The following is a 57,296-nucleotide window of genomic DNA, read 5'->3' on the forward strand; positions in this document are numbered from 1 at the left end:
AACTTTCGGGGGTCACTTCACCTTGGCATAAGGCTTTTTTGATTACCATTTTAATATGGAGAATCCATATGGAGGAAGTGTAACTTGTAATACACTTGCTTCTGCTGAAAATTCTTCATTTGTATAAATGTTAATTATTTTCTTACCAGTAACATGAAGAGGGAGTGAAACTGTAACTTCACTATTAGTAGGGTTTAAAACGAAAAAGATAGTTTCATCCTCATATGTTTTCGTATAAGAAATATAATTATGTTCATCATTTGCTTCGATGAATTGAAAAGTACCATGTCCTCCAAAAGCTGCATGTTGTTTTCGTAATGAAATCAATGTTTGTATATGTGTAAATAATGCATGATCTTGTTCTTTAGTATCCCAAATCATACATTTACGGCAATTGGGGTCCATACCACCATCCATGCCGATTTCATCTCCGTAATAAATACATGGAGAGCCGATGAAAGAAAGATGGAATACATAGAGCAATTTCAACTTATTTTTATCTCCATTGCATGTTGTTAAAATTCTTGGAGTATCATGGCTATCTAATAAATGAAAGGCTGCTTCATTTACATTCATAGAGTAGGAATGTAGAGATTCTGTAATTTGCTTCATGAATTCACTTGCTTTAATGGAATAGTTAGCAAAGTAAGAAAGTAGAGCGTTTGTAACAGGATAGCTCATGACAGCATCAAATTGATCACCTTGTAGCCACGGAAGGGCATCGTGCCAAATTTCTCCCAAAATATATACTTCAGGATTTAATGTTTTTATTTCAGTTCGGAATTCTCTCCAAAAGTTGTGATCGACTTCATTTGCGACATCAAGGCGCCAGCCATCTATATTGAATTCTCGTACCCAATAACGTCCTACTTCAAGTAAGTACTCTTTTACATCTGGATGAGCTGTATTTAATTTAGGCATATACGGTGTAAAGGCGAAAGTATCATAATTTGGAAGTGGTTCGGTTATAATCGGGAAATCATGAATGTGGAACCACTCTTTATATGCGGACTTCTCACCATTCTCTAGTACGTCTTGAAATTTCTCGAAAAAGTATCCACTATGATTAAACACAGCATCGAGCATGACTTTTATACCGTGCTTATGACATTCTTCAACGAGCTCTTTAAAAGTTTCTTTCGTCCCAAATTGTGGATCAATTTCCATATAGTCAATTGTGTCATATTTATGGTTTGAATGAGCTTTGAAAATAGGTGTGAAATATATTCCGGAAATGCCAAGCTTAACAAGGTAATCAAGGTTTTGAATAACACCAGCAAAATCCCCACCGAAAAAATTAGTTGGAGTAGGATTCGCACTTCCCCAAGGAAGGGTGTTTTCTGGATTCAGCGTACTATCGCCATTAGCGAATCGTTCAGGGAAAATCTGATACCAAATGGTGTCTTTAATCCAAGATGGTGCTTTGAATACATCATCTGCATGAATAAATGGAAAACAAAAAAAGTTACCAACATCATCATTTGGAATGTTAGAAAAGAATCCTCGCTCTGTATAAATAAGAGTGTCTGTTTCAGATTTTAATTCAAACCCATAACGTAAGCGCTTAAATTTTGGTTCGATTGCAATGGACCAATAATCAAATAATGCAGTAGAACCCGTTTTTTTCATTGGTGTACTTGCTGATATCCATTTCCCATCTTTCCATTCGTAAGGATCACCGTAAATAAGATCGGCGCTTTGAACATCATCTCTCTTAGTACGTATTCGGATGTGAATTGTTTGTTCATCGTAAGCGTATGCATAATTATCTTTCGGCCTATGATAAATGGCTTCTTTAAACATATAGAAAATCCCCCTTCAATATCTCTATACATAGTATTCCCTTAAGTGTAATAATAAAGCCTATATTGCAAACGATTGCTTTTGTTATAGCTTTAATATTGCTTATAAGAGTAGTATTCATTTAATATAAAGTCAATGTATAAAGAGTATAATGACATAATTTTTAAATTAATATTTGCAAAATGAATAAAAGAATGTATAATGATAGACAAATAGCGCAAACGTTTTCATAGACTTGAGATATTGTTTGCGCTTCAATTAAACTATTAAATGCAAACGTTTTCAGTTACTAAGGTACATAGACAATTTAGGGAGGTTTTTGGGATGAAGAAAGCATTATCATTATTAACGGTTTCAGCATTATCTATTGGTATGTTATCTGCATGTGGACCGAAAGATTCAGGGAAAAAAGAGGAAAGTAAAGCGAAAAAAGACTATGATCTTCTTGTTTGGGAAGATGAGAAAAAAGGTGTGGGTCTAGAGCCAGCGGTGAAAAGTTTTGAAAAGAAATATAATGTGAAAGTAAAAGTTGAAGAGGTTCAGATGACGAAACAAATAGAAAAACTTCGTCTCGACGGTCCAGCTGGCACAGGGCCAGATGTTGTAACATTGCCACATGATCATATTGGTAATGCGGTAACAGAAGGGCTACTTTCAGAAGTGAAAGTAGATGATACAGTAAAAAGTAAATTTACAGATTTATCAATAGAAGCACAAACATATAACGGAAAAATATATGGTTTACCAAAAGCGATTGAAACACCAATCTTTATTTATAATAAAAAAATGATGCAAAAAGCGCCGGAAACGATGGATGAACTGTTTAACTTCTCAAAAGACTTTACGAAAGATGGAAAATACGGATTTTTAGCACTAGGAGATAACTTCTACTTTGCTAATGCATTTATGGCAGGTATGGGTGGTTATGTATTTGGTGAAAAAGATGGAAAGCCAAATGCAAATGATATTGGATTAAATAATAGCGGTGCGGTACAAGGTGCTGAATATATTCAAAAATGGTATAAAGAAAAGTTATTCCCGAAAGGTATTATCGGTGAATCTGGTGGTTCAGCTGCAGATGGATTATTTAATGAAGGAAAAGCAGCATCTATTATGAATGGTCCATGGGCATTCCAAGCGATGGAAAAGGCTGGAATAGACTATGGGGTTGCTCCAATGCCGAAATTACCAAATGGTCAACCGATGAAAACGTTCGTTGGCGTAAAAGGATGGCATGTAACAAGCTTCTCTAAACAAAATGATTTAGCTACAAAATTTACTGAGTGGGTTACAAATGAAGAAAATGCTAAAATTCGCTTTGAGAAAACGAAAGAAATTCCACCAGTAAAATCAGTAATGGAAGATCCAATCATTAAAGAAAATGAGGCTGCAAAAGCGGTTGCGACACAATCTGAAAATGGAATTCCAATGCCAAACATTCCAGAAATGCAAGAAGTTTGGAAACCAGCTGGAGATGCGCTTCAATTAGTTGTATCAGATAAAGAAGCACCAAAATCCGCACTTGATAGTGCAGTGAAACAAATTAAAGGTAATATTGAGGCAAATCATAGTAAGAAAAAATAAGGTGAAATTCGTGCCTCTAATATGAGGGGCACGAATTCTCTCCCTTCCATGTAGGAAGAAAAAAGGGGGAAGGAACATGCAAACATCTATGGAACCTGCAAAGGGGTTAAATGATTCAAAGCATAGGAAAGTGGCAACCATGTTATCAATCATTCCAGGCGTGGGCCAAATGTATAATAAACAATTTGTAAAAGGTCTTATTTTTCTAGTATTAACAGGTTCATTTATTGTAGCCTTTGCTGATTTATTAAATATGGGATTATGGGGCATTGTAACGCTCGGTACAGAAGTTCCACGTGACCATTCCGTCTTTCTATTAGTAGAAGGGATCTTGGCACTTATCGTTATCGCTTTTGGGCTTGGCATATATGCATTTAACTTATATGATGCATATCAAAATGGGAAGAAACGTGATATTGGAACACCGTTAAATTCTGTAAAAGAGCAATACCGTAATTTGTTAGATCAAGGCTTTCCTTATTTAATGGTTTCACCAGGTTTTCTACTACTTATCTTTGTTGTCGTATTTCCAATCATCTTCGTAATTTTAATTGGATTTACAAACTATGATTTATATCATTCTCCTCCAGCTAAATTAGTAGATTGGGTGGGCTTTAAAAACTTTATTGATATTTTCACATTACCGATGTGGAGAGATACATTTTTAAGTGTATTTTCTTGGACTGTCATTTGGACATTCGTTGCAACAACATTACAAGTTGCACTTGGTATTTTTTTAGCGATTATCGTAAATCAGCCTGGTATTAAAGGTAAGGCAATTATTCGAACAATCTTTATTTTACCGTGGGCTGTTCCAGCATTCGTATCTATTCTTGTATTTGCTGGTATGTTTAATGAAACATTTGGAGCAATTAATAACCAAGTATTAGCTTTATTCGGGATTGAAAAGATTGCTTGGATGACAGACCCGTTTTGGTCAAAGATTGCTTTAATTATGATTCAAACGTGGCTTGGTTTCCCGTTCGTCTTTGCGATGACAACAGGTATACTGCAATCGATTCCAGGAGAATTATATGAAGCGGCTACAGTAGACGGAGCAACTGCTTGGCAACAGTTCCGCAAAATTACATTGCCACTTGTGTTATATGCAACAGCGCCAATATTAATTACGCAATATACGTTTAACTTTAATAATTTTAGTATTATTTATCTATTTAATAACGGGGGACCTGCTGTGTCTGGACAAAATGCAGGTGGAACGGATATTTTAATTTCATGGATCTATAAGTTAACGATGACTTCGGCTCAATACGGCAAAGCAGCAGCTCTTACAATGATTTTATCGTTAATCGTTATTACAGTTGCGTTATGGCAATTTAAGAGAACAAAATCATTCCAAGAAGAGGATATGATGTAAATGAATATTAAACGACAAAAGATGCTACGTCTTTCATTAAGTTATTTAGTTATCTTCATAATGTGTGCGATTGTTTTCTATCCATTACTATGGATAATTGGCTCATCGTTTAATCCAGGTGATAGTTTATCTGGGTCAAGTATTATTCCGAAAAATGCCACATTAGATCATTATCGCAAGCTACTTGATCTCGATTCAAGTAATTACTTACTTTGGTATAAAAATACTTTGAAAGTTAGCGTAATGACGATGATTTTCTCTGTACTAGCCATTAGTTTTACTGCTTATGCATTTTCGAGATATCGTTTTGTTGGAAGAAAGAATGGTTTATTAACATTTTTAATTCTGCAAATGATCCCGAATTTTGCAGCGTTAATCGCACTATATATATTAGCTCAGTTAACAGGATTACTTGATACACACCTTGCATTAATTTTAATTTATGTGGGCGGAGCAATTCCGATGAATACATGGCTTATGAAAGGGTATTTTGATACGATTCCGAAAGAGTTGGATGAATCAGCTCGAATGGATGGAGCAGGGCATTTCCGTATTTTCTGGCAAATCATTATGCCACTTGCAAAGCCAATCGTAGCGGTTGTAGCATTATTTACTTTCATTGGTCCATTTACAGATTTCATTTTAGCGAGTATTATTTTGCGAACACCAGAAAATTATACTTTAGCAGTTGGATTATATGAAATGGTTGCGAAAAAATTCGGTAATGAATTTACAACGTTTGCAGCGGGTTCAGTGTTAATTGCGATCCCGATTTCAATTTTATTCCTATCACTACAAAAATATTTTGTTTCCGGTTTAACAGCTGGAGGTACAAAAGGATGAAAAATGGGACATTATGTCCCATTTTTCTTTTCATCTCCCTATAAATAACTTTATAGGGAGATGAAAAGAGATTTGACATCACATGTGAAAAGAAGTGAAATAAATAGTATATTATAGTATAGGAAAAAATAGCTATATCCCTTACAATACATGAAGAGGGAGAATAGGATTAGTTTTGCAAGATATAAGAAATGAAAGTTTATGACTTGCAATGAATGCGAGATAAAATATATGAAAAATGACAGAGAAATGAGAGGAGGGGGATTTTTATGACAGTTACAATTAAAGATGTGGCGAAGCAAGCGAATGTTGCACCATCAACAGTTTCTCGTGTAATTGCTGATAATCCAAGTATAAGTGAAAAGACAAAGCGCCGTGTTAGGAAAGTGATGAGTGAATTAGGGTATCATCCCAATTTAAATGCGAGAAATCTTGCGAACCAAACGACGAAAACACTTGGTCTTGTTATGCCAAGTTCTGCAAGTAAAGCTTTTCAAAATCCATTTTTCCCAGAAGTTATAAGAGGGATTAGTTCATTTGCACACGTAGAAGGTTATGCGCTTTACATGTCGACAGGTGAAACGGAAGAAGAAATTTTTAATGGTGTCGTAAAGATGGTACAGGGACGCCAAATTGGTGGCATTATTCTTTTATATTCAAGGGAGAATGATCGGATTATTCAATATTTACATGAACAGAATTTCCCGTTTGTTTTAATAGGAAAACCATATGATCGAAAAGATGAAATTACATATGTAGATAATGACAATTATACAGCTGCAAGAGAAGTGGCAGAATATTTAATTTCATTAGGGCATAAGCAAATCGCGTTCATTGGTGGTGGATCAGATTTACTTGTAACGAGAGATCGTTTAGCTGGTATGAGTGATGCCTTGAAATTAGCAGACATTGTATTACCAAAAGAATATATTTTACATTTTGATTTTTCGAGGGAAAGTGGTCAACAAGCCGTTGAGGAATTAATGGGACTGCAGCAACCGCCGACGGCAATTATGGCAACGGATGACTTAATTGGACTTGGTGTGTTAAGTGCTCTTTCTAAAAAAGGATTCGTTGTACCGAAGGATGTTTCTATTGTAAGCTTTAATAATGCTTTATTATCAGAAATTGCGAGCCCTCCACTTTCGACAGTTGATGTGAATATTTATCAGCTAGGATATGAGGCAGCGAAAGCTTTAGTTGATAAAGTAGAGAATGCAGAATCCACTGCAAAGTGTATCATTATTCCTCATAAATTACTAAAACGTCAAACTTGTGATCATTATGCAGAAAAAAGCTAAGAGTTTAACTCTTAGCTTTTTTCTTTAGAAAGGCTTCTAATCGGTCGCAGCCTTCTTTTAAAGTTTCGATACTATACGCATAGGACAAGCGAAGGTAGCCTTCACCGTATTCAGAGAATGCTGTTCCAGGAACTACAGCTAGTCCAGCTTCTTTGACAAGATCAAGTGCAAAATCAAATGATGAAGATGTCAAATGACCAACATATGGGAATAAGTAAAATGCACCTGTTGGCTTTTCAACTGCTAATCCCATTTGAGTGAGTCTATTATATACGTAATCACGGCGTTTTTTATATTGGTGGCGCATCATTTTGGGTGCGTCTTTAGCAGCTGTTAATGCTTCAATCGCAGCGTATTGAGCGATTGAAGTAGCACACGTTACATTGTATTGATGAACTTTTAATATGTGTCCTGCTAAATAGCTTGGTGCGAATAAAAGTCCAACACGCCAGCCAGTCATAGAATGTGATTTAGATAAACCGTTAATGACAATTGTCTTTTCACGCATTTCTGGGAAATGAGCGATAGATGTATGCTTTTGTTCATACACAAGCTCGCTATAAATTTCATCTGAAAGGACGAAAATATTTTTATCTTTTAAAACATCTACAATATCTTTTAATTCTTCTGTGGATAAAGTTACACCAGTTGGGTTAGAAGGATATGGTAGTACGATACATCTTGTTTTTTCTGTAATAGCATTTTTTAGCGCGTCAGCTGTTAAACGGAATCCAGTTTCACGAACATCTACAAAAATGGGCGTTGCACCGCATAATCGAATAATAGGTTCGTAACCTGGATAAATAGGAGCAGGTAAAATTACTTCTGTTCCTGGCTCTAAAATCGTTCGGAATGCAACATCAATTGCTTCGCTAGCACCAATTGTAACGATGGTTTCGTTTTCAGGTGAGTAATGTAAATCGTAGTTATCTTTTACGAAGTTACAAGCTGCCTTACGTAATTCTAGTAAACCAGCGTTATGTGTATAGCTTGTATAGTTTTCTGTAATAGCCCGTTTTGCCGCTTCTTTTACGAGAGAAGGTGTAGGGAAATCGGGTTGTCCGATTGTTAAAGAAATCAAATTATCATAGTGTTGAATCATGTTAGAGAATTGACGGATTCCAGAAATTTGGATATCCTTCACTCTAGGGTTAATGAATTGTTCCATTGTATCTCCCTTTCTTCCGTTTGAAAATTAAGTTCATTTTATCATATTTTCTATGATTGCGCTTTGTATATGTAATTTAGAAAGAGAGAGAAAAGAGAAAAAAAGCCGCTATAAGCGACTTTTTAATATCCGTATTCCCAATCTATTTCATCTTCATTCCAGAGTACAGAGGATACCTTGCCAAGGTGAACAACTGATTCGTTCACAGCACATGTGCAATCTTCATCTCCTGCTTTATGCTGTAACTCTTCATATACTGATTTTTCAACATTTTCTAGAACAACCAAATTTTCTTCTTTTAAAACAAGCGTAGTACCCGCCATATTTATCTTCCTCCTACTAAAGTAATGATCACTTATTTGTAAACATAGATAGTATGGATTATATGCTGTATTTTGCTATAGTTGTCCGTCTAAAAAAGTATTTTTACATTTTCTTTGTAATCCGTATTCATTGTATACTGCACGAAGGAAATTTGGTACAGGGTTTACAATCATTTCGAAAATCTGTAACAATTATTATGAGTTGTTAACAAAGAATTAACAAATATGTTAAGAAAAATCAAAATTTTAAAACAAATAAACCTATAAAATGATATAATCATATCAAAATACATATAGGGGATGAGAGGTTATGGAGCTTATCCGTGATTTGTTGATTCAAATTGCCATCATAATTTTACCACTATTTTTATATGAAGCGATTCGTTTAAATCGCTATCAAGAAATGCCTCCGAAGCCAAATCGTTACTTTATTATGTTTTTATCTAGCGTTACGCTCGTTCTCTCCATGACATACTCTATTTGTTTTGGCAATGTGTGTGGGTATAACTTTCACCCAATTCCAATTGTCAGTGGTTTTTTATATGGTGGGATTGTTGGTTTAATCCCAGCGGTTATTTTTGTTGCATATGAATGGTTACTAAAGGGAATGAGCTTTCTTCCAGTTTTAGAAGTAACATTTCTATTGATAGTTCCGCTATTTTTATCAAAGAAATGGTCTCTTTTTTCAAGAGATAAGAAATTAATTTTAGCATTTATGATTTCATCATTTTATGTGCTTGTTTCTTTAGTATTAGGCATGATTAATGTTCTTTTGGAAACAGGATTTACACCGTATATTTCGCAAATATATAGCGGATTTATATTTGCCTCGCTTATCATGGTCATGACAATGGTATTTCAGGTGTATTTAACTGAATATTTAAACGAAAATGCATTGCTACGTACAGAGATGCAAAAATCAGAAAAGCTTAATATTGTAAGTGAGTTAGCAGCAAGTGTGGCACATGAAGTTCGAAATCCACTTACTGTTGTTCGTGGATTTATCCAATTGCTAGAAAGTACGGAAGATGTGAAGAATAAGGATTATATGCGTCTCGTATTAGCTGAATTGGATCGGGCGGAACAAATTATTTCAGATTACTTGAATTTAGCAAGGCCGCAAATTGAGAAAAAAGAACACATTTGTTTATCAGCCCAATTAATAGAAATGACCACTCTTATGTCGTCATTTGCAGCGATGCAAGGTGTATATTTACAAGTTGAAATTTCAGAAAGTCTTTATACGATTGGTGATAAGACAAAATTGAAGCAAGCTATTATGAATGTTGTTAAAAATGGTATTGAAGCAATTCAAGGAAATAAAGGATATTTAAAAGTAACAGCTATTCAAAAAGACGAAACAATCATAATAAGAGTTAAAGATAGTGGTGTTGGTATGACGAAAGAACAGTTAGCAAGGCTGGGGCAACCATATTATTCTTTAAAAGAAAAAGGGACAGGATTAGGGCTTATGGTAACATTTAGTATTTTACAAGCGCATAATGGTACATTGGAATATAAGAGTGAAAGTGGAAAAGGCACTGAAGCAATTATTATATTACCAGCTGTACAAAATAAGGAATAAAAGTTACCGATGGAAGGTAACTTTTTATTTTATATTGTTTATTCATTTGTTTTTTCTTGTTTTGCTCGGCTAAATAAACTTTTAAATGATTGAAAGAAGCTTTGCTCTTTTGAGGCAGCGACCATTCTTTTTGTTTCTTGAATTTCTCGAATAACTTGCATAAGCTGTGCATCACGATTACTGTCCTTGTTATAAATTTGACTAACAAGTTTATTCATTTTTTCTTCTTGTTTGGATTCTCGTTTATACATATGATTCATTAATAAGTCCATTTTTTCTTTTTGCAATGCATCTGTTTGAGCGGCGTGCTCGACTAACTCTTGAAGCATTTTTTCTTGAGAGCCTTCTTTTACATACACTTGTTGCATCAATTCATCTAGTTTCTCATCCTTTAAACGATTTTGTGTAATTAGAGTAGAATTTTGATGAATAATTGCTTCATTTAATTGAGCTAGCATTTCAAGTTTCAACATGAACTCCTCAAAGTTACGCCCATCTTCTTTTTCTTTCGGTTGTATCTCTTGCTTATCTTGTATAACTGGTACAGGTGGGGCCTCTTTTTCTTTTAAAATAATCGGTATCGTTTCTGAAATATCTTCTTGTAATGTGGCAGCTCTTTCATGTATAGATTTCAATAGTTTTAAATCATCAAGTTTATAAATACGAGCATCAGCTGTTTTAGAAATCATATAACCATGTTCCTCTAACAGTTGACTATATTTGCGGACTATATGTTTTGGGATGCCTGTTTTATTCGTGACATCTTTCGTTTTATAGGTAGCTTCCATGATATTTCCTCCCCAAAAAGTATCGTATATATCATTTCAATCTTTTATGAGGACTTCCTTTGAAAAAGAATGTCGGAAGGCTATTAGTTTTCTACAGCATTAGTGAAAAAATGAAATTTTTTGGCGGAATGGCAAGGAATAACTAAAATAATGTCTGAAAACATATACAGGAGAAGTTTGTTATAATAACTGAGGAAAAGAAACTGGTAGAAACATGGAGGTATACATGAAGCAATTAAAAGGTATTATCATTTCAATTATTGCAATTCTGTCTATTTTAGTAGCAGTTTATGAAGTACTTGTGCCAGAGGAAACAAGTGTAAAGAAAACGAATACGTATGATCAAGTGTTAGAATTTCCGAAAGAACGTTATCCAGAGACAGGAAAACATATTACGGATGCTATAAAAGAAGGGCATTCAGAAGTTTGTACAATCGATCGTGGTGGTGCTGCAGATAGAAGGAAATTGTCGTTAGCACCGTATCCATCAAAAAAAGGGTATGATCGTGATGAATGGCCAATGGCGATGTGCAAGGAAGGCGGAAAAGGAGCACATATTGAATATATAAGTCCGGCGGATAACCGGGGAGCAGGCTCTTGGGTAGGGAATAAGTTAGATAAATATCCAGATGGTACGCGTGTGAAATTTGAAGTGAAGTAGTATTTGTACATTTCATAATGAAGGAGAAGGGGAACTATGGAGTTAACAATTTCTTATTCGCAATTAATGTTGATGAACTATGACGGTGAGCAGCCTTATGTAGACTGGACGGATGAAGATTTTGAAAGAGGTTATGCTGAGGCAGAGGGAACTGTTATTTTTGAAGCACTTTCTGATTATACTTGTGAAGTGAAAGTGACCCCAGGGAAACATATTGAAAAAGAAGAAGTGGTTAGAACGATTACGGTTCCTTTTACGGTTGAAAATGAAAGTATCGTTATAACGAGTATTCTTTCAAACAAATTTCAAATATCTATTCCAAATGGTGAGTATACAGTTGTCTTACAAGCAATTCCTCTTGAAGAGCCAACGGATGATGAATTATATAAAATACAATACGAATTCTTCTTTGAAAGTAAAGAATAAAAAATGGGTTATCCTGAGAAAAGGATAACCCATTTTTGTTATGCGTTTGTTTTTAAAAGGGAACGAGCATCTTTCGCTGCTTGCACCATATGTTCTAAAGCTGGAATAACTTCTTCTGTTCTTCTCGTTTTTAAACCACAATCAGGATTAATCCAGAAATATTTAGGATCGCATACTTCTAAAGATTGTTCTACGATTTTATACATTTCATCTTTACTCGGTACACGTGGGCTATGAATATCATATACACCTAGGCCGATGCCTTTTTCATATGTTGTATGTTTTAACGTATCAATAAATTCTCCGTGACTTCTTGATGTTTCGATAGAAATTACATCTGCATCTAATGCGCGAATCGCGTCAACAATATCTTCGAAGTTACTGTAACACATATGAGTATGAATTTGTGTTTCGTTTGCTACAGAAGAAGTTGCTAAAAGGAAGGATTGTACTGCCCATGTAATATAAGCATCCCAATCTTTTTCTTTTAGTGGCATTCCTTCACGAAGTGCTGGTTCATCGACTTGGATTACTCTAATTCCGGAAGATTCAAGTAGTTCAATTTCGTGACGAAGAGCTAGTGCAATTTGATACGAAACTTCTTTTCTTGGAATGTCATTTCGAACGAAGGACCAATTTAAAATCGTAACAGGTCCAGTTAACATTCCTTTTACAACTTTCTCCGTTAAGCTTTGTGCATAAACTGTTTCCTTAATAGTCATGCCGTTAATAAAGGCTACATCACCATAAATAACAGGTGGTTTTACGCAGCGGGAACCGTATGATTGTACCCAACCGTTTTTAGTGAATGAGAAACCAGCAAGGCGCTCACCAAAATATTCGACCATGTCAGTTCTTTCAAATTCACCATGTACAAGGACATCAAGCCCAATTTCTTCTTGGTAACGAATCCATTTTTCTGTCTCTTTTTCAATAAATTGTTCATATTGTTCATTTGAAATAACACCGTTACGCCATTCTTTTCGCGTTTGACGAACTTCAGTTGTTTGCGGGAAGCTACCAATAGTCGTTGTTGGTAATAGTGGTAACTCCAGGGCAACTTGTTGTAATTCGTATCGTTTTTCAAATGGAAGAGGACGTGAAAAATCTTCTTCTTTTAGTGCTGTTCGTGCTGCTTTGACATCTTCTCGGTTACGTGCAGCAGATGAGCGAATTGTATGATGTACGTTTCGATATGTTTCCAGCTCAGTACTAATGCTTTCTGTACCTTGAGTGAGAGCGGAATGAATAAGAACTAACTCTTCTAATTTTTGATTTGCAAATGCTAATGCATCAAATAGCTCAGTCGATAAGTGAGTTTCTTCTGTTTTATCGATCGGTGTATGCAATAAGCTACAAGAAGGCTGAACGATGAAATCTTTCGTTTGGACTTGTTTTTGTAACGTTGTAAATAACTCAAGAACTTCATCAAGGTCAGCTCTCCAAATGTTACGGCCATCTATACAACCGACAGCTAAAGTTTTATCAGCTGGGAATCCATATTTTGAAATAGCATTTAAATTACCTTCTTTACCATGAATGAAATCTAATCCAATACCGGATACCGGGAATGTAATAATTTCTTCATAGTTTTCTTCCACGCTATCAAAATATGTTTGTAAAAGAAGAGTCGCATTTGGAACTTCTTTACGAATAGCTTCATAAATTTCTTTTGCTTGTTGAACTTCTTCTTTCGTTAAAGAAGCGAAAATTGGTTCATCAACTTGAATGGCTTGTGCACCAGCTGCATGTAGTTCTGAAAGCAGTTGTACGTAAGGTGCAACTAACTGTTTTAAAATGGAAGGGAATTGTTCTTGTGTATAGCCTTTAGCTAATTTTAAGAAAGTATATGGACCTAAAATAACAGGCTTTCCATCTACTCCTAATTCTTGTTTTGCCTCTTCGTATAAGCGAAGTGGACGATTATCTTTTAAAGAGATTTGTAATCCCTCTTCATATTCAGGAACGATATAGTGATAGTTTGTGTTAAACCATTTTGTCATTTCGGAAGCTACGTGATTTTTAGAGCCACGCGCCATTGCGAAATATACATCAAGGTAAGATGTAAACTCAGAAAAACGTGATGGGATAAATCCTAGCATATAGGCAGTATCCAAAACGTGATCATAATATGTAAAGTCGCCAATTGGAATGAGTTCAATCCCTTTTTCTTGCTGTACTTTTACGTGTTGAAGGCGAATTTCTTTCATTGTTGTTAAAAATTGTTCTTCATCAATTTTATTGGACCAAAAAGCTTCCAATGTTTTTTTCCACTCTCGTTGTAGTCCGATACGTGGATAACCTAAGTTACTTGTTTGAATTGCCATTTTAAATTCCTCCCTAATTGAAAGTAAGCATTTCCGTTTACTAGGAAATACCTATAACAAAAAGTGCAAAGACATAGAAAATAAGCCTTCCTTTTTGTTTTAACACCTCATCATCATCCGTGAATCTATCAGTGTTGTTAAAACAGGCAGGTCTCCTGACTTATGCTTCATATAATTTCTTTCACCTTCCCGTTTTCACAGTGGCACCAAAAAGAAATCTCAGCATTTACAGTGGCGGGACCGTGTTGGAGTTTCACCAAGCTTCCCTTTTAAACACGAAACGAAATGTTCGTGTACCTATTTTCCTTTTGAAAGGAATTTAACAAGCGATATGATATTGAAACAAATTCTAACACAATTTTTGGAATTTTGTCTACTGTTTTAAAATAAGAAAATTCCAAAGTTTTTATTTCTTATTATTCTGACTTTTTACTCTGAAGTAACTAATAATATTACAGTATAAAAAGAGAAATTGAGCTATGAAAGAAGTAGGGATGTCTTCTTTCATAGCTCAATTTTCATCTATAGCAACTTCTGAAAGTCGGCCTGCTATAGCATCTTTAAGGAGGGTGTTTAGCCATTGTAATTCAACTGTAATATGCTCAATTACACTTTGCAAGATATATAGTTGTGCACGTGGAACCTTTCCTTTATTACAATCATATATCGTTTGCATAGTATGTAAATATTGAAGAGTATCATTTTTCTTTTTTTCTAAAATAGGAACTAATTCATGATCATTGCTAAAGTGAGCGAAAGATAGGGCTGAATAAATAGGTTTATATATTTGGTTTTTTGCTTCGAATTGTTTTAATAGTAAAGTGTGGAATAGTTTTTTGCCTTCTTCTGTTATATGAAAAATCGTTTTGTCAGGTCGGTTTGTGTCTCTAATTACATTTGTAATGTGAATTGCACCTTGCTTTTCTAATTGCTCGAAAGCGTAATAAAGTGATCCTTTAGCATATTTAATATAACAATCCATTTGTCGTTCTTTCATAATATGCTGCACTTCATATGGATGTTTATCTCCTTCGAGTAGCAAGCCGAGAATGACTAATTTCATGCTCATGCTGTCTCAACTCCTGTATATAAAAACTTTATACATATTATAAACGGCATATCCTTTTTCATAAAGGGATATGCCGCTTCTTTTTTATATTAACTGACTTGCTTTTGTTTTTCTTTCTTTTTAGGGCCTGTAAAGAGGCGTTCATTTCCCATTAGTAAAATACAAATAACACTTAGTACAGCCGGGATGAGTGCCCAGAAGAATGTGTTCGCAATAGATGTAGCGAGAGCTTCTTTAATACCCGCTAATATTTCAACAGGAATTTTTGCGGTAGCGCCTGGTGATAATAAGAAACTTGTGTCTCCGCCTTTTGGAGCTAATTTTGCTAGTTCAGGGGAGAACACAGAGTTTAGTTTATCTGTAAAAATATGATTTTGAATTGTACCGAAAATCGTTACACCAAGAGTCATACCGAGTGATCGGAAGAATGAGTTTGTTGATGTCGCCGAACCGCGGTCTCGCATTTCTAACTTGTGAATAGAAGACATACTTAATACTGAGAATGAGAAGCCAACACCAAGCCCAGCGAGAATCATAAATAGTGTTACGAGTAAACGAGGTGTGTCCATTGTTAAAGTACTTAATGAATAAATACCAACAACGAAGAAGACACCAGATACCATCATAATGTTACGATAGCTTGTTCGAGAAGCTAATTGTCCTCCTGTTTGACTTCCAATTACAGAACCAACCATCATTGGTGTTAAAATTAATCCAGCATTAGAGGCCGAACCTCCAAGAACGCCTTGAATGAAGATTGGAATATAAACTGTACAGATAATAAAAGCAGCACCATAGAAAAAGGCAACTCCTTGACTAGCTGCGAATAAAGGTTTTTTAAATAGATGGAACGAAATAATAGGCTCGGTTGCTTTTCTTTCTACAAAGAAGAAAATAATAAGCGCAATAACTACTGTTGTAAATAAGCCAATAATTACAGTGGAATTCCAGGCATATTCCTTACCACCAAGTTCTAATGCGAACATTAAGCAAACGATACTTATGACAAGTGTAATAGCACCAGCCCAATCAATTTTTTGTTTTCTAAATTCTAGAGACTCACTGTAGTATTTAGTAATGAAGAAAAAGGAGATAAGTCCTAATGGAATATTGATATAGAAGACCCAATGCCAACTTATATAGTCTGTAATATAAGCACCTAATAAAGGACCGAATACACTAGATGTCCCGAAAACAGCACCGAATAGCCCTGTCATCTTCCCGCGTTTTTCTGGTGGGAAGATATCATACATAATTGTAAAGGCGATAGGCATAAGGGCACCACCACCGATACCTTGAATAGCTCTATAAATACTTAATTGCTCAATACTTGAAGCTGTTCCGCAAAGCGCAGAACCGAATAAGAAAAGAATGAGGCCCCCAATATAAAAACGTTTTCGCCCGTACATATCAGAAAGTTTCCCAAAGATAGGCATCCCTGCCATTGTTGCTACCATATAAGCTGATGTGACCCAAACAAACTTATCAAAGCCTCCTAGGTCTCCAACAATTGTTGCCATTGCGGTTGCAACGATTGTATTATCCATTGCGGCCATTAATATACCAAGCAGCAAACCAGCAACAACAAATTTTGTCTTGTTGGTGTCTTTTTTTAATGGTTGAGTTTCCAAATATAACCCTCCTTTAGAAATAAGTAAACTATATTAAGTTTTGAGTGCAGTGGATAAAAAATTTAAATGTATAGTTGATTTTAATTTCTTTTCCACAAGTGCACTAATATGCCATAAAGAATATTATAGTCAAATTTGACTATAAGGCAAATTTTTTCTTCCGTCAAAATATTCTTTCATATGAGTAGAGAACGAGTGAGCGATACGAATATTGCTATAAAGGAAATGAAGTAAATTGTAAAAAAATTTCATAAAGAACACCTTCTGTTAATAGATGAAAAATGGTTTTTTCTTCATATTGTCGAATAGGATAAAAGGAAGAGAAATATTAAACATTACTTGTAGCAAGCTTTAGTAAGTTGGGGAATTTATTGTGTGTATGGTACATCTGAAATGAGGTGAATATATATTATGAAAATATGGGGACGAATTTCGGATACAGGAAAGTATTCAATACCGCTACAACCAGTATTGTGGATTGACGGATCGAAAAAGGAAAATGAATTTCCTCAAGTAGCCGTTACATTGCAAATTGGTAGTATGTATACAGAACAATTTTCGTATGAATTGACCTACGATGTAAACGACATACTTATTATGCGAATTGAAGTGGAAAATAAAGGGGTAGAAATGATTTCGAGAGTTGTTGTAAGTCATATGATTCGAGATTACTTTGCTTATATTCCTAATTCTTTAAAAGTTGATAAGGGGATAAGTGAGTTTTTATTCCAGCTTGTAAGGTGGCGAATTGATGATTTGTTACCGAATGAAAAGGTGGAACTACGTTGCAAAATAAAAGCTAATAAAGATAAAGCTCTTAAACAAGCATTCTTTCAGGCTACATATACATTTCAAGATAAAGAGATATCATATGGTCCACTGCAAACAAATGAAGTTGTTGTGCGGCAATGATAAAAAGGAACCTGTACAAAAGGTTCCTTTTTTAGTGAAGGTTGTGTTTTTTGAGTATTTTCTTTTGCTCTATTCCTTTTTTTCCTACATAGTTATTTTTGTAGCCAAAGTATAGAATAAATAAAAATGAAACAACATTAACAATAGCGTCGATTTGATCGTTTGTAATAAAGTGTATGCCGAAAGAGGTAAATAATAATTTTAATGATAATAGAAAACCAGCTAGTAAACGCATAGCATCTGATAGATTCTCTTTTTGTAGCATATAGATTACTCCTTTCTATAAAAGTTATATATTATATATATGAAATAGAGTAGGAAAGGTATACAAGCTTAAGCAGAAATGTACATTGCATATGTACATTTTTTATTTTGTAGAAAAACATTATTGATATAGAAACATATATTGGTATAAAAGGGGGAGAAGTATGAAACATAAAGGGAAAATTAGTGGATTATTACTTGGAAATACAGTGGCAGTTACAGAATGGATTGCACTTCAGGATGTAATTGTAAAACTGGATTCACGATCATTTTATACCGTCTTTATTATTTATATATTGCAAATGATACTAAGTTATTATTTTGGACATTGGTACGATAAAAGAGCGAACAAGCGTATGAATGTGGAAGGAGGAGGAATGGCAAGCAACGATTTTGTTGTTGATTTTTTTGGGAAAGTAGCCGCTTTATCTGAAAGAGATTCCCGTAATATTACGGTTTACATTCTTTCTGTAAAAGAATGGGAAGGATTAAAAGACACGTTGCAAGAAAAAAAATTGGGAGTGTTAGTACAAAAATTAGAGAGTACCATTGTAAAGACAATTCGGAAGGGAGATGTTGTTACAAAGTGGGATGAAAATAAGTATGTTATTGTAGCAATTGATAATGGTCATGAAACATCAACAATAACAAACAGATTAATGAAAAATATTGAAAGTGAAATAGAAGGTGATTTACTCAGTGTCACTCTTTTATTTGGAGCAGCTAGCTATCCAGTAGAAGGAAAAACGTTTGAAGAACTGTTGAGAAAGTCGCAAAATCAATTGTATCAGTATAGAAATTTGCAAGAAAATGAGTGAAGCTTTGATTTGAAGATATATGATAGGAAGAAGTTTTATTTGTAACATTTTTTTGACTTTTATTACAAAAAACGTTGCGTTTGTAATAAAAGTCTTTAAAAATATATGAAATAAGCATATAATTATGATGGTAGTGCCAATACAATTTGCACAATGTGTTTTATTTTAAAAGTGTAGAGGAAAGCAAGCTCTACACTTTTCCTTTTTAGGAAATGAAAAGAATATTTGTAAGTTGTTGCGAGATATCGATTGTACTGTGTAAAATGAACAAAGAGATTATTTGATAGAAAGCTGGAAAGGGAATGATAGACGTGAGAGCGGAACGATCACCTTTTATCAGGTGAACTATTATAGTCTTATTAAGACTGAGGTGAAATTCTGTGGCCATTAAGGTAATACATAGTGTGAACAGGTTTTAAAAAACACGAAGAACTATACTTAAAGATGGATATGGAACTGCTAAATACTTCAAAAAGAATAATGTAATATTAAGTAATAATTCGTACAAACAATATTAATGATCTTCGTAAAAAAGATGCGAGTGTATAGAACAATTACATATTTTATAACTTTTTTATATTACACGATGGTCGTTTATAAATAGGAGGAAGAGATGTTGAAATATAGTAAATTAGCAATTATAACTGCATTATCAATGACTTTATTAGCCGGTTGTTTTGGACCGAAACCAGAAGAAGAATTATATGTAGCGTTTGAAAACGCTGCTAAACAAGAAAAAACAATGTTTGAAGATGCAAAAAAACTTGAGGCTTTAGAGAAAGAAGGACAAGAATTATATAACCAGATTGTGCAAGAAGGAAAAGATAATAATCAAACTGTTAAAGAAAAATTGAATCAAGCAGCAAAGAATACAACTGAACGAGAAAAAGTACTTACAAAAGAAAAAGAGGCTTTAAATAAAGCGCAAGAAGAAGTGAAGTCAGCTGATAAGTATGTGAAGAAAATTGAAGATAATAAGTTGAAAGATCAAGCTGATAAAGTGAAAAGCACCTATGAGAAACGACACGATTCATTTAATAAAATGTATGACAGCTATAATAAATCTTTAAAACAAGAAAAAGAGTTATACACAATGTTACAAGATAAAGGTACTAAATTAAAAGATATTAGTGAAAAAGTAAAAGTAGTAAATCAATCTTATAAGGATATTGAGTCAGAAAAAGATAAATTTAATGAATTCACAAAGTCTTATAATACAGAAAAAGTAGCTTTTTATAAACAAGCAAATATTAAAATTAAGGAAGAGAAAAAATAAAACAGTTTGGCCTACACTTGGCCAAACTGTTTTATTTTTTTGTATAAGTACGACTATACCATGGAACAGGTTCACTTAATTTTTTTTCTTGTTTCAATGCTTCAGGACCAATATAATCTTGAAGTGTTTTTTTTGCTACTGTTAAAGATAAGGTTGTTTTCGGATTTCGATAGGAGGATTCAAGATGACCAAGATGCGGTAGAATTCGAAAATCTTCTTTCGTAGGAGGGATGTGGAAAAAATAATCGCCTAAACGTATAAGGACATCAGATTGTTGTTGGCTAAAACGTGGGTTTCTAGAAAAATGTAATCCTTCTTTAATTGCTTTTTTTTCAGCAATCAAACGTTCTAAAGCTGTCTTTTTTAACCAGTATAAATATTTAGGATTAGTAGCTGCTTTAGCATGACGATTCACAACGAAAATAGATTGAGCTAGTCGATTAATAGAATGTTGGTTTTGTAATTGAGATTGTGGTTGTGAGGGTTTCATATTGAATCTCCTTTCAATTTTTCATTATTATACCATAAATAAAAGAGGTTTTTATTATATGCAAAAAGTGATTGTATATATTTTCAATATTAAAGCAATATTGTTACAAAAAACAACTATTTTGTATAATAGTAATAGAATATGTTTTTGAAATTTGATAATGAAAGAGTGAGAAGTTTGAAAGAAATATTAAAACAACAGTATGCCATTATAGATATTGGATCTAATACAATGCGTTTAGTTATTTATGAAAAGCAAAATGGAGGTTTTTATAAAGAGATTGAAAATACGAAAGTGGTTGCTAGGTTAAGGAATTACTTAATTGATGGTGTGTTGAATGAAGAGGGAATAGAAGTATTATTACAGACATTATTTCAATTTCAAGAAAGTACAAGGTTCCATCAGTTGCATCATGTACTTTGTGTTGCAACAGCAACAATTAGACAGTCTGAGAATCAAGAGGAAATTAAAAAGCTTATTGAAGGACAAACGGACTTTACTCTTAGAGTATTATCAGAGTATGAGGAAGCGCGTTACGGATACTTGGCGGTTATGAATTCTACATCGTTTTCAGAAGGAATAACGGTAGATATTGGTGGGGGAAGTACGGAAGTTACATACTTTAGAAATAGAGAGATTTTAGAGTACCATAGTTTTCCTTTTGGGGCACTTTCTTTAAAGCAACAATTTATTAAAGGTGATATTCCTACTAAAGATGAGTTAGAAGGAATGCAACGGTATTTAGAGTTTCAATTTCGAACGTTACCATGGTTAAGCAATAAGAAATTGCCTCTTATTGCAATTGGTGGTAGTGCGAGGAACTTAGTAAAAATCCATCAAAATTTAATATGTTATCCTATAGCAGGATTACATTTATACAAGATGAAAGAAGAAGATATTGAAAATGTAAAAGATGAATTGGAAAAATTGTCGTTCATAGAACTTCAGAAATTGGAAGGATTGGCAAAAGATCGAGCGGATACGATTATTCCAGCGGTTGAAGTATTTCATACACTTGTTCATGTTATAGAGGCACCGGCATTTGTATTAAGTAGAAAAGGGTTAAGAGAAGGTGTTTTCTATGAAGAGTTGACAAAAGATTTGGGGATTTCATATTATCCGAACGTAGTTGAAGAAAGTTTGCATTTACTATCACATGAATACGAAATGGATATGGAATTTGTAATTCAACTTATTAAACATGGAAGACTAATTTGCAAACAACTTGAGGAAATAGGGCTTATTTCTATGTCAGTAAAAGACTGGGAAGTGTTCCATCAAGCAGCGAAAGTATTTAATATAGGCAAATATATAGACGAAGAAGCGAGCCGTTTACATACGTTTTATTTATTAGCGAATAAGACAATTGATGGCATGATGCATAAAGATCGAGTAAGGTTAGCACTTATTGCATCTTATAAATCAAAAATGCTATTTAAACAACATTTATCTCCATTTGAAGGTTGGTTTGATAAAAGTGAACAAAAAAAAATCCGCCTATTAGGAGCTGTTTTACAATTTTCAGCTACTTTAAATGTAAGACAACGATCGCTTGTTGATACCATATCTATAACAGAAAGCGAAGAGGGATTAACGTTGAAAGTTTTATGTGAACAGTCTGCATTAGCAGAAAAAGTGCAAGTTGAAAAACAAAAAAAACAGTTAGAAAGAGTATTAAAAACGAATGTTAATTTATTATTTGAACTAAAACATTAGGTTGTACGGATGTCTTTACGAAAAATTTACACTTTGTAATATTGTAATTTGATAAAATGAAATTAACTAAATTATAGTAAAAAAGTTTCAAGGGGAAGTGTGAAGAGAATGGAATTATCGAAGGGGAATGCAGTAGATTTAAATGATACAGCTTATTACAATAATCGAGAGCTAAGCTGGCTAGCATTTAATGAACGTGTACTACAAGAAGCGCAAGATGGAAATAATCCACTTTTGGAAAGATTGAAATTCATTAGTATTTTTAGTTCGAATTTAGATGAATTCTTTATGGTACGTGTAGCGGGATTAAAGGATCAAGTGAGTGCTGGATTTAATCAGCCAGAAAATAAAGCTGGCTTAACACCAAAAAAGCAATTAAATAAAATTGCGATAAAAGCCCATGCACTAATGACAGTACAATATGATACATTTAAAAATTATGTATTACCAGCGCTTGAGTTAGAGGGAATTGAACGTTTAACATTCAATGATTTGACGAAAGAGCAGCGAGAATTTATAGAAGAGTATTTTGACGAGCAAATTTTTCCGGTGTTAACTCCTGTAGCTATTGATGCATATCGCCCATTTCCAATGTTATTAAACAAAAGTTTGAATTTGGCTACTCTTTTATATGATGAGAAGCAAGCGGAAGAAGAAAACAGGACGAAGTTAGGGATTGTACAAGTTCCTTCATTACTTGAGCGCTTCATAATTTTACCGAGCGAAGGGCAAAAGCATAAATTTATTTTATTAGAAGACGTAATTAGTAGCTTTACTCATAAATTATTTACGGGATATACAGTATCATCTGTTACTCGTTTCCGTATTACACGCAATGCAGATTTAACGATTCATGAAGAAGGTGCGAGAGATTTATTAAAGGTAATTGAAAAAGAATTAAAAAAGCGTAAGTGGGGAGCTGCTGTTCGTTTAGAAGTTGGGAAAGAACACATTGATGAAAGAGTATTAGCGTTATTATATGAGGTTCTGGAAGTAAAAGATGAAGATGTATATATAATGGATGGCCCATTAGATTTAACATGTTTGTTTTCTTTATATAAAAAACTAGCTCCTTTATATGAACATCTTGTATATCCGGCTCTTATTCCGCAACCGCCTCAAGATTTAGGTGATGAAGAAGATGTATTTGAAAAAGCAATTGAGCATGATATTTTATTACATCATCCTTTTGAATCATTTCAGCCGGTAGTTGATTTTGTCCGTGATGCGGCAGACGATCCGAATGTACTTGCGATTAAACAAACGTTATATCGTGTAAGTGGTGATTCACCGATTATTCAGGCGTTAAAGATAGCGGCTGAAAAGGGAAAACAAGTGACGGTATTAGTTGAATTAAAGGCAAGGTTTGATGAAGAAAACAATGTTCATTGGGCTAAAGAATTGGAACAGGCAGGCTGTCATGTTATTTACGGTGTCAGTCACTTGAAAACGCATAGTAAAATTACGTTAGTTGTAAGAAGAAAAAACGGAAAAATCGAAAGGTTCGTACATCTTGGAACTGGAAACTATAATGATGCAACAGCGAAGTTATATACTGATTTTGGGTATATTACATCAAGAAAAGACTTTGGGGTTGATGCAACCAATTTCTTTAATTATTTAAGTGGTTATACAACAAAGCCACATTTTCATCATTTATCGGTTGCTCCATTTGATATAAGAGAGCAATTTATGGATTTAATAGATGAAGAAATCCGTTATCATAGGCAATATGGAAATGGATACATTATCGCTAAGATGAATTCATTAACAGATAAACCATTAATTAAAAAAATGTACGAAGCATCACAAGCTGGAGTAAAGGTAGAGCTCATTGTTCGAGGAACATGTTGTCTAAGACCTGGTATTCCAAATGTAAGTGAAAATATTCGTGTAGTTAGTGTTGTTGGAAGATATTTAGAACATAGCCGTATTTATTATTTCCATCATAATGGCGAGGAGAAAATATATTTATCTTCAGCTGATTGGATGACGCGAAATATGGAGAAGCGAGTGGAAATATCTTTCCCGATATTAGATATTGAAATGAAGGCACGAATTAAGGCGATTTTACAGCTTACATTAGCTGATAATGTGAAAACACGTGAACAAAATAAAGATGGTGATTACTATTATGTTATTAATGGTAGTACAGAAGAAATTGATAGCCAAGTGAAGTTGTTTAAGATGGCGTATCAAAATACAGACGCTGAATAATGAAAAATGAAAAAAGTAAAAACCTCTTTAAGAGGTTTTTACTTTTTTCTACTCCTATGCTCCCAAAATGGAAGGATGAGTAGAAACAATAGTTTTATTAAAGTGAAGTTGTTTAAGATGGCGTATCAAAATACAGACGCTGAATAATGAAAAATGAAAAAAGTAAAAACCTCTTATGTCCATAAGAGGTTTTTACTTTTTTCTACTCCTATGCTCCCAAAATGGAAGGATGAGTAGAAACAATAGTTTTATTATAAGCGTGTAATAAGGTGGTTCGTTGAGAGAATAACATTTGAAAGAATCGTTATTTTAACTTAGTAATAGTATGGTTGCTGACATGGTCCACCGTAACAAGGATAAGGTGCTGGCGGCGGGAAAGGTGGTGGATAAGGTGGGTAAAATGGTCGAGGGCCGAAAGCTAATGCTCCGCCGAGTAATCCACCAGCAATTCCAGCTAGAAAAGGAACGCCAAAAAACGGGAAGAAGCGTGAGTCGCCTACTGGACCAATAGGTGCTGAACGGACTGGGATTGGTTGATAATATGGATACATGAACATACCTCCTTTATTGGACTCACTTTCATCATATGGTAAATGAAACGTGGATGAGCGCGTACAAGAAAGGATATGCAAGAAAATAGGCGAATTATTACGAATGTTGAAGTATAAAAAGTGTAATTTCAGGTTTTGACATAAAACGGAATGGGACACGTGTTCTTCCGAGGCCTCGATTGACATAGAGAGTTAAATCCTGAATTGTATAGAAGCCTTCAATATAGTCTTTGGCGAGTGCTGGTGTAATAATAGGTCCTAAAAAAGGAATTTGTACTTGTCCGCCGTGACTATGACCAGAAAGTTGCAAGTTGATTGGATATTTAGAAACTTGGGGCGCGATATCTGGTTCGTGAACAAGAACAATGTTATAAGTACTTTGCCGTGCATGCTCTAATGTTTTCTCTATTTTTGGTTTGCCTAATAGTATATCATCGAGACCGAAAATAGAAATTTCACTATTATCCATTAGATGAATTCTTTTTTCACTATTGAGCAATAGCTCAAATCCTGATTCACGCATGATGTGCTCATAGTATTCAGTTCCATATCCACCGTGATCATGGTTACCATAAATAGCGAATTTACCGAAGGGGGCTTGTATATTTTTTAAAATGGATGCAACGAAAGGAGTATCAGTATACGTTTGATAATTATCAATGAGATCTCCGGTAAAAAGGACAATATCTGGATTTACAGCATTAATTTTAGAAACAACTTTAGATAAATGTTGAAGCGAGAAATAGTATCCGAGATGTAAATCGCTGAATTGAAGAATTTTTATACCATGAAAACTTTTTGGGATGAGTTGTGATTTTAATGTGTGCTGTGTAAAAGAAATGAAATGGGGCTCTATATATTTAGCATAGTAGTATCCGATGCTACTGGTTATAAATGAATAGAGACAAGTACGCATACCAATTTTTAAAAAATTTCTTCTTGTAATGTGCTTCATAAAAATATGAGTATACCTCAATGTTTTTATTCCATTTATAGGCTACTCAAATCTCCTTTCAGTTTATTTAAAATATACTTTACATAATAAAAAAGTAGTATAGATTACGAAAAAAAATGAATAAAAAGAAAGTTCTTTACGCTAAAATATCAGAAAAGTTTAAAAATATAAAGATTTCTATTAAATAAAGTGATAAAATGAATGTGTATTCATTTTTTGGAGGGGATGTATGTGAAAGAAAAGGTAGTTATTATAACAGGTGGATCGAGTGGAATGGGAAAAGGAATGGCGACTCGTTTTGCAAAAGAAGGGGCACGAGTTGTTATTACAGGACGTACAAAGGAAAAACTAGAGGAAACAAAGTTGGAAATTGAACAATTTCCAGGGCAAGTATTACCTGTACAAATGGATGTAAGAAATACGGATGACATTCAGAAAATGATTGAACAGATTGATGAGAAGTTTGGTAGAATTGATGTTTTAATAAATAATGCAGCTGGAAACTTTATTTGTCCAGCAGAAGATTTATCTGTGAATGGCTGGAATTCAGTCATTAATATTGTGTTAAACGGTACGTTTTACTGTAGTCATGCTGTCGGAAAATATTGGATTGAAAAAGGTATAAAAGGGAATATCATTAACATGGTAGCAACATATGCATGGGATGCAGGTCCAGGAGTGATTCATTCGGCTGCAGCGAAGGCAGGGGTATTAGCGATGACGAAGACGCTCGCTGTTGAGTGGGGGCGTAAATATGGAATACGAGTTAACGCTATCGCGCCAGGACCAATTGAACGTACGGGCGGTGCTGATAAATTATGGATTTCAGAAGAAATGGCTAAGCGTACGATACAAAGTGTTCCGCTTGGAAGGCTGGGTACGCCAGAAGAAATCGCTGGTCTAGCTTATTATTTATGCTCAGATGAAGCGGCGTACATAAATGGAACTTGCATGACAATGGATGGAGGACAACATTTACATCAATATCCATTTTAAAAGGGATAAAAAATGAATGTTTGATTCATTTTTTTATGGTTAAATGTGACGGAATTGTGACATATGAAAGAAAAGTGTTTACAAGAGGTCATATATACGTTATATTTAAGACCTCTTTTTTCTTCATAGTAGAATTGCTAATTCCCCTTAGCATTTTACCCCTCTAATCCCTTCAGGAAAACTGAAGGGATTTTTTATTATTTTTCCGTAAATATCATGTTATAATTTTTGAAAAGTAAAGGGAGGGAAGCACGTTGATAGATGCATTAGATGTAATGAGTAACTTGGATAAAGTCCTTCCTTATTATCAAGCTATTTTTAGTGCTGATGAGCATACTGTAATTGGATATGAAGTAGTAGGACGTATTCAAACAGAAGAGGGCATACAAAGTTTAGCTTCTTTCTTTCACGATGATTCGATTCCAAGTGAATTTCAACTGGAAGCGGATAATATTATAGTAGAAAAAGCTTTAAATCGTTATTTAGAAAGCGATCAAAAATTATTATTATTTATACATCGGAATGCTAATGTATTAATGAATGATGATGATGAAAGCTTGCTTCAACTTTTATTGAGGTATGAAGAACAAGGTTTAAATTTAAAACAAATTGTTTTAGAGATTACAGAGCATGAATGTAAAGAAGATATAGAGCAATTTAATCATTTGCTTATGTATTATCGTACATATGGTATTCAAATTTCGATTAATAAGGTCGGAACGGGCACAAGTAATTTAGAGCGTATTAGCGTGTTAGCACCTGATATTTTAAAAGTAGATTTAACGAACTTAAGGCAAACAGCACTTTTACAATCTTATCAAGATATTTTATATTCTTTATCATTACTTGCTAGAAGAATTGGTGCAACCTTGTTATATGAAGAAATAGATGCTTTTTATCAATTGCAATATGCTTGGAAAAACGGTGGAAGATATTATCAAGGTAATTATTTGAAAGAATGTTTACCTGATTTTATTGAAACGAATGTTTTGAAAGAGCGACTTGGTAATGAATGTCATCAGTTTATTCAGCATGAAAAGAAGAAGTTACAAAAAATTTATAATTTAACAGAGATGTTACGCGATCGAATTGGCGATGTTTTATCAAAACAAAAAAAGAATGAAGATATCAATGATTGGTTATTACAATTTAGTCAAAGTGTATCACAGTATAGTTTTCGCATATTTATTTGTAATGAAGATGGTTTCCAACAATCAGGAAATGTTATGAAAAAAGATGGAGAATGGATTGTGATGCCGGATTATTATATGAAGAACTGGAGTTGGCGCCCGTATTTTCTCGAGAATATCATGAAAATGCGTTTTGAGAATAAGGCAAGGCTTTCAGATTTATATGCAGATATCGAAACGGGCGAAATGGTACGAACATTTTCTTTTCCAATAGATGATGACAACTTTTTATTTATAGATTTATCATATGAGTATTTATATGAAGAAGATGTTTTATTTTAATGCACGAAGAGATTCGTGCATTTTTTGTTTGTTTTTATCATAAATTGGTAATAGTGAAAATGGTGATGAAAATGCTGTCTATCGTTGTAAAGATTTTACGAACGAAATCTGTCCTTTCTTTGCATAATCATTGTTACAATGAATACTACAAAGACAAGTTCTTTTAAAAGGAAGGTGAAAAAATGAGGAAATATGGAATATGGCTTGTTCTATTTGTATGTGTTGCCTTTCTAGTTGGTTATAGTGTTACGACTGTTTTAGGGAAAGAGGAAGTGGAAGTTGATCGGAAAGAAGTATTTACAACGATACAAAAAGGCTATGAAACCCAGTTTTCAATTCGTGGGAAGCATTTGCCGATGAATAAGATGATAGAGACGTTATCACCGTATTTTACAGATAATTTCCTTCAAGTATTTACAGATGAAAATAGCAGAAGTGATAAACAAAGTGGTGAATATTTACTTCCGGCAAAAGAAGCACCGTTTTCTTTTAATTCAGAAACGAAAATGTCGTATGATCAAGAGCATAAAAATTTATATGTATATGAGCGGACAAAAAGTGGACAATATCAAATTGTAACATTGAAAAGGGATCAAGATAAATGGAAGTTAGCAGGATATCATGAAAGTCAGGAACTTTTAACTGAAATAAAAAGGTTGCAACAATTATAAAGTGAAACTTTTAATTAGTGGGAGTTTTACTATCTACAAACAGCGGGATAAGAATAGGAATAGGTATTTACCTATTCCTATTCTATATTGAGTAGTTGTTGTAACTTTTCAATTTGAAAACCTGCAACTACTTCGCCATCAATTACGACTGTTGGAGTTGAATAGGAATCATAGTCGTTTAAAAGACGGTTGCGAGCAGCAGCGTCTTTTTTTACGTCAAATTCTTCATATGCAACGTTATTATGCTTCAAAAATTCTTTCACAATAACACATGGCGGACAATCAGGTTGTGTATAAACCTCAATTTTTTTCATTGTAATTCCTCCCTTTTTCTGTTTTTTATTATATTCTTCCAGTATAAAAACCGCAATAAAGAAGGGGAAATATGTTCTTTCTGTTTTTTCCTTCGCATTTCGACAAATTTTAGTTGAGTTTCTGGCTAATAACCTTTATCCTAGAGTGTGGAACATTTTTTCTGTTATGACGGATAGAATGAGTATAGCTGTAAAACCTATTGGTAGGAAGATCAGAGAAAGGAGAGATTTCATGTCTCTACTCCAAGGAATTTTAACTCGACTTGTTAGTCTACAAGAACAAGCTGAAAGCGGTGAAGTAGCACAACGCTATTTTGAAGTGAACGGTGAGCGCAAATGTAGCGTGAAATTTTTCGATAAAAGTGAAATGTATGAGTTAGAAGTGTATCAACAAGGTGAAAAACCTCAAGTGTACCAATTCGATAATATCGACATGGTTGCAATTGAGATTTACGATATCATTTCTTGATACATATAAAAAAGGTACTGCCATATGGCAGTACAGTTCTATTACTTTCCAGCGTAATGTATAGAAGTTTTTTATTTTTCATATTTTCGATATCATTTCTTGATACATATAAAAAAGGTACTGCCATATGGCAGTACCTTTTTTAGTTCTATTACTTTCCAGCGTAATGTATAGAAGTTTTTTATTTTTCCTACAATGGTATTAGAATGAAAATTTAATCCGTGCAAGTTTGCTTATCCATGTGGATAAGTAGTCCCGTCAACCGGGTGAATATGTGAAGCTAAACTTCTCACAATTGCTGGGTTCTGCAAATAGCGGGAGAAATATAACTAGGAGGTTATCGTATGGAACGTTTACCAGTTGTGATTTGTCCTAATTGTCAAAGTTCTGCTGAGATTATTCATGTATTAACGGCTCAATCTAATCAAAATGTAATTTATACGTGTCAAGTTTGTCACTTTGTAATTCGAAATATTGAAACGAATAAAGGATAGGAAGTTATAATTTTAGTTTTTGTCCCATACAATGAGAATACGAAAAGTCTGTCTAATTGAAAGGACGTGACTCTGTGGACGGTGCACATAAATTTTACAATGTTTCAGAGAGACATTTAAATTTTGATATGGTCTTTAACCGTATTTGTAGTTTCATTGAAAAGGATCCGCGAAATTTGTATCGATTATCCATTGGGACAGACTCGCAAGCGCATCAAAAGGATACGAGGTTTATTACAGCAATCCATATTCATCGTGTTGGAAAAGGTGCCTGGGGTTGTTTACACCATAGATCAGTAAAAGATAAGCCAGCGACCTTACGTGAGAAAATATATTTAGAAACGCAGTTTAGTCAAGAAATCGCATGTCTATTTACGCCTACTCATATACAAACAATATGGGAGTTATTGCATCCTTATGCTCAAGATGGGGCTGGATTCATAATGGAAATTCATTTAGACATTGGGAATGATGGTTTAACAAGAGAATTTATTTTAGATATGACAGAAAAAATTCGAGCGATGGGATTAACTGCAAAAATTAAGCCGGATGCTTATGCGGCGTTTAGTTATGCAAATCGATATACGAAATGATTTTTTGTATGTTTATAATTGCTACATATCTTTTGGTAAAAACTGAATATTACATCTATTAAATAGGTTAAATTTTTTATATAATAAGAGTGAGTAACGATGCGAGTGTAAGGAGAGGGGTATATGCAAAGGGAAGTTGTTTTAACGAAGGAAGAAGAAAGTTTACTACTAGATATTTTATTTCAGCAAAATTATGCAAGTGAAATTTTAGCTGTGGAACTTACGGACATTGAGAATGGTTTGAAACAGACAGATGTGATGCAATATAAAAAAATCACAAGGTTATTTTACAGATTAAAAAATAAAGGGTATTAAGCGCTACCGGAATGGTAGTCTTTTTTTTGTGCTGTATGCTAAAATAGCTGTGTGATTGTATTTTTATTGAAATAAATTTAGGACAAAATAATAATATGAAAACGCTGTCATAAAATGTGAATAGAGTTATGAACATAAGCAGGAAAAAGGGAAAAAGGGAAAATGGGGGATGTAATATGATTAGTATTCCGAAAGACGAATTTCAACAAATTCTTGTGAAGGATTTAATGATTTCATCGGAAAAAGTAGCTCATGTCCAAATTGGAAATGGTTTAGAACATGCTTTACTCGTTCTTGTGAAATCTGGATATTCGGCGATACCTGTCTTAGATCCAATGTATAAATTACATGGTTTGATTAGTACGGCCATGATATTAGATGGTATGTTAGGATTAGAGCGTATTGAGTTTGAAAGACTTGATGATATGAAAGTAGAGCAGGTGATGAAGGAAGATATACCTTTTCTTAAATTAGAAGATTCATTTGCAAAAGCTTTAGAAATGACAATTGATCATCCTTTTATTTGCGCTGTTAATGAAGAAGGCTATTTTGAGGGGATTTTAACACGTCGGGCTATTTTAAAATTGTTGAATAAGAAAGTAAGGCAACATAATCGATAACGTGAGAAAAGTGACTTCATAGAAACGAAGAAGTCACTTTTTTTTCGTGCATATCACTTGTGTATGTATTATATTAAAAAAGACATAAAACATAAGGGAAGTTTGCGCTGAAAAATTGTATTTTCTGAATGAAAGCTTAATGGAATAAGGTGTATGGAAGCTAAGGAAAGAGGGAGAAAGTTGCAAATTGATGATTTTCAAATGATGGTTGTGTTAGCTCAGGAATCAAATATGAGAAAAGCGGCGGAACGTTTATTTGTTTCACAACCTGCGCTGAGTCAACGATTACAATCTATGGAGAAACAATGGGGAATGAAGTTTTTTATTCGCTCACAAAAAGGATTGACAATTACACCTGAAGGGGAAAAAGTTGCAAATTATGCCAAAGAAATGTTGCAAAAGGAAGAGGATATAAAAAGTGAGCTAGCTGTTTTTAGAACGGAAACTCATGGAACTTTAAAAATAGCTGTTGCATCAGTTATTGGTCAATATTGGCTCCCTCCTGTTTTGAAAAAGTTTGTGCATAAATATCCTTCTGTAAAGATATCGCTGTTTACTGGATGGAGTAGTGAAGTGCAAAAGCAGTTTTATGAAGGAGACGTTCATGTTGCTATACTGAGGGGAACACAAGAATATAAAGGTCAAAAGCAACAATTATTTGAAGATGAACTGTATTTAGTTGATAAAGAAATAAAAGATATTTCGATGCTAAAAGAAACAAATAGACCGTTCATTCAATTTAAAAGTGACTCAACTTATTATGGACAAATACAAAATTGGTGGTATGGTTTATTTTCTAATCCGCCTAAGCGAACGATTGTAGTTGACCAAATTGAAACATGCAAACAACTTGTTTTAAATGGTATAGGTTACGCCCTTTTACCTTCTACTGTTTTAAAGGAAGTACAGGAAAATATGTATAAAACACCTGTTCAACTGACGAGAGAAACATGGTTGTTAACAAGTGACTCGGCAAGGCAGTTGAAGCAAGTACAAGCATTTTTAGAAATTATAGAAGAAATTCAAAGGGAAAAATAAGATTATTATCTTGCTACTCGCTCTTTCGTTTGGTAGAGTAACATTATAAATGGATTTAGGAGGCAACAAGAATGAAAATGATGGACGCTAACGAAATTATTTCGTTTATTCAAAAAAGTGAAAAGAAAACTCCTGTAAAGGTATACATAAAAGGGGATTTAAAAGAAGTAACATTCCCTGAAACAGTACAAGCATTTGTGAATAAAAAATCAGGTGTATTATTCGGAGAATGGTCTGAAATTAAGACAATTCTTGATGAGAATAATAAGCACATCGTTGACTACGTTGTAGAAAACGATCGTCGTAATTCTGCAATTCCAATGCTTGATTTAAAAGGTATTAAAGCTCGCATCGAGCCAGGTGCTATTATTCGTGACCATGTTGAAATTGGTGACAACGCTGTAATTATGATGAATGCAACAATTAACATTGGTGCTGTAATTGGTGAAGGTTCTATGATCGACATGAACGCAGTACTTGGTGGACGTGCAACAGTCGGTAAAAACTGTCACGTAGGTGCAGGTGCTGTACTTGCAGGTGTTATTGAGCCACCTTCTGCAAAACCAGTTATCGTTGAAGATGATGTAGTAATCGGTGCAAACGTAGTTGTTTTAGAGGGTGTTACAGTAGGTAAAGGTGCAGTTGTAGCAGCGGGAGCTGTTGTAACAGAAGATGTGCCTCCATACACAGTTGTTGCAGGTACTCCAGCACGTGTAATTAAAGAAATTGATGAGAAGACAAAAGCAAAAACAGAAATTAAACAAGAGCTTCGTCAATTAAACCCAGAGAAATAAAAAGTAAAAAAAGCGTAAGAGCGTAAATGGGCTCTTACGCTTTTTATAGATAGAGGTGCAAAAATGACAGTAAGCAAATTTGTCCAAATTCGTAGAGATCTACATAGAATTCCAGAAATTGGATTTAAGGAATGGAAAACACAACAGTATATTTTAGATTATATAGGAACACTTTCTCTTGAATTTGTGGAAGTGAAGACATGGAAAACGGGTGTAATCGTTAAAGTAAATGGAAAAAATCCAGAAAAAATAATAGGTTATCGTGCAGATATAGATGGTCTGCCAATTACAGAGGAAACTGGATATGAGTTTGCTTCTATTCATGAAGGAATGATGCATGCATGTGGCCACGATGTACATACAACAATCGGTTTAGGCCTTCTAACGAAAGCTGTGAGCGAAAGAATAGATGATGACCTTGTATTTCTATTCCAGCCAGCAGAAGAAGGACCAGGCGGTGCTCTTCCTATGTTAGAAAGTGAAGAGTTAAAAGAATGGAAACCAAATATAATTCTTGGTCTTCATATTGCACCAGAATACGCTGTAGGGACAATTGCAACGAAAGAAGGACTGTTATTTGCTAATACTTCAGAATTATATATTGATTTAAAAGGGAAAGGTGGCCATGCTGCCTATCCGCATACTGCAAATGATATGATTGTTGCAGCGAGTCATCTTGTTACACAGCTTCAATCCGTTATTAGTCGCAATGTAAATCCTCTTGATAGTGCAGTAATTACAATCGGGAAAATTACAGGTGGTACGGTTCAAAATATTATTGCAGAAAAATCTCGTTTAGAAGGAACGATTCGAACATTATCAGTGGAATCAATGAAGCGTGTGAAAAGCAGAATTGAGGCAATTGTTGCAGGTATCGAAGCTTCTTTCCAGTGTGAGGCGATTATAGATTACGGAGCAATGTATCATCAAGTATATAACCATGAAGAGTTAACAAGAGAGTTTATGCAATTTGTACATAAACAAACAGATATGAATGTTATTACATGTACTGAGGCAATGACAGGTGAAGATTTTGGTTATATGCTTCGAGAAATCCCTGGATTTATGTTTTGGCTTGGAGTAAATTCAGAATATGGTTTACATCATGCAAAATTAAAACCAGACGAAGAAGTGATTGAAAAGGCAATTACATTTTTAAGCCAATATGTAAAGTGGAAAGGGAATAGAAAATAAAACTTCCGCTTTATTGAAGGTTCCAAAAAACTTTTTGTTATGAGGTGTAAGTAACGCTCGTATAGAGTGATTTTAGACATTTACATACAAATGAAAGAATAAAGTTAATTGGACTGTTTTAATAATGAGCAGGGGGTTTTTAGCCACTGCTCATTATTAATTATTTGACTAACTTATATATGTTTACTTTTAGTATGAAAAGTGTGTAAAATCAATGTGAAACATAGAAAAAAGGGTGGGGAATTACGTGCAAATTAGCAGTGCGATTTTATGTTTCGTCTTATATGCGTATGTTATTATTGCGGCGGTTTATTTTGGGATAAGTTTTTATGCCTATCGTTTAGTCGATAATAATGAATATGACGAAACATACAAATGGGTGAAGAGATATTTATCACCTGTACTAGAAATTATGAATGGGTTTGTGCTCTTTTTATTTATTGGATTAATTGCTTTCTCAACGAGTTTAGTAGGGAATAAAACTACGTTATTTGTATTAGGTATCATTATTTTTATGTTGTTAGGAATAAGGATTGGTAATACGGTCTTTTGGAATGAAAGAAAAGTAGATGGTTGGACGGGAATGTTAATTCCATGCATGTTAGCTGCAATCGTGACAAATATAGAACATGAATATTATCAATTACATTTTTGGCTTATTATCGTTTTAACAATTCTTTCTGTTTTGTATATAAGCACAGTAGTACTAACATATATTGCACATGAAAAAGGTGATGTTAAAGGCACTCGTTTCTTTAGAGGACGGGCATTATTTTGGAGTGTGCCGACGATGGCAGTTATCGCGCTTATTGCGATATTAGTAAATGGATATCAATTTTCTAGTTGGCAACTATTTTTAGAAAATTGGTGGATCTTTATCTTTTCGTTTATTGCTTTTTTAGGTGCAACGCATTATTTATTCCATCAACATCATTACATATGGGCGTTGTTATTTGCATTCATACAGCTTCTATTTGCCTTTTTTGGTCAAGAAACATTATTATTCGTTTTTGAAACATTTAGTTCGTTTGGAAATATATTTGTATTTGCTATGTTACTTGTTGGTATCGCTTTTTACTTGCAACAATATTTTTATATACAAAAACAAAAATAAGAGCTAATTACAGTTTTTGTGACGCATATAAAGTGTGTTACACTGAAAATAAATAGTACTTGAAGTTATTGGAGGAATTCCTGTGGGTGAGAAAGAAAAAGAATTTGCTGTCATTGGACTTGGTCGCTTTGGTGGAAGTATTTGCCGAGAACTAGCTCAATTAGGTATGGAAGTAATGGCAATCGACTCAGATGAGGATAAAATTAATGAATTTGCAAATATAGCTTCGCATGCTGTAATTGCAGATTCAACAGATGAGATGGTATTAAAAAGCCTTGGTATTCGAAATTTTGATCACGTAGTCGTTGCTATTGGAGATAATTTAAATTCAAGTATTCTAACTACTTTGATTTTGAAAGAATTGGGTGTAAAAAATATTACTGTAAAAGCTCAAAATGATTATCATGAAAAAGTGTTAAGTAAAATAGGTGCAGATCATATTGTGCATCCAGAACGTGATATGGGAAAAAGGATTGCTAATAATATTGCATCAAGCAATGTGTTAGACTACCTTGAGCTTTCAGATGAGCATAGTATTGTAGAGATTATTGCGAATAAAAAAATTGATGGGCACTCTTTAATTGAATTAGATATTCGTGCGAAGTTTGGATTGAATATTGTAGCAATTAAACGAGGTAAAGAAGTTATCGTATCCCCTCGGGCTACGGAGAATATTCAAGCAGGAGATATATTAATTGTCATTGGTCATGACGATGAAGTGGATCGATTTAAACACTTTTTAAGATAAGAGAAAAGAAAAGGACAATGCCTTCATAGCATTGTCCTTTTTCTTATATTTCCATAATGATTGGTAAAATCATTGGACGGCGTTTCGTTTTCTCATATAGGAATGGAGCTAATGTGTCTGTAATTTCATTTTTAATTTCAGACCATTGTGTTGTTTTACGCTCCATTACTTTTTCTAAATGAGTTGTAATTAATGTTTGTGCATCATTGATTAAATCGCTGCTTTCACGCATGTAAACGAAACCGCGTGAGATGATATCAGGTCCTGCTGCAACTTTAAATTCTTTCATATCAATGCTTACAACTACAATTACAAGTCCTTCTTCAGAAAGGATACGACGATCTCGTAATACGATATTGCCGATATCCCCAATACCGTTTCCATCAATGTAGACCGAACCAGATGGGATTTTTCCAGCTACGCTAGCTTCATCAGAACGTAAAGCAAGAACATCGCCATTATCCATAATGAAGCAATTTTCTTCAGGGATACCACAATCATTTGCTATGTTCATGTGCATACGCTGCATACGATATTCACCATGAATTGGCATGAAGTACTTCGGTTTAATTAGACGTAACATTAATTTTTGTTCTTCTTGTCCACCGTGTCCACTTGTATGGATATTTGAAAGTTTCCCGTGAATTACATCAGCGCCAGCGCGGTACAACATGTTAATTGTACGACTTACGCTAATTGTATTTCCTGGAATTGGTGAAGAAGAGAAAACAACTGTATCTCCAGGAATAATTTGAATTTGGCGGTGTGTACCGTTTGCAATACGTGAAAGTGCTGCCATCGGTTCACCTTGACTACCTGTACATAAAATAACAACTTTATTAGCTGGTAAGCGGTTTAGTTGAGATGCATCTATGAATGTATCTTTCGGGCAACGAATATAACCAAGGTTTTGTCCGATTTCAATCGCTGCTTCCATACTTCGACCAAACACAGCTACTTTACGGTTGTTTTCAACAGCAGCTTCAATAACTTGTTGTAAGCGGTGAATATTTGATGCAAAGGTTGCGAATATAATCCGTCCGTCTACTTTACGGAAAATGTCTTGAATGCTATCACCAACGCGACGCTCAGACATAGTAAAGTTTGGAACTTCACTGTTCGTACTATCAGATAATAGACATAGCACGCCATCTTTACCGATTTCAGCCATTTTTGTTAAATCAGCTGGTTCACCAACTGGTGTGAAATCAAATTTGAAATCACCTGTATGAACAACTTGACCTTGAGGTGTTTTCACAACAACGCCGTACGAATCTGGAATACTGTGAGTTGTACGGAAGAAGGATACAGACGTTTTTTTGAATTTAATAACGTCATCTTCTTGAATTTCGTAAAGTTTTGCTTTACGAAGTAAGCCGTGTTCTTCCAATTTGTTTTTGATGAGTGCAATTGCTAATTTTCCGCCGTAAATCGGGATGTTCACTTGACGTAATAGGTAAGGGATTCCGCCGATATGATCTTCGTGACCATGTGTAATGAATAACCCTTTAATTTTATCTTCGTTTCGCACAAAATAAGTGTAGTCTGGTATTACATAATCGATTCCGAGAAGTTCGTCCTCTGGAAATTTAATTCCAGCATCAATTATAATAATTTCATCTTGAAATTGAACAGCGTATGTATTTTTACCGATTTCACCAAGCCCACCGAGAGCAAATACAGCAACTTGGTCGTTTTTTAGAAATTTCATATCGCTATACGATTTCCGCTAATGTTAAATCAGCGTTTTCTTTTTCATATTCAAGATGAGCGCCAGTAACAGACTGAACAAACTCGATATTATATGCGAACTTATTTAATTTTGTACGAACATCCTTTTCAGACGTAGCCTCTAAATATAAAACTTTTGTATTTTCACGTACTGGAACCTCAGTTAATTTTTCTTGATAAAATACTTTAAAAATCATTTGGAAAACCTCTCCTTGTCTATGTTTTGCATTATCTGTTACTTATTATAAAGCAAACAGTCACGATTTTCATGTTTTTTCGAATGAGAATGAAGAAAAAGCCCGAAATGGGCACAATTTAAGCGATTGTCTTTTTACGGACTAGACCGTTTAAATAACGCTTGAGCTTTTTCTTCAGCTTCTTCAGCATGATTACTCCTTCCTTTCCTTATTTTAAACATGCATATTACTAGTGAGAATTCTATCTCTGATATAAGAGATAGGACAAAAGTGAATGGTGAGTCTTGTCCTTTCCCATACAGTGAAAGGTATTCTATAGTAACGATTAGTAGCCGTTAGTTATAGGTATAGTATGAGGAAGAATGGAAAAGAAAATTCATCCGAACAAGTATCCACATGTTTTACTAATATATATATGCAAAGTTTACAAATAAGGTCAGAAAGGGAACGCTTTCTTCACAGATGTTTAATATGTTATACTTTTTTTTAGAATTTGAAAAGTGATATTCAAAATAGGAATATAGAGTGCCAGAAAGGATTTTGACAAATGAATGATAAAATTGTCTTTTTTGATATTGATGGAACATTATTAGATCATGATAAAAAAATTCCACAATCTACACGAGATGCAGTAAAACAGTTACAAGAAAAAGGTGTACATGTAGCAATTGCGACAGGGCGCGCGCCATTTATGTTCGAAGATATTCGTAAGGAACTTGATATACATAATTATGTTAGTTTTAATGGACAATACGTTGTCTTTGAAGATGAGGTAATATTTAATAATCCGTTACATCCAGATGCTTTACATAAGTTTACTCAGTTTGCAAAACAAGAAGGATATCCACTTGTATATCTTGACCATCAAGATATGAGAGCATCAGTGGAATATCATGATTATGTGAAAGAAGGCTTTGGAAGCTTAAACTTTGAGCATCCAGCATATGAGCCTAATTTTTATGAGGAACGTAATATTTATCAAACACTACTTTTTTGTGAAGTAAATGAAGAGGAAAAGTTTATTAATCATTATCCAGATTTTCATTTTATTCGTTGGCATGCATATTCAATGGATATCATTCCGAATGGTGGTTCTAAGGCAAAAGGAATTGAGAAATACATTGAAAAGTTAGGTTTTAATCGTGATCAAGTGTATGCATTTGGAGATGGTTTAAATGATTTAGAAATGATTGAAGCCGTTGGCACAGGTATTGTGATGGGAAATGGCCATGAAGACTTGAAAAAACTTGCAAATCATGTGACAAAGGATGTTAGTGAAGACGGTATATATCATGGACTAAAGTGGGCTGGATTGCTATAAGTGAATATGGAACCCATTTCATAATAAAGAGGCGGAAGTTAATCTTCCGCCTCTTTATTATTATCGCTCTAGAGGTTTGGAATCATCAGGAGCGGCAAAAGGATTTTCTTTATTGATATGGTCATAGAACATAACGCCATTTAAATGGTCAATCTCGTGTTGGAATACGATTGCTGGTAAACCTTTTAAACGCAATTTTACTTCTTCGCCGTTAATAGAAGTTGCTTTTACTGTAATTCTTGTATAACGAGGAACATAACCAGGTACTTCGCGGTCTACAGATAGACAGCCTTCACCACCCTGTAAATATGTACGTTCAACAGAATGGCTAATGATTTTTGGATTGAATAATGCATGGCTATATAATGTACCATCCGCATCGGTTACATGAACTGCAATCATTTTTTTGGAAACACCGATTTGCGGAGCCGCTAATCCGATTCCAGGGCGTAAACTATATTTTTCAGCCATTTCAGGATCTTGGCTATTTATTACGAATTCAATCATTTCTTTTAAGGTAGTTGTATCTTCTTCGCTTGCCGGTAATGACACCTCTTCTGCAACGTCGCGCAAAATAGGATCTCCTTCGCGAATAACATCTTTCATTGTAAGCATATGTAATCTCTCCTTTCCTCTTTAGTCTACCAAAGGAGAGGGAAAAAGTCATCGGCAAGAAAGGGTAGGCATTTTGGAAATCTTTCTATTATAGAGTAGTTATGTATGTGATAAACAGAAAAAGACGGCAAAGCCGTCTTTTTCTTTCCATAGTTGTTTCGTTTTACATTAGCGAATGCAAGCAGCACCAACGATAATTAAAAGAATAAACAACACAACGATTAAGGCGAAGCCGCGTCCAGACCCGCCACAAGAACCGCCATAACCGTAGGAAGGATATGAACAAGTTGGATAGCAATATGAGTATCCGTACATGAGATGACCTCCTTTATCATTTCCCGCTAATACTGCGGTTACTATAATGTATGGAAGAGGGGGTGGAAATGTATAGGTATTTACCTAAAAAAGGAAGAGTAGTTTGTATATTTTTGTTACGAAGAGAGAAAAACTAAAGAGAATTAAATCGTTTACATATTATTCTAAGAGAAAAAATAAGTGAAAAAGGGAATAATATAACAGTAGGTCAATGCTTACTAATACAGATGTAAAAAATAAAAACACGTTTGTGTAGTAGAAACCTGCATATTATTTATAAAAAAACGTATTCAAAGTAATTGACATCGTAATTAGAATAGTTGTAAACTAAAAAACGTGATCAAGATTGTATTAATATGTTTCTGAAAAAACATTAGTACAGATTGTTAGGTACACAAAATTATTCTCAACCGACAGACAAACATGTTGGTTTACATCGTTGCGCTTTTTAAACTGGAAAATAGCCAGTGAAAGCGTTTCAGAATATGGTTCAAGAGAGGAAGAGGTGAACGGAATGGGTACTAAAACAAAAAAGACCCTATTTAATGTTGATGAGCAAATGAAAGCTATCGCAGCTCAATTTGAAACATTACAAATTTTAAATGAAAACGGTGAAGTTGTGAATGAAGCAGCTATGCCTGAATTATCTGATGATCAATTAAAAGAATTAATGCGTCGTATGGTGTATACACGCGTATTAGATCAACGTTCTATTTCTTTAAACCGTCAAGGACGTTTAGGTTTCTACGCACCTACAGCTGGACAAGAAGCTTCTCAATTAGCGAGTCATTTCGCACTTGAAGCAGAAGACTTCATCTTACCAGGGTACCGTGATGTACCACAATTAGTATGGCACGGATTACCATTATACCAAGCATTCTTATTCTCTCGTGGACACTTCATGGGTAACCAAATGCCTGAGAATGTAAATGCATTAGCTCCACAAATCATTATCGGTGCGCAAATCATCCAAACTGCTGGTGTTGCGTTAGGTATGAAACTACGTGGTAAAAAATCTGTTGCAATTACTTACACTGGTGACGGTGGTGCTTCACAAGGTGACTTCTACGAAGGTATGAACTTTGCAGGTGCATTCAAAGCTCCAGCAATCTTCGTTGTTCAAAACAACCGTTATGCAATTTCTACTCCAGTAGAAAAGCAATCTGCAGCTAAAACTGTAGCACAAAAAGCAGTAGCAGCAGGTATTTACGGAATTCAAGTAGACGGTATGGATCCATTAGCTGTATACGCAGCAACTGCTTTCGCTCGTGAGCGCGCAGTAAATGGCGAAGGCCCTACTTTAATCGAGACTTTAACATTCCGTTACGGTCCACATACAATGGCTGGTGATGACCCAACTCGTTACCGTACAAAAGATATCGAAAACGAATGGGAACAAAAAGACCCAATCGTACGCTTCCGTAAGTTCTTAGAAGCTAAAGGCCTATGGTCTCAAGAAGTTGAAGAGACAGTAATCGAAGAAGCAAAAGAAGATATCAAACAAGCAATTGCTAAGGCTGACCAAGCTCCAAAACAAAAAGTAACTGATTTAATGGAAATCATGTACGAAAAAATGCCTTACAACTTAGCTGAACAATATGAAATTTACAAAGAAAAGGAGTCGAAGTAAGCCATGGCTCAAATGACAATGATTCAAGCAATCACTGATGCTTTACGCGTTGAAATGAAAAATGATCCTAATGTACTTGTATTTGGTGAAGACGTTGGTGTAAACGGTGGTGTATTCCGTGCTACTGAAGGTTTACAAGCTGAATTTGGTGAAGATCGTGTAATGGATACTCCACTTGCAGAGTCTGGTATTGGTGGACTTGCAGTTGGTCTTGCACTTGAAGGATTCCGTCCAGTTCCAGAAATCCAATTCTTCGGTTTCGTTTTTGAAGTAATGGATTCAATTTCTGGTCAATTGGCTCGTATGCGTTACCGTTCTGGTGGACGTTGGACTGCTCCAGTAACAGTTCGTTCTCCATTCGGTGGTGGTGTTCATACTCCTGAACTACATGCTGATAGCTTAGAAGGATTAGTGGCTCAACAACCTGGTCTAAAAGTTGTTATTCCATCTACTCCATACGATGCTAAAGGTCTTTTAATCTCTGCGATTCGTGACAACGATCCAGTTATCTACTTAGAGCATATGAAATTGTACCGTTCATTCCGTCAAGATGTACCAGAAGGCGAATACACAATTGATTTAGGTAAAGCTGATATCAAACGTGAAGGTACAGATGTATCTGTTATCGCTTACGGTGCTATGGTTCACGCTGCATTAAAAGCTGCTGAAGAACTTGAAAAAGAAGGTATCTCTTTAGAGGTTGTTGACTTACGTACAGTTCAACCATTAGATATCGAAACAATCATCGCTTCTGTTGAAAAAACAGGTCGCGTAGTTGTAGTTCAAGAAGCTCAAAAACAAGCTGGTATTGCAGCTAACGTTGTAGCGGAAATTAACGACCGTGCAATCTTAAACTTAGAAGCTCCAGTTGTACGTGTTGCAGCTGCTGATACAGTATTCCCATTCTCTCAAGCAGAGAGCGTATGGTTACCAAACCACAAGGATATTGTTGAAGCTGTAAACAAAGTAATGAACTTCTAATTTTTAGTTTTTCATGTGCAAAAGAAATCAGCACATGCTGGTTTCTTTTGTACATATTCCATAATAATGAAATGAATCAGGGGGCTGAATTCCGTGGCATTTGAATTTAAACTACCAGATATCGGTGAAGGTATCCACGAAGGTGAAATCGTAAAATGGTTTATTAAACCAGGCGATGAAGTAAATGAAGACGATGTACTTCTTGAAGTGCAAAATGATAAAGCAGTAGTAGAAATCCCTTCTCCTGTTAAAGGTAAAGTACTTGAAGTACTTGTAGAAGAAGGAACAGTTGCAATCGTAGGAGATACATTAATTAAATTTGATGCTCCTGGATACGAAAACCTTAAATTTAAAGGTGACGATCATGATGAAGCTCCAAAAGCTGAAGAAGCAGCAGTAGAAGCTCCAGCAGCGGAAGCTACTCCAGCAGCAACTGCAGAAGTAGTAAATGAGCGCGTAATCGCTATGCCATCTGTTCGTAAATACGCTCGTGAAAAAGGTGTAGACATTCATAAAGTAGCTGGTACTGGTAAGAACGGCCGTATCGTAAAAGCTGACATCGATGCATTTGCAAATGGTGGACAAACTGTAGCAGCAACTGAGGCTCCAGCAGCAGTAGAAGCTACTCCAGCAGCAGCGAAAGAAGAAGCACCAAAAGCACAACCAATTCCAGCTGGTGAATATCCAGAAACTCGTGAGAAAATGAGTGGTATCCGTAAAGCGATTGCGAAAGCAATGGTTAACTCTAAGCATACAGCTCCTCACGTAACATTAATGGATGAAGTTGATGTAACTGAGCTTGTTGCTCACCGTAAGAAGTTCAAAGCAGTAGCAGCTGACAAAGGTATTAAATTAACTTACCTTCCATACGTTGTTAAAGCTTTAACATCTGCATTACGTGAATACCCAATGTTAAACACTTCTTTAGACGATGCATCTCAAGAAGTAGTTCATAAACATTACTTCAACATCGGTATCGCAGCTGATACAGACAAAGGTCTATTAGTACCAGTTGTTAAAGATACAGATCGTAAGTCTATCTTCACTATTTCTAACGAGATCAATGATCTTGCTGGTAAAGCACGTGAAGGTCGTCTAGCTCCAACTGAAATGAAAGGTGCTTCTTGCACAATTACAAACATTGGTTCTGCAGGTGGACAATGGTTCACTCCAGTTATCAATCACCCAGAAGTAGCAATCCTTGGTATCGGCCGTATCGCTGAAAAACCAGTTGTGAAAAATGGTGAGATCGTTGCAGCTCCAGTATTAGCATTATCTCTAAGCTTTGACCATCGTTTAATTGACGGCGCAACTGCTCAAAAAGCGTTAAACCAAATTAAACGTCTATTGAATGACCCACAATTATTAGTAATGGAGGCGTAATAACAATGGTAGTAGGAGATTTCCCAATTGAATTAGATACAGTCGTTGTTGGTGCAGGTCCTGGTGGATACGTTGCGGCAATTCGTGCAGCACAATTAGGTCAAAAGGTAGCAATCATTGAAAAAGCTAACCTTGGTGGCGTATGCTTAAACGTTGGATGTATTCCTTCAAAAGCGTTAATCAATGCAGGTCATCGTTATGAGAATGCAATGCATTCTGATGACATGGGTATCACTGCAGAGAACGTAAAAGTTGACTTTACAAAAGTTCAAGAATGGAAAAACGGCGTAGTTAAGAAATTAACTGGCGGTGTTGAAGGCCTTCTTAAAGGTAACAAAGTTGAAATCATTCGCGGTGAAGCTTACTTCGTAGATGCTAATACATTACGCGTTATGACTGAAGATGCAGCTCAAACTTATACGTTTAAAAATGCTGTTCTTGCAACTGGTTCTACACCAATCGAAATTCCAGGATTCAAATACTCTAAACGTGTTATCAACTCTACAGGTGCTTTAAGCTTACCTGAAATTCCTAAAAAACTTGTTGTAATCGGCGGCGGTTACATCGGTATGGAATTAGGTACTGCATATGCTAACTTCGGTACAGAAGTTACTGTAGTAGAAGCTGGCGACGAAATCTTAGCTGGTTTCGAAAAAGCTATGAGCTCTGTTGTTAAACGTGCTCTACAGAAAAAAGGTAACGTAAATATCCATACAAAAGCTATGGCTAAAGGCGTTGAAGAAACAGAAACTGGCGTAAAAGTTAGCTTTGAAGTTAAAGGTGAAATCCAAACTGTAGAAGCAGATTACGTATTAGTAACTGTAGGTCGTCGTCCAAACACTCAAGAAATCGGTCTTGAGCAAGTTGGAGTTAAAATGACTGACCGCGGCATCATCGAAATCGATGAGCAATGTCGTACAAATGTACCAAACATCTATGCAATCGGTGATATCGTTCCTGGACCACCATTAGCTCACAAAGCTTCTTACGAAGGTAAAGTAGCTGTAGAAGCAATTAGTGGCCATGCATCAGCTATCGATTACATCGGAATTCCTGCAGTATGCTTCACTGATCCAGAATTAGCATCTGTTGGTTACACTAAAAAACAAGCTGAAGAAGCTGGAATGACTGTAACTGTATCTAAGTTCCCATTCGCTGCTAACGGTCGTGCATTATCATTAAACAGCACTGACGGTTTCCTACAACTTGTAACACGTAAAGAAGATGGTCTTCTTGTAGGTGCTCAAGTTGCAGGTGCAGGTGCTTCTGATATTATCTCTGAGATTGGTTTAGCTATCGAAGCTGGAATGACAGCTGAAGATATCGCTCAAACAATCCATGCTCACCCAACATTAGGTGAAATCACAATGGAAGCAGCTGAAGTTGCTCTTGGAATGCCAATTCACATTGTAAAATAATTTAAGTAATGTAAATAGCCCCTCTCTTATTGTAAGAGAGGGGCTATTTTTATTTTCATCAAATGACTTGCAAGGTCTTTAAACGTACTTGTCGAATGAATATATAATACTTTAACAAATGATTTAGGCGTAACTTACTTCAAAGGTAATATATATCATCCTATAATATGTAATTGATTCAAACTTAACCCCATATATTAATAAAATAGAGCATGTCAAAGGAGAAGGTTCCATGAAAATATTACATGTTATATTTTATCATTTACTACTATGGAGTGGCTTTTCCACTGTATTAACATTATCGAATGGTGATAAGTTTCATTATAAAGTTATTCTTTTTTTCGTATTCCTGTATTTAGCCTATGTAATAGCGTATTTTGTATTACACGTAAGAAAGCAAGCGTTATTTCTTACATGTTCGAATTGTATACTATTTTTAATCGTATTATTTATTTTTTAAATTAACGTTTATAAAAATACATTGTTCTTCCATTAAATAATTGTAACTCTCCTTCTAATTTCTTCGCTAAAAAACGGCAAAATTCATTTGCTTTCCCTTTGTCACCATATGTTGCATTAGGTGGTAAAGAAACTTGGATGAAAAATTGTTCATTTTCTATACCAACACCAATATAAATTGAGTCATACCGGTCGTGATTGGATTGAAGTTTTAATGTTGTTGTAGATGTATCTAAAATTTCATAAGGAAAAGCGGTATTTGTATACGTGTAATTAATTTGGGCACCAGTTTTAGAAGTAACTGTTTTATAATAATGAAAAAGTTGTTTTATATCATCTATTGAAACAGATTGTTGTTTGGATTTTGGTACAAGCGTAATAAAGGCGTGTTGCATATAAGTTCCCCCTAACTTAGTAGAATACTATCATTCTACATCCTACTGAATTTTTTGACAATTAAAAGGAGTATTACATGTTTTGTTTAATATACTATTAATGAAACGTGATGTAGAAAGGTGGAAACCAATGTTTGAAAAATTGTATGATGAGCATGAAAGTGTGAAGGTACGATTTTTAGGGTTTATGACACATGATACACGTTATGATTTTGGTGTTATTTATACAAATATGTTTTTTGGAAAACCGCTCATTGTTTGTATGCAAACAGGAAGGTCTACTTTACTCGGAAGAGATGATGTAGAGAATGTTCAATATATACAGGAGATTTTTAAATTAGGATCAGAAGAGGAAGCGAAGGAGTTAGCTCAGTTTTTCAAATTTCTAGTTCCGTCAACTTCTTTACATGCGGAATATGAAGAATAATTAATGTGAAACAGTCGTACTTATAAATATGGCTGTTTTTTATTTGAATATCGCATACTAATTAAAATTTAAAATATTTAATGTGTTATACTAAAAACCTATTGACGTAAAAAGTATAACATATTAAAATAAAGACAGAAAGTTAAGCGGTTACAAAAAAGTTTTTGGGATTATAAACTTAGGGGGAAATGAAAAATGGGAACAATCGTATGTCAAGATTGTGAAGGTACAATTGCACACTTCGAAGATGAGAAAGTAACGGTACTTTACGGGAAATGTGGATCTTGCGGATGTGATCACACAGAGCATACAAAAGCCCAATAATTGATAGGAAATGGACAGCTAAAAGTTTTTAGGACCATAAACTTAGGGGGAAATGAAAAATGGGAACAATCGTATGCCAAGTATGTGAAGGAACAATCGGACATTTTGAAGATGAGAAAACGACAGTACTTTACGGAAAATGTGGAACAAATTGTGACTGTGCTAGAAAAGATAATGCGAAAGCTTAATGATAGATAAATAGATTACTATTAAAACTCAGGGGGAAATGAAAATGGGAACAATCGTATGCCAAGTATGTGAAGGAACAATTGGACATTTTGAAGATGAAAAATCAACAGTACTATACGGGAAATGTGGATCTCATTGCGAATGTGACCATAAAGAACATACAAAAGCTTAATAATAAGAAAAAGCGCCTACATGTGTAGGCGCTTTTTTAATAAATTGTAGTTGTATGGCCAACTGTTGCAACGATTGCATCATCTCTAATTGGAATAAAGCTTATGGATGTCTGTGGTGTACTAGAAGAAGCGTATTGGCTCATTATACGGCTATCTATACGGGTAATAGTATCGGTCAAGAAAGCTGAAATAAAAGCGTAAGGGACTCGTCGTTCATTTAATGAATAAATAATTTCTTCTTTTGTTTTTACACCTACGCCATGTCCGTAAAAAAAGAAATTTCCTAAATAGATTGTGTTTTCTCCTTGCCACTCAATCGTAGCTGGATTCACTTGTGGATTTTTAAAGTAAACGAGGTCACCTGGAACAAGATCGCCACCGTTTTTTGTTATGAGTCTTAGATCTTGATCGTAGTCCCATGTATAAAGTAAAAGGTTTGCAAATAGACGATTGAAAGTTTCTTCCTCATACAATGATAATAAAGCTTTATAAAAAATAATGATCATAGCGGTTGCGCATTCAGTTCCATATAGTTTTCCGTTTTTGAAAATATCTTGTATGGCAATAGAAGGTGGTATGTTTGGAAGAAGCTCGAATCCTCCAAGGGATGTTCTTTTCCAATACTGGGGGTTGCAAAAGGATTGTTGAAATGTGCGAAACTGAAATCCACTTTGAAAAAGTTCTAGTGCAGAGATAATAATATTAACTCGTAAATTGAGATCAAAGCTGAGTTCATCAGCTGTTCGGAAGGAATAAACTTCTTGATTTCCTGCCATTATTGATAAAATTTGTTGTTTCTCTGCTGCAAATGGCTCATATTCATTTGTAATATAAGGATGTACAATAGAACGGCCTATTACAATCATAATAGTATCCCCACCTATACGTTACATTCTTTAGTATCGTATGAAGAAAAGGAAAAAAGGTGAAAAAAAGCCTATCAACTGATAGGCTTGTACTCTTTAATAACACGTAATGTTTGTAATGTCATATCTTCAGGACCTTGTACAGGTAAACCTGCTTCTAAGTTTTTACGAATATACTCTAAGTTTTCTTGTGTAATAATTTCCCCCGGAGTAAAGATTGGAATCCCTGGCGGATAAACCATAACAAAATCAGCTATAATACGACCCGCTGCATTTTCAAATGGAATGACTTCTGTTTCCGAATAAAAAGCATCTCGAGGAGAAAGTGCTAGCACTGGAATTTCTGGAATCTCTACTTGTACTTGAACACCTTTATCTGCCCTATTTCTAAATGTTGCTGCTAAATCTTGTAATGCTGCAATAAGTGTATTTGTATCACTTTCTGTGTCTCCTAAAGTGATAAGACATAGTATGTTGTATAGATCTGAGAGTTCTACTTCAATGTTATATTGCTCTCTAAGCCATACTTCAGCTTGGTGGCCGGTAATACCTAAATCTTTTACAGATACAATTATCTTTGTAGGATCATAGTTAAAGGTAGCATCTGTACCTAACATTTCTTTTCCAGGACAGTAAAGATGCTCAATAGAATTTATAGCATCACGAACATGTTCAGCTAATTGTATTGTTTGTTCTATGAGTGCTGTTCCTTCTGTAGCAAGACGTTTTCTCGCAACATCAAGTGATGCTAACAAGATGTAAGAAGTTGATGTAGTTGTAAGCATGCTAATAATAGATTGGACATGTTTTACATTCACCAAGCCTTCTTTCACATTAAGAATAGAACTTTGAGTTAAAGAGCCTCCTAATTTGTGAACACTTGTTGCTGCCATGTCTGCACCAGCTTGCATCGCTGACATCGGCAATTCATCGTGAAAATGAATATGAACACCATGAGCCTCGTCGACTAGTACAGGGATGTCATAAGAATGTGCTAATTGTACAATCTGTTCTAAGTCTGCAGCAAATCCAAAGTACGTTGGGTTAATAACAAGTAAGCCCTTTGCATCTGAGTGCTCTTCAAGTGCTTTTTTGACAGATTGAATTGTGATTCCATGAGAAATACCGAGTTTCGGATCGATTTCAGGATGCATGAAAATCGGTTTTGCACCTGAGAAAATAATAGCTGACATTACTGATTTATGCACGTTTCGTGGTACTAGGATTTTGTCACCAGGACCGCAAACGCTCATCACCATTGTCATAATAGCGCCACTTGTACCTTGAATAGAAAAGAAAGTATGATCTGCACCGAATGCAGCGGCTGCTAAATCCTGTGCTTCTTTAATCATACCTTTTGGATGATGTAAATCATCGAGTGGCGCAATATTAATTAAATCAATTGCTAATGCATTATGCCCAATAAATTCGCGAAATGTAGGATCCATGCCTTGTCCTTTTTTATGACCAGGAATATGGAATTGAATTGGATTTCGCTTACTGTGCTCAACTAAAGCGGTAAACAATGGTGTTTCGTATTGGGACAATCTATACACCCCTTCTTCTTCATAATATTTAATTTGTTTTATATAATCCTGCTCTAAAAAAGGTAAGTCCTTTTTTTAGAATGAGGCTTGTTTTTCTGCCATTCAAAAAATCGGTTTTGAGATGGTAGCTTCACTTTATTTTCTATAAAACAAAAGCATTATATCACCAATAATTATAGATGTATAGAAAAAAATATTTTTAAGGTGAGTATGTTTAATAGTTAGCCTCAACTAATGAATGGAGGAAGACAATTCCATTAAAATGAATAAATAGTGTATAATGCAGAGTGGCTATAATGAAGAATAAAACATTCTCTTTAAGATAGCATAATGAAACAAGAAGAAATGATAAATGAGGTGCGAAATGGAATATCAATATCCGTTAGATTATGATTGGTCAAATGAGGAAATGGTTATAATTGTGAAGTTTTATGAAGCAATTGAGAAAGCTTATGAAAAAGGAATTATAAGAGAAGAATTAATGGGTTTATATCGTCGTTTTAAAGAGATTGTTCCATCGAAAGCAGAAGAAAAGAAAATTGATAAAGAGTTTCAAGAAGTAAGTGGATACTCTATATATCGTGCTATTCAAAGAGCAAAGGAAGTCGAAGAACAAAAGCTTGTAAAAATGTAAAAAATATTTTGAAAAATAAAAACTGAAGTGATATAATGTGATAACAACTAAAAACGGACAATATAAATTGTCCGTTTTCTACTATCGATTACAAAGTGCATATAAAGGAAGGAGTGATTGCATCGTAGATTCAATCTTAGCAAGGAATTGTTCGTTGGTCATTGCTGAAAACTCCTCTGGTGATATATGAATACCAACTAATAATTCTGCTTTTTTTACAGTAGCTAGTCGTTCAATCATCTTTTGTAAGTCTTCGGTTTCAAGTGTTTTATGTAATTTCACACTTGGTTTAGTATGGTCAATGGACCAAACGAAGTCATTTGGAATATTTGTTTTTAAATCATTTAAATGTTCTAAGAAGGCATGAGCCGTCTCAACTTTTTGTGGACACTCATAGATTAAACCAAAGTATATGAAGGCATGAGTACCCCATAAGCCGATTTGGAAATGCGGTAGCATTTTATATCCTCGTTTATTTGTTGAAAAAGCAACCCAAGTATCGTTTGGTGGATTGACTTTGCGACGTGCGTGTTTTGCAACATGATAAAAAAAGTTCTCATCAGTGTGTTGGGATAAGTATTCTGCAAATTGTTCCCCTAAAGCTTCTAGCTTAGGATGAATGTTCGTTTTAATTGCACTCATTCGTTCTTCGAGACCATCAACTGTAAAGACATCAAAATCAGTTGACTTGAATGTTTGTATTGTCATGATTGTTCCTCCAACTCCTATTTTGCTTTTATTTTAGCATAGCTTGTACTATTCATAAAAAAAACAGCACAAAAAAATTTAAATAAAAAAATATAATTTTGTTGCATAGATGATTTATCCAACATAGTATAGTATAAAACAAAAAATCAGAAAATTGAATTAATTATAGTCCGAGGGCAGACGAATATTGGGAGGAGGCAAATAATATGAGACAGGTGATTAATGCGTTAAAGAGAACAGATGCCGAAAAGAGAATACCGGTGCTACGTTTGGAGCTAGATTATGAATTAGCAACTTTATATGATGCGATGATGGAAGATGATAAACAGAAAAAAGAAGAGTGTGTACAAAAGTTAGAAGTGTTAAGACTTGAAATGATTCGTTTAGAAGCGTAATAATAGTATATGTATAAAAAATTAGTTGGTGCGAACCTTATAAAGGGTTCGTTTTTTCTGTGAACAGTAAAGATCGGAGTGTTTAAACATGCAAGAAGTATGGAAAGACATCGATGCACACGCCAAACGGTGGATTCGGGATGCAGGAGAGCATTTAATGGCATCCATGAAAAAAGCACTTATTATAGAAACAAAATCCAATGCAGCTGACTTAGTTACAAATATGGACCGAGAGATAGAACAGTTTTTAATTGGGAAAATTAAAGAAACATTCCCGAATCATAATATTTTAGGAGAAGAAGGTTATGGAGACGAGATAACGTCTTCTGACGGGGTTGTTTGGTTAATTGATCCAATTGACGGCACGATGAACTTTGTTCATCAAAAAAGAAATTTTGCAATTTCAATTGGGATTTATGAGAACGGTATCGGAAAGATTGGACTTATTTATGATCCAGTACATGATGAACTATATCATGCAGTCAAGGGATCTGGAGCTTTTTGTAATGATATATCAATTCCTCCATTGGAAAAAGGAACTGTAGAGCAAGGTATTGTAGCTTTAAATGCGGTATGGCTTACAGATAATCCATTGCTTAATATGGAAAGTATGATGGCACTTGTTAAGAAAGCAAGGGGCACGAGATCGTATGGCTGTGCAGCGTTAGAGATGGTGTACGTTGCAACAGGAAGAATAGATGCATATGTAACGCCGAGATTATCACCATGGGATTTTGGCGGAGGACAGATAATTGTAGAAGAAGTTGGAGGGAAGGTAACGACATTCTCTGGAGCGCCACTTTCTATCATAGAGAAGAGCAGTGTGCTAGTTGCAAAACCAGGAGTGTATGAAGAAGTGTTATCTTTTATATCAGAGCCACAAAAAAAGTAAGAGGCTATGTATAAGCTTCTTACTTTTTAGCGTTATTGTGATTTGCGCATTTTTCTTTTTGTTACAAAACCATATCCAACTGCAACAAATGTACCGATAATGCAAATAATAATACCGATTGGACTATTTTCAGCAATCATAATGCCGATACCGATTAAGAAAATAACACCGATAATTGCGGTTAATAAAAAGCGATATTGAATGTGTTCCATTTCTTCACCCTCCAATCTCATTTTACTTTCACAAAAGTAAGAATACAACTATATTTTCATTCTTGCTTTTATTTTAATTGCTATTGTATCCCCTTCGCTCTTATAATAGAGAAGGATTAAAAAGACATTAGGAGTTGGACATGTTGAAAAAACGACAAGATTTACGTAATATAGCAATTATTGCCCACGTTGACCATGGTAAAACAACACTTGTTGACCAGTTATTACGTCAAGCGGGGACATTCCGTGCGAATGAACATATTGAAGAACGCGCAATGGATTCAAATGATCTAGAAAGAGAACGCGGTATTACAATTTTAGCGAAGAATACAGCGATTCACTATGAAGATAAAAGAATTAACATTTTAGATACACCAGGTCACGCTGACTTCGGTGGAGAAGTAGAACGTATCATGAAAATGGTTGATGGTGTTCTACTTGTTGTTGATGCATATGAAGGTTGTATGCCACAAACACGATTTGTTTTAAAGAAAGCTCTTGAGCAAAACTTAACTCCAATCGTTGTTGTAAACAAAATTGACCGTGACTTCGCTCGCCCTGATGAAGTAGTTGATGAAGTAGTTGACTTATTCATCGAACTTGGTGCAAACGAAGATCAATTAGAGTTCCCAGTTGTATTTGCATCAGCAATGAACGGAACAGCAAGCTTGGATTCAAATCCGGCAAATCAAGAAGAGAATATGAAATCATTATTCGATACAATTATCGAACATATTCCAGCACCAGTTGATAACAGCGAAGAGCCACTTCAATTCCAAGTAGCACTTCTTGATTACAACGACTACGTTGGACGTATTGGAGTTGGACGCGTATTCCGCGGTACAATGAAGGTTGGACAACAAGTTGCTTTAATGAAAGTTGACGGAAGTGTAAAACAATTCCGCGTAACGAAATTATTCGGTTACATTGGATTAAAACGTCAAGAAATTGAAGAAGCAAAAGCTGGAGATTTAGTAGCTGTTTCAGGTATGGAAGACATTAACGTAGGTGAAACGGTATGTCCGGTTGAGCATGAAGAGGCTTTACCATTATTACGTATTGATGAGCCAACGCTACAAATGACATTCCTTGTAAATAACAGCCCATTTGCAGGTCGTGAAGGTAAATTTATTACATCTCGTAAAATTGAAGAGCGTCTTCGTTCACAATTAGAAACAGATGTAAGTTTACGTGTAGATAATACAGATTCTCCTGATGCATGGATCGTATCTGGACGCGGGGAATTGCATTTATCTATCTTAATTGAAAACATGCGTCGTGAAGGTTATGAACTACAAGTATCTAAGCCTGAAGTAATTATTAAAGATATCGATGGCGTAAGATGTGAACCTGTAGAGCGCGTACAAATCGATGTTCCTGAAGAATACACTGGTTCTATTATGGAATCAATGGGTGCACGTAAAGGTGAAATGTTAGATATGGTGAATAACGGAAACGGTCAAGTTCGCCTTACTTTCATGGTTCCGGCACGTGGTTTAATTGGTTACACAACAGAATTCCTAACATTAACTCGTGGTTACGGTATTTTAAACCATACATTCGATTGCTACCAACCAGTACATGCTGGACAAGTGGGTGGACGTCGCCAAGGTGTTCTAGTTTCACTTGAAACAGGAAAAGCATCACAATACGGCATTATGCAAGTTGAAGACCGTGGTGTAATCTTCGTTGAACCAGGTACAGAAGTATATGCTGGTATGATCGTAGGAGAACATACTCGTGAGAACGACTTAACAGTTAACGTTGTGAAAATGAAACAACAAACTAACATTCGTTCTGCAACGAAAGATCAAACTTCAACAATGAAAAAACCACGCTTAATGACTCTAGAAGAGTCATTAGAGTACTTAAACGATGACGAGTTCTGTGAAGTAACTCCAGAATCAATTCGTTTACGTAAAAAGATTCTTGATAAGAGCGAACGTGAAAGAGCTGCTAAGAAAAAGAAATCTGTAGAAGCATAAAAAAACAGCTACCTTAAAGGTAGCTGTTTTTTTATATTTATTTTTTAGAATATTTACTCTTTTTAGTGGACAGTATTTTTTTCGCAGGTTACTCTTGTATTAAGTACATAAAGAAATTTTGTTTTTTATGAGAAGGGGGGATAAATAGTGTTAGAAAGAATGTCTTTTTTTGCGAAATTATGTAAAGTTGATGAAAATCCAGAGTTAGGAATGTGGTTACTTTATGGGACGATTATTATATTAAGTGCTCTCGTCTATAATTTAGGATTTGCTAGAAAGTTGTCTGTACTAAAAAATATAGTAATATACATATCATTAGCAATTGGATGTACAGTATTAACCTTTTTTGCTGTATTTTTACCTGTTGGAGAAGGACTTGTTGTAGCGGCAATTGTACTTGGAATTTATAGATTGCGTTTGCGTCAAGCGAAACAACAAAAAGCAGGGTGAGGGGGCGAAGTTTTATGCGTTCAGTACAAGATGCACTATATAATTGGTTAACAATTAAAACAGTTGCGGAAGCACGTCCGGATGATAGTGCTGCAAAAGAAACGTATTTGTTATTTCAAAATATGATATATGAAGAACATAAATTAAAAAATGTGGAAGTTAAAAAGAACGAGGAAATGTATTTAATTATATATGAAATGAATGGGGAAAGGAAATCTGCAAGGTTTCCATTAGAAGCTATTGATTGTTTCTTGGATCAAATGAATCGCGAACCTGAAAAATATAAATAAGTCCTTATCTATATGATTAAGGACTTATTTACATTTTACCAATCGTCTTCGACTTTTTTATCACGATATAATCGGAAATTACCACTTGCATGACGTTCCATTGTACGCTCTGCAATTCGTTCCGAACATTCCATGCACATATATGTATGAATAGGGCGATTACGCAGTTTTTTTGCCATAGGATTTTCATCATCTAACATATCTTTTTTATCACAAATCATACATTTGACTCTCATTTCGTCACCTCAATACGAATTCTATCAGTATAAGTATATCATGGAAGTATAATGTTTTTGAATAATAGTGGGAAAAAATAATATTTTCGCAATTCGAAAAATAAGTTATGATAAGGATATACCAAGTATGTTTGGAGGTGAAAATATGGCGAATGTAGTAGAGCCTACTTTAACAGAGGGTTTAGTACAAACGTTGCGTAAAGAGTGTATTGTGATGATAGCAACGACAGATTTCGAAAAACAACTTCCTAACGTAAGTGCTATTTCTTGGGTGTATGCAGTGAGCAAAACTAGTATTCGATTTGCAGTAGATCAACGTTCACGTATTGTGGAAAATATAAGGCATAATACAGGTGTAGTATTGACTATAATGGCGAATGAATCCGTATTTTCTATAAGTGGTGCAGGTGAAATTTTGACAGATAGAATGGAAGGTATTTCTTTGAAATTAACTGTAATAGAAGTTAATGTGCAAGAAGTACGTGATGTTATGTTTTATGGTGCGAAACTTGCAATTGAACCAACATATGAAAAAACATACGATCTTCGGGCGGCCAAAAAGCTGGATAACGAAGTACTAGTAGGAATAAGAGAATTATAAATGT

At 34.8% G+C, this 57,296-nt stretch carries 64 protein-coding genes and 1 riboswitch; of the genes, 42 read left to right on the top strand and 22 right to left on the bottom strand.

Annotation, left to right across the window (positions count from 1 at the left end; genetic code table 11):
- Positions 1-42 precede the first annotated feature (42 nt).
- Positions 43-1,803, bottom strand: a complete 1,761-nt coding sequence (locus DN400_RS17955; RefSeq protein ID WP_147801798.1) for an alpha-glycosidase — start codon at positions 1,801-1,803, stop codon at positions 43-45.
- A 324-nt stretch (positions 1,804-2,127) separates the two neighbouring features.
- Between DN400_RS17955 and DN400_RS17960 the strand changes: the two genes are divergently transcribed.
- The 4 genes from DN400_RS17960 to malR all read left to right on the top strand — a co-directional run bounded on the left by DN400_RS17960 (position 2,128) and on the right by malR (position 6,909).
- Entirely contained in the window at positions 2,128-3,387 is a 1,260-nt protein-coding gene (locus DN400_RS17960; protein WP_000709931.1) for an extracellular solute-binding protein, read from the top strand.
- 76 nt (positions 3,388-3,463) lie between these two features.
- Positions 3,464-4,765 carry a maltosaccharide ABC transporter permease MalC gene (gene malC / locus DN400_RS17965; protein WP_001194982.1) on the top strand — a complete coding sequence of 434 codons (1,302 nt, stop codon included), beginning with the start codon at positions 3,464-3,466 and terminating at the stop codon, positions 4,763-4,765.
- Positions 4,766-5,608: a maltosaccharide ABC transporter permease MalD gene (malD, locus tag DN400_RS17970; RefSeq protein ID WP_001022603.1), complete on the top strand. Its 843-nt coding sequence runs from the start codon at positions 4,766-4,768 to the stop codon at positions 5,606-5,608.
- Positions 5,609-5,877: 269 nt separating this feature from the next.
- Positions 5,878-6,909, top strand: coding sequence for a maltose operon transcriptional repressor MalR (malR, locus tag DN400_RS17975; RefSeq protein ID WP_016512354.1), 1,032 nt, complete (start codon positions 5,878-5,880; stop codon positions 6,907-6,909).
- A gap of 4 nt (positions 6,910-6,913) precedes the next feature.
- Here the strand turns inward: malR and DN400_RS17980 are convergent, their stop codons facing one another.
- Positions 6,914-8,077: an aminotransferase A gene (locus DN400_RS17980; RefSeq protein WP_000434552.1), complete on the bottom strand. Its 1,164-nt coding sequence runs from the start codon at positions 8,075-8,077 to the stop codon at positions 6,914-6,916.
- 122 nt (positions 8,078-8,199) lie between these two features.
- On the bottom strand, positions 8,200-8,400 hold the full coding sequence (locus tag DN400_RS17985) for a hypothetical protein (RefSeq protein ID WP_000929276.1): 201 nt from the start codon (positions 8,398-8,400) through the stop codon (positions 8,200-8,202).
- A gap of 310 nt (positions 8,401-8,710) precedes the next feature.
- Here DN400_RS17985 and kinB point away from each other — a divergent pair, with 310 nt between their 5' ends.
- Complete coding sequence (gene kinB / locus DN400_RS17990) at positions 8,711-9,985, top strand: sporulation sensor histidine kinase KinB (RefSeq protein ID WP_000420372.1); 1,275 nt, start codon at positions 8,711-8,713, stop codon at positions 9,983-9,985.
- A 38-nt stretch (positions 9,986-10,023) separates the two neighbouring features.
- Here kinB and DN400_RS17995 read toward each other — a convergent pair whose 3' ends face one another.
- Positions 10,024-10,773 carry a DUF3967 domain-containing protein gene (locus tag DN400_RS17995; protein WP_000388467.1) on the bottom strand — a complete coding sequence of 250 codons (750 nt, stop codon included), beginning with the start codon at positions 10,771-10,773 and terminating at the stop codon, positions 10,024-10,026.
- Positions 10,774-10,999: 226 nt separating this feature from the next.
- Here DN400_RS17995 and nucA point away from each other — a divergent pair, with 226 nt between their 5' ends.
- Both nucA and DN400_RS18005 read left to right on the top strand, forming a co-directional pair.
- Positions 11,000-11,434 carry a DNA-entry nuclease gene (gene nucA / locus DN400_RS18000; protein WP_000811494.1) on the top strand — a complete coding sequence of 145 codons (435 nt, stop codon included), beginning with the start codon at positions 11,000-11,002 and terminating at the stop codon, positions 11,432-11,434.
- 36 nt (positions 11,435-11,470) lie between these two features.
- Positions 11,471-11,860, top strand: a complete 390-nt coding sequence (locus tag DN400_RS18005) for a competence protein ComJ (protein WP_000424024.1) — start codon at positions 11,471-11,473, stop codon at positions 11,858-11,860.
- 38 nt (positions 11,861-11,898) lie between these two features.
- On the opposite strand, the gene metE is transcribed toward DN400_RS18005, so the two are convergent.
- The 3 genes from metE to DN400_RS18020 form a co-directional block, all read right to left on the bottom strand.
- Positions 11,899-14,187, bottom strand: coding sequence for a 5-methyltetrahydropteroyltriglutamate--homocysteine S-methyltransferase (gene metE, locus DN400_RS18010; protein WP_065229302.1), 2,289 nt, complete (start codon positions 14,185-14,187; stop codon positions 11,899-11,901).
- A 128-nt stretch (positions 14,188-14,315) separates the two neighbouring features.
- A riboswitch (cobalamin riboswitch) is annotated at positions 14,316-14,503 on the bottom strand.
- Between the two features lie 195 nt (positions 14,504-14,698).
- Complete coding sequence (locus tag DN400_RS18015; RefSeq protein WP_000062063.1) at positions 14,699-15,256, bottom strand: PadR family transcriptional regulator; 558 nt, start codon at positions 15,254-15,256, stop codon at positions 14,699-14,701.
- Positions 15,257-15,345: 89 nt separating this feature from the next.
- Positions 15,346-16,887 carry an MDR family MFS transporter gene (locus DN400_RS18020; protein WP_065229301.1) on the bottom strand — a complete coding sequence of 514 codons (1,542 nt, stop codon included), beginning with the start codon at positions 16,885-16,887 and terminating at the stop codon, positions 15,346-15,348.
- Between the two features lie 411 nt (positions 16,888-17,298).
- Between DN400_RS18020 and DN400_RS18025 the strand changes: the two genes are divergently transcribed.
- Positions 17,299-17,799 (top strand): hypothetical protein, encoded by a 501-nt coding sequence (locus tag DN400_RS18025; RefSeq protein ID WP_000708119.1) that lies wholly within the window; start codon positions 17,299-17,301, stop codon positions 17,797-17,799.
- Between the two features lie 31 nt (positions 17,800-17,830).
- On the opposite strand, the gene DN400_RS18030 is transcribed toward DN400_RS18025, so the two are convergent.
- Entirely contained in the window at positions 17,831-18,064 is a 234-nt protein-coding gene (locus tag DN400_RS18030; RefSeq protein WP_000939446.1) for an SPP1 phage holin family protein, read from the bottom strand.
- Positions 18,065-18,227: 163 nt separating this feature from the next.
- Between DN400_RS18030 and DN400_RS18035 the strand changes: the two genes are divergently transcribed.
- Positions 18,228-18,881: a diguanylate cyclase domain-containing protein gene (locus DN400_RS18035; RefSeq protein WP_065229300.1), complete on the top strand. Its 654-nt coding sequence runs from the start codon at positions 18,228-18,230 to the stop codon at positions 18,879-18,881.
- A gap of 613 nt (positions 18,882-19,494) precedes the next feature.
- Entirely contained in the window at positions 19,495-20,157 is a 663-nt protein-coding gene (locus DN400_RS18040) for a YkyA family protein (RefSeq protein WP_000922465.1), read from the top strand.
- 31 nt (positions 20,158-20,188) lie between these two features.
- Here the strand turns inward: DN400_RS18040 and DN400_RS18045 are convergent, their stop codons facing one another.
- Positions 20,189-20,647 carry a YkyB family protein gene (locus DN400_RS18045; RefSeq protein ID WP_000804864.1) on the bottom strand — a complete coding sequence of 153 codons (459 nt, stop codon included), beginning with the start codon at positions 20,645-20,647 and terminating at the stop codon, positions 20,189-20,191.
- Positions 20,648-20,788: 141 nt separating this feature from the next.
- Here DN400_RS18045 and ppx point away from each other — a divergent pair, with 141 nt between their 5' ends.
- Both ppx and DN400_RS18055 read left to right on the top strand, forming a co-directional pair.
- Complete coding sequence (gene ppx / locus DN400_RS18050) at positions 20,789-22,363, top strand: exopolyphosphatase (protein WP_065229299.1); 1,575 nt, start codon at positions 20,789-20,791, stop codon at positions 22,361-22,363.
- 108 nt (positions 22,364-22,471) lie between these two features.
- Complete coding sequence (locus DN400_RS18055) at positions 22,472-24,580, top strand: polyphosphate kinase (RefSeq protein WP_000423549.1); 2,109 nt, start codon at positions 22,472-22,474, stop codon at positions 24,578-24,580.
- A 314-nt stretch (positions 24,581-24,894) separates the two neighbouring features.
- On the opposite strand, the gene DN400_RS18060 is transcribed toward DN400_RS18055, so the two are convergent.
- Positions 24,895-25,131 carry a hypothetical protein gene (locus tag DN400_RS18060; protein WP_000283738.1) on the bottom strand — a complete coding sequence of 79 codons (237 nt, stop codon included), beginning with the start codon at positions 25,129-25,131 and terminating at the stop codon, positions 24,895-24,897.
- Between the two features lie 97 nt (positions 25,132-25,228).
- Positions 25,229-26,086: a metallophosphoesterase gene (locus DN400_RS18065; protein WP_065229349.1), complete on the bottom strand. Its 858-nt coding sequence runs from the start codon at positions 26,084-26,086 to the stop codon at positions 25,229-25,231.
- A 231-nt stretch (positions 26,087-26,317) separates the two neighbouring features.
- On the opposite strand from DN400_RS18065, the gene fadH reads away from it, so the two are divergent.
- From fadH to DN400_RS18080, 3 genes are all read left to right on the top strand, one after another.
- On the top strand, positions 26,318-27,082 hold the full coding sequence (gene fadH, locus DN400_RS18070) for a 2,4-dienoyl-CoA reductase (RefSeq protein WP_000660913.1): 765 nt from the start codon (positions 26,318-26,320) through the stop codon (positions 27,080-27,082).
- Between the two features lie 254 nt (positions 27,083-27,336).
- Entirely contained in the window at positions 27,337-28,554 is a 1,218-nt protein-coding gene (locus tag DN400_RS18075) for an EAL domain-containing protein (RefSeq protein ID WP_000564307.1), read from the top strand.
- 182 nt (positions 28,555-28,736) lie between these two features.
- Positions 28,737-29,225: a DUF3993 domain-containing protein gene (locus tag DN400_RS18080; protein WP_001233805.1), complete on the top strand. Its 489-nt coding sequence runs from the start codon at positions 28,737-28,739 to the stop codon at positions 29,223-29,225.
- A gap of 77 nt (positions 29,226-29,302) precedes the next feature.
- On the opposite strand, the gene DN400_RS18085 is transcribed toward DN400_RS18080, so the two are convergent.
- Complete coding sequence (locus tag DN400_RS18085; protein WP_000717873.1) at positions 29,303-29,539, bottom strand: glutaredoxin family protein; 237 nt, start codon at positions 29,537-29,539, stop codon at positions 29,303-29,305.
- Positions 29,540-29,771: 232 nt separating this feature from the next.
- On the opposite strand from DN400_RS18085, the gene DN400_RS18090 reads away from it, so the two are divergent.
- From DN400_RS18090 to DN400_RS18130, 10 genes are all read left to right on the top strand, one after another.
- A complete protein-coding gene (locus DN400_RS18090; RefSeq protein ID WP_000055151.1) occupies positions 29,772-30,008 on the top strand; it encodes a YkuJ family protein in 237 nt (78 codons plus the stop codon).
- Positions 30,009-30,352: 344 nt separating this feature from the next.
- A complete protein-coding gene (locus tag DN400_RS29565; RefSeq protein WP_000440540.1) occupies positions 30,353-30,502 on the top strand; it encodes a hypothetical protein in 150 nt (49 codons plus the stop codon).
- A gap of 74 nt (positions 30,503-30,576) precedes the next feature.
- The gene (locus DN400_RS18095; RefSeq protein WP_000348490.1) at positions 30,577-31,095 is read left to right on the top strand and encodes a ribonuclease H-like YkuK family protein; all 519 of its coding nucleotides are present in this window, start codon (positions 30,577-30,579) and stop codon (positions 31,093-31,095) included.
- 123 nt (positions 31,096-31,218) lie between these two features.
- Complete coding sequence (abbA, locus tag DN400_RS18100) at positions 31,219-31,410, top strand: antirepressor AbbA (protein WP_001188692.1); 192 nt, start codon at positions 31,219-31,221, stop codon at positions 31,408-31,410.
- A 176-nt stretch (positions 31,411-31,586) separates the two neighbouring features.
- Positions 31,587-32,030, top strand: coding sequence for a cyclic-di-AMP-binding protein CbpB (gene cbpB / locus DN400_RS18105; RefSeq protein ID WP_000623573.1), 444 nt, complete (start codon positions 31,587-31,589; stop codon positions 32,028-32,030).
- A gap of 153 nt (positions 32,031-32,183) precedes the next feature.
- Positions 32,184-33,068: a LysR family transcriptional regulator gene (locus DN400_RS18110; RefSeq protein ID WP_002094125.1), complete on the top strand. Its 885-nt coding sequence runs from the start codon at positions 32,184-32,186 to the stop codon at positions 33,066-33,068.
- A gap of 71 nt (positions 33,069-33,139) precedes the next feature.
- Positions 33,140-33,862 carry a 2,3,4,5-tetrahydropyridine-2,6-dicarboxylate N-acetyltransferase gene (dapD, locus tag DN400_RS18115; protein ID WP_000783241.1) on the top strand — a complete coding sequence of 241 codons (723 nt, stop codon included), beginning with the start codon at positions 33,140-33,142 and terminating at the stop codon, positions 33,860-33,862.
- A 63-nt stretch (positions 33,863-33,925) separates the two neighbouring features.
- On the top strand, positions 33,926-35,056 hold the full coding sequence (locus DN400_RS18120; protein WP_000218677.1) for an N-acetyldiaminopimelate deacetylase: 1,131 nt from the start codon (positions 33,926-33,928) through the stop codon (positions 35,054-35,056).
- 247 nt (positions 35,057-35,303) lie between these two features.
- Positions 35,304-36,170, top strand: a complete 867-nt coding sequence (locus tag DN400_RS18125) for a hypothetical protein (RefSeq protein ID WP_001167322.1) — start codon at positions 35,304-35,306, stop codon at positions 36,168-36,170.
- A gap of 82 nt (positions 36,171-36,252) precedes the next feature.
- The gene (locus DN400_RS18130; RefSeq protein WP_000504032.1) at positions 36,253-36,918 is read left to right on the top strand and encodes a potassium channel family protein; all 666 of its coding nucleotides are present in this window, start codon (positions 36,253-36,255) and stop codon (positions 36,916-36,918) included.
- Positions 36,919-36,961: 43 nt separating this feature from the next.
- On the opposite strand, the gene rnjA is transcribed toward DN400_RS18130, so the two are convergent.
- Complete coding sequence (gene rnjA / locus DN400_RS18135) at positions 36,962-38,629, bottom strand: ribonuclease J1 (RefSeq protein ID WP_000670375.1); 1,668 nt, start codon at positions 38,627-38,629, stop codon at positions 36,962-36,964.
- Positions 38,630-38,633: 4 nt separating this feature from the next.
- Positions 38,634-38,846, bottom strand: coding sequence for a DNA-dependent RNA polymerase subunit epsilon (locus DN400_RS18140; RefSeq protein WP_000576435.1), 213 nt, complete (start codon positions 38,844-38,846; stop codon positions 38,634-38,636).
- Between the two features lie 547 nt (positions 38,847-39,393).
- Between DN400_RS18140 and DN400_RS18150 the strand changes: the two genes are divergently transcribed.
- Positions 39,394-40,167, top strand: coding sequence for a Cof-type HAD-IIB family hydrolase (locus DN400_RS18150; protein ID WP_000998269.1), 774 nt, complete (start codon positions 39,394-39,396; stop codon positions 40,165-40,167).
- Positions 40,168-40,227: 60 nt separating this feature from the next.
- On the opposite strand, the gene def is transcribed toward DN400_RS18150, so the two are convergent.
- Both def and DN400_RS18160 read right to left on the bottom strand, forming a co-directional pair.
- Positions 40,228-40,782, bottom strand: coding sequence for a peptide deformylase (gene def / locus DN400_RS18155; protein ID WP_000957039.1), 555 nt, complete (start codon positions 40,780-40,782; stop codon positions 40,228-40,230).
- Positions 40,783-40,950: 168 nt separating this feature from the next.
- Complete coding sequence (locus DN400_RS18160) at positions 40,951-41,097, bottom strand: YjcZ family sporulation protein (protein WP_000274562.1); 147 nt, start codon at positions 41,095-41,097, stop codon at positions 40,951-40,953.
- Between the two features lie 514 nt (positions 41,098-41,611).
- Between DN400_RS18160 and pdhA the strand changes: the two genes are divergently transcribed.
- The 5 genes from pdhA (at position 41,612) to DN400_RS18185 (ending at position 46,969) form a co-directional block, all read left to right on the top strand.
- The gene (gene pdhA / locus DN400_RS18165; RefSeq protein WP_000536895.1) at positions 41,612-42,727 is read left to right on the top strand and encodes a pyruvate dehydrogenase E1 component subunit alpha; all 1,116 of its coding nucleotides are present in this window, start codon (positions 41,612-41,614) and stop codon (positions 42,725-42,727) included.
- A gap of 3 nt (positions 42,728-42,730) precedes the next feature.
- A complete protein-coding gene (gene pdhB / locus DN400_RS18170) occupies positions 42,731-43,708 on the top strand; it encodes a pyruvate dehydrogenase complex E1 component subunit beta (protein ID WP_000068163.1) in 978 nt (325 codons plus the stop codon).
- Positions 43,709-43,801: 93 nt separating this feature from the next.
- Positions 43,802-45,091, top strand: a complete 1,290-nt coding sequence (gene pdhC / locus DN400_RS18175; protein WP_000863420.1) for a pyruvate dehydrogenase complex dihydrolipoyllysine-residue acetyltransferase — start codon at positions 43,802-43,804, stop codon at positions 45,089-45,091.
- 5 nt (positions 45,092-45,096) lie between these two features.
- On the top strand, positions 45,097-46,509 hold the full coding sequence (gene lpdA, locus DN400_RS18180) for a dihydrolipoyl dehydrogenase (RefSeq protein WP_000260104.1): 1,413 nt from the start codon (positions 45,097-45,099) through the stop codon (positions 46,507-46,509).
- A 232-nt stretch (positions 46,510-46,741) separates the two neighbouring features.
- Positions 46,742-46,969, top strand: coding sequence for a hypothetical protein (locus DN400_RS18185; protein WP_000697470.1), 228 nt, complete (start codon positions 46,742-46,744; stop codon positions 46,967-46,969).
- A 1-nt stretch (position 46,970) separates the two neighbouring features.
- On the opposite strand, the gene DN400_RS18190 is transcribed toward DN400_RS18185, so the two are convergent.
- Positions 46,971-47,363, bottom strand: a complete 393-nt coding sequence (locus DN400_RS18190) for a DUF1885 family protein (protein WP_023522926.1) — start codon at positions 47,361-47,363, stop codon at positions 46,971-46,973.
- Positions 47,364-47,493: 130 nt separating this feature from the next.
- Between DN400_RS18190 and DN400_RS18195 the strand changes: the two genes are divergently transcribed.
- The 4 genes from DN400_RS18195 to DN400_RS18210 all read left to right on the top strand — a co-directional run bounded on the left by DN400_RS18195 (position 47,494) and on the right by DN400_RS18210 (position 48,475).
- The gene (locus DN400_RS18195; RefSeq protein ID WP_000462038.1) at positions 47,494-47,790 is read left to right on the top strand and encodes a DUF3055 domain-containing protein; all 297 of its coding nucleotides are present in this window, start codon (positions 47,494-47,496) and stop codon (positions 47,788-47,790) included.
- A 195-nt stretch (positions 47,791-47,985) separates the two neighbouring features.
- On the top strand, positions 47,986-48,114 hold the full coding sequence (locus DN400_RS18200; RefSeq protein WP_000536778.1) for a GapA-binding peptide SR1P: 129 nt from the start codon (positions 47,986-47,988) through the stop codon (positions 48,112-48,114).
- A 59-nt stretch (positions 48,115-48,173) separates the two neighbouring features.
- Positions 48,174-48,302 carry a GapA-binding peptide SR1P gene (locus DN400_RS18205; protein ID WP_000536803.1) on the top strand — a complete coding sequence of 43 codons (129 nt, stop codon included), beginning with the start codon at positions 48,174-48,176 and terminating at the stop codon, positions 48,300-48,302.
- 44 nt (positions 48,303-48,346) lie between these two features.
- Positions 48,347-48,475, top strand: coding sequence for a GapA-binding peptide SR1P (locus DN400_RS18210; protein WP_000536796.1), 129 nt, complete (start codon positions 48,347-48,349; stop codon positions 48,473-48,475).
- A gap of 36 nt (positions 48,476-48,511) precedes the next feature.
- On the opposite strand, the gene DN400_RS18215 is transcribed toward DN400_RS18210, so the two are convergent.
- Both DN400_RS18215 and speA read right to left on the bottom strand, forming a co-directional pair.
- Positions 48,512-49,342: a protein-glutamine gamma-glutamyltransferase gene (locus DN400_RS18215; protein ID WP_000635337.1), complete on the bottom strand. Its 831-nt coding sequence runs from the start codon at positions 49,340-49,342 to the stop codon at positions 48,512-48,514.
- Between the two features lie 74 nt (positions 49,343-49,416).
- Positions 49,417-50,889: an arginine decarboxylase gene (speA, locus tag DN400_RS18220; protein ID WP_000084899.1), complete on the bottom strand. Its 1,473-nt coding sequence runs from the start codon at positions 50,887-50,889 to the stop codon at positions 49,417-49,419.
- 364 nt (positions 50,890-51,253) lie between these two features.
- On the opposite strand from speA, the gene DN400_RS18225 reads away from it, so the two are divergent.
- Positions 51,254-51,523 carry a UPF0223 family protein gene (locus DN400_RS18225; RefSeq protein ID WP_000456546.1) on the top strand — a complete coding sequence of 90 codons (270 nt, stop codon included), beginning with the start codon at positions 51,254-51,256 and terminating at the stop codon, positions 51,521-51,523.
- Between the two features lie 81 nt (positions 51,524-51,604).
- Here DN400_RS18225 and DN400_RS18230 read toward each other — a convergent pair whose 3' ends face one another.
- On the bottom strand, positions 51,605-52,231 hold the full coding sequence (locus tag DN400_RS18230) for a YktB family protein (RefSeq protein WP_000155318.1): 627 nt from the start codon (positions 52,229-52,231) through the stop codon (positions 51,605-51,607).
- A 206-nt stretch (positions 52,232-52,437) separates the two neighbouring features.
- Here DN400_RS18230 and DN400_RS18235 point away from each other — a divergent pair, with 206 nt between their 5' ends.
- Both DN400_RS18235 and DN400_RS18240 read left to right on the top strand, forming a co-directional pair.
- Complete coding sequence (locus DN400_RS18235) at positions 52,438-52,626, top strand: hypothetical protein (RefSeq protein WP_001250164.1); 189 nt, start codon at positions 52,438-52,440, stop codon at positions 52,624-52,626.
- A gap of 88 nt (positions 52,627-52,714) precedes the next feature.
- Positions 52,715-53,518, top strand: a complete 804-nt coding sequence (locus tag DN400_RS18240; protein WP_065229298.1) for an inositol monophosphatase family protein — start codon at positions 52,715-52,717, stop codon at positions 53,516-53,518.
- Positions 53,519-53,550: 32 nt separating this feature from the next.
- Here the strand turns inward: DN400_RS18240 and DN400_RS18245 are convergent, their stop codons facing one another.
- Entirely contained in the window at positions 53,551-53,730 is a 180-nt protein-coding gene (locus tag DN400_RS18245) for a DUF5325 family protein (RefSeq protein ID WP_000400123.1), read from the bottom strand.
- Positions 53,731-53,870: 140 nt separating this feature from the next.
- On the opposite strand from DN400_RS18245, the gene typA reads away from it, so the two are divergent.
- The 3 genes from typA to DN400_RS18260 all read left to right on the top strand — a co-directional run bounded on the left by typA (position 53,871) and on the right by DN400_RS18260 (position 56,455).
- Positions 53,871-55,715 carry a translational GTPase TypA gene (gene typA, locus DN400_RS18250; RefSeq protein ID WP_000914752.1) on the top strand — a complete coding sequence of 615 codons (1,845 nt, stop codon included), beginning with the start codon at positions 53,871-53,873 and terminating at the stop codon, positions 55,713-55,715.
- Between the two features lie 147 nt (positions 55,716-55,862).
- The gene (locus DN400_RS18255) at positions 55,863-56,165 is read left to right on the top strand and encodes a YlaH-like family protein (RefSeq protein ID WP_000893662.1); all 303 of its coding nucleotides are present in this window, start codon (positions 55,863-55,865) and stop codon (positions 56,163-56,165) included.
- A gap of 14 nt (positions 56,166-56,179) precedes the next feature.
- A complete protein-coding gene (locus DN400_RS18260; RefSeq protein ID WP_065229297.1) occupies positions 56,180-56,455 on the top strand; it encodes a hypothetical protein in 276 nt (91 codons plus the stop codon).
- A 35-nt stretch (positions 56,456-56,490) separates the two neighbouring features.
- Here DN400_RS18260 and DN400_RS18265 read toward each other — a convergent pair whose 3' ends face one another.
- A complete protein-coding gene (locus DN400_RS18265) occupies positions 56,491-56,691 on the bottom strand; it encodes a YlaI family protein (protein WP_001995040.1) in 201 nt (66 codons plus the stop codon).
- Positions 56,692-56,836: 145 nt separating this feature from the next.
- On the opposite strand from DN400_RS18265, the gene DN400_RS18270 reads away from it, so the two are divergent.
- A complete protein-coding gene (locus tag DN400_RS18270) occupies positions 56,837-57,292 on the top strand; it encodes a pyridoxamine 5'-phosphate oxidase family protein (protein ID WP_147801799.1) in 456 nt (151 codons plus the stop codon).
- Positions 57,293-57,296 lie beyond the last annotated feature (4 nt).

Source organism: Bacillus sp. AR8-1 (assembly GCF_008042345.1).
Lineage (GTDB): Bacteria > Bacillota > Bacilli > Bacillales > Bacillaceae_G > Bacillus_A > Bacillus_A cereus.

Excerpts from the sequence above, each read along its gene's own strand:
- nucA (WP_000811494.1), top strand. The coding sequence starts at position 11,000 with ATGAAGCAATTAAAAGGTATTATCATTTCAATTATTGCAATTCTGTCT.
- malR (WP_016512354.1), top strand. The coding sequence starts at position 5,878 with ATGACAGTTACAATTAAAGATGTGGCGAAGCAAGCGAATGTTGCACCA.
- malC (WP_001194982.1), top strand. The coding sequence starts at position 3,464 with ATGCAAACATCTATGGAACCTGCAAAGGGGTTAAATGATTCAAAGCAT.
- DN400_RS18035 (WP_065229300.1), top strand. The coding sequence starts at position 18,228 with ATGAAACATAAAGGGAAAATTAGTGGATTATTACTTGGAAATACAGTG.
- DN400_RS18215 (WP_000635337.1), bottom strand. The coding sequence starts at position 49,342 with ATGATTGTAATAGGCCGTTCTATTGTACATCCTTATATTACAAATGAA.
- DN400_RS18065 (WP_065229349.1), bottom strand. The coding sequence starts at position 26,086 with ATGAAGCACATTACAAGAAGAAATTTTTTAAAAATTGGTATGCGTACT.
- malD (WP_001022603.1), top strand. The coding sequence starts at position 4,766 with ATGAATATTAAACGACAAAAGATGCTACGTCTTTCATTAAGTTATTTA.
- DN400_RS18030 (WP_000939446.1), bottom strand. The coding sequence starts at position 18,064 with ATGCTACAAAAAGAGAATCTATCAGATGCTATGCGTTTACTAGCTGGT.
- DN400_RS18200 (WP_000536778.1), top strand. The coding sequence starts at position 47,986 with ATGGGAACAATCGTATGTCAAGATTGTGAAGGTACAATTGCACACTTC.
- DN400_RS18110 (WP_002094125.1), top strand. The coding sequence starts at position 32,184 with ATGGAAGCTAAGGAAAGAGGGAGAAAGTTGCAAATTGATGATTTTCAA.
- DN400_RS18230 (WP_000155318.1), bottom strand. The coding sequence starts at position 52,231 with ATGACAATACAAACATTCAAGTCAACTGATTTTGATGTCTTTACAGTT.
- DN400_RS18090 (WP_000055151.1), top strand. The coding sequence starts at position 29,772 with ATGTCTCTACTCCAAGGAATTTTAACTCGACTTGTTAGTCTACAAGAA.
- DN400_RS18085 (WP_000717873.1), bottom strand. The coding sequence starts at position 29,539 with ATGAAAAAAATTGAGGTTTATACACAACCTGATTGTCCGCCATGTGTT.
- DN400_RS18060 (WP_000283738.1), bottom strand. The coding sequence starts at position 25,131 with ATGTATCCATATTATCAACCAATCCCAGTCCGTTCAGCACCTATTGGT.
- DN400_RS18120 (WP_000218677.1), top strand. The coding sequence starts at position 33,926 with ATGACAGTAAGCAAATTTGTCCAAATTCGTAGAGATCTACATAGAATT.
- DN400_RS18045 (WP_000804864.1), bottom strand. The coding sequence starts at position 20,647 with ATGAAACCCTCACAACCACAATCTCAATTACAAAACCAACATTCTATT.
- DN400_RS18190 (WP_023522926.1), bottom strand. The coding sequence starts at position 47,363 with ATGCAACACGCCTTTATTACGCTTGTACCAAAATCCAAACAACAATCT.
- DN400_RS17985 (WP_000929276.1), bottom strand. The coding sequence starts at position 8,400 with ATGGCGGGTACTACGCTTGTTTTAAAAGAAGAAAATTTGGTTGTTCTA.
- DN400_RS18160 (WP_000274562.1), bottom strand. The coding sequence starts at position 41,097 with ATGTACGGATACTCATATTGCTATCCAACTTGTTCATATCCTTCCTAC.
- DN400_RS18240 (WP_065229298.1), top strand. The coding sequence starts at position 52,715 with ATGCAAGAAGTATGGAAAGACATCGATGCACACGCCAAACGGTGGATT.
- DN400_RS17960 (WP_000709931.1), top strand. The coding sequence starts at position 2,128 with ATGAAGAAAGCATTATCATTATTAACGGTTTCAGCATTATCTATTGGT.
- ppx (WP_065229299.1), top strand. The coding sequence starts at position 20,789 with ATGTTTTTGAAATTTGATAATGAAAGAGTGAGAAGTTTGAAAGAAATA.
- DN400_RS18210 (WP_000536796.1), top strand. The coding sequence starts at position 48,347 with ATGGGAACAATCGTATGCCAAGTATGTGAAGGAACAATTGGACATTTT.
- DN400_RS18195 (WP_000462038.1), top strand. The coding sequence starts at position 47,494 with ATGTTTGAAAAATTGTATGATGAGCATGAAAGTGTGAAGGTACGATTT.
- dapD (WP_000783241.1), top strand. The coding sequence starts at position 33,140 with ATGAAAATGATGGACGCTAACGAAATTATTTCGTTTATTCAAAAAAGT.
- DN400_RS18055 (WP_000423549.1), top strand. The coding sequence starts at position 22,472 with ATGGAATTATCGAAGGGGAATGCAGTAGATTTAAATGATACAGCTTAT.
- DN400_RS18005 (WP_000424024.1), top strand. The coding sequence starts at position 11,471 with ATGGAGTTAACAATTTCTTATTCGCAATTAATGTTGATGAACTATGAC.
- DN400_RS18150 (WP_000998269.1), top strand. The coding sequence starts at position 39,394 with ATGAATGATAAAATTGTCTTTTTTGATATTGATGGAACATTATTAGAT.
- lpdA (WP_000260104.1), top strand. The coding sequence starts at position 45,097 with ATGGTAGTAGGAGATTTCCCAATTGAATTAGATACAGTCGTTGTTGGT.
- DN400_RS18185 (WP_000697470.1), top strand. The coding sequence starts at position 46,742 with ATGAAAATATTACATGTTATATTTTATCATTTACTACTATGGAGTGGC.
- DN400_RS18140 (WP_000576435.1), bottom strand. The coding sequence starts at position 38,846 with ATGATTTTTAAAGTATTTTATCAAGAAAAATTAACTGAGGTTCCAGTA.
- DN400_RS18245 (WP_000400123.1), bottom strand. The coding sequence starts at position 53,730 with ATGGAACACATTCAATATCGCTTTTTATTAACCGCAATTATCGGTGTT.
- DN400_RS18225 (WP_000456546.1), top strand. The coding sequence starts at position 51,254 with ATGGAATATCAATATCCGTTAGATTATGATTGGTCAAATGAGGAAATG.
- DN400_RS18235 (WP_001250164.1), top strand. The coding sequence starts at position 52,438 with ATGAGACAGGTGATTAATGCGTTAAAGAGAACAGATGCCGAAAAGAGA.
- DN400_RS18265 (WP_001995040.1), bottom strand. The coding sequence starts at position 56,691 with ATGAGAGTCAAATGTATGATTTGTGATAAAAAAGATATGTTAGATGAT.
- DN400_RS29565 (WP_000440540.1), top strand. The coding sequence starts at position 30,353 with ATGGAACGTTTACCAGTTGTGATTTGTCCTAATTGTCAAAGTTCTGCT.
- kinB (WP_000420372.1), top strand. The coding sequence starts at position 8,711 with ATGGAGCTTATCCGTGATTTGTTGATTCAAATTGCCATCATAATTTTA.
- def (WP_000957039.1), bottom strand. The coding sequence starts at position 40,782 with ATGCTTACAATGAAAGATGTTATTCGCGAAGGAGATCCTATTTTGCGC.
- DN400_RS18080 (WP_001233805.1), top strand. The coding sequence starts at position 28,737 with ATGAGGAAATATGGAATATGGCTTGTTCTATTTGTATGTGTTGCCTTT.
- abbA (WP_001188692.1), top strand. The coding sequence starts at position 31,219 with ATGCAAAGGGAAGTTGTTTTAACGAAGGAAGAAGAAAGTTTACTACTA.
- pdhB (WP_000068163.1), top strand. The coding sequence starts at position 42,731 with ATGGCTCAAATGACAATGATTCAAGCAATCACTGATGCTTTACGCGTT.
- DN400_RS17955 (WP_147801798.1), bottom strand. The coding sequence starts at position 1,803 with ATGTTTAAAGAAGCCATTTATCATAGGCCGAAAGATAATTATGCATAC.
- typA (WP_000914752.1), top strand. The coding sequence starts at position 53,871 with ATGTTGAAAAAACGACAAGATTTACGTAATATAGCAATTATTGCCCAC.
- DN400_RS18025 (WP_000708119.1), top strand. The coding sequence starts at position 17,299 with ATGAAAATATGGGGACGAATTTCGGATACAGGAAAGTATTCAATACCG.
- DN400_RS17980 (WP_000434552.1), bottom strand. The coding sequence starts at position 8,077 with ATGGAACAATTCATTAACCCTAGAGTGAAGGATATCCAAATTTCTGGA.
- DN400_RS18260 (WP_065229297.1), top strand. The coding sequence starts at position 56,180 with ATGCGTTCAGTACAAGATGCACTATATAATTGGTTAACAATTAAAACA.
- DN400_RS18040 (WP_000922465.1), top strand. The coding sequence starts at position 19,495 with ATGTTGAAATATAGTAAATTAGCAATTATAACTGCATTATCAATGACT.
- pdhA (WP_000536895.1), top strand. The coding sequence starts at position 41,612 with ATGGGTACTAAAACAAAAAAGACCCTATTTAATGTTGATGAGCAAATG.
- DN400_RS18205 (WP_000536803.1), top strand. The coding sequence starts at position 48,174 with ATGGGAACAATCGTATGCCAAGTATGTGAAGGAACAATCGGACATTTT.
- cbpB (WP_000623573.1), top strand. The coding sequence starts at position 31,587 with ATGATTAGTATTCCGAAAGACGAATTTCAACAAATTCTTGTGAAGGAT.
- DN400_RS17995 (WP_000388467.1), bottom strand. The coding sequence starts at position 10,773 with ATGGAAGCTACCTATAAAACGAAAGATGTCACGAATAAAACAGGCATC.
- DN400_RS18015 (WP_000062063.1), bottom strand. The coding sequence starts at position 15,256 with ATGAGCATGAAATTAGTCATTCTCGGCTTGCTACTCGAAGGAGATAAA.
- metE (WP_065229302.1), bottom strand. The coding sequence starts at position 14,187 with ATGGCAATTCAAACAAGTAACTTAGGTTATCCACGTATCGGACTACAA.
- DN400_RS18270 (WP_147801799.1), top strand. The coding sequence starts at position 56,837 with ATGGCGAATGTAGTAGAGCCTACTTTAACAGAGGGTTTAGTACAAACG.
- rnjA (WP_000670375.1), bottom strand. The coding sequence starts at position 38,629 with ATGAAATTTCTAAAAAACGACCAAGTTGCTGTATTTGCTCTCGGTGGG.